Annotated in this window: 55 protein-coding genes (2 of these 55 running past the window's edge); 27 read left to right on the top strand and 28 right to left on the bottom strand. The window is 67.4% G+C overall.

The window, feature by feature from the left end:
* The 3 genes in view from ABN273_RS23695 to ABN273_RS23685 are tightly spaced (at most 54 nt apart) and all read left to right on the top strand, a layout consistent with a single transcriptional unit that may run on beyond the window.
* A protein-coding gene (locus tag ABN273_RS23695) for an extracellular solute-binding protein (protein WP_349451199.1) crosses the window boundary here: on the top strand, window positions 1-320 show its 3' portion. 190 nt of this gene lie to the left of the window's left edge; only the last 320 of its 510 coding nucleotides appear in the window; its start codon lies beyond the left edge, outside the window; the stop codon is at window positions 318-320.
* Window positions 321-374: 54 nt separating this feature from the next.
* Window positions 375-1,184, top strand: coding sequence for a carbohydrate ABC transporter permease (locus ABN273_RS23690; RefSeq protein WP_349451144.1), 810 nt, complete (start codon window positions 375-377; stop codon window positions 1,182-1,184).
* Window positions 1,181-1,996 carry a carbohydrate ABC transporter permease gene (locus ABN273_RS23685; protein ID WP_349451143.1) on the top strand — a complete coding sequence of 272 codons (816 nt, stop codon included), beginning with the start codon at window positions 1,181-1,183 and terminating at the stop codon, window positions 1,994-1,996. The genes ABN273_RS23690 and ABN273_RS23685 overlap by 4 nt, the downstream gene beginning before the upstream one ends.
* Window positions 1,997-2,353: 357 nt before the next feature.
* Here ABN273_RS23685 and ABN273_RS23680 read toward each other — a convergent pair whose 3' ends face one another.
* Window positions 2,354-3,967, bottom strand: coding sequence for an endo-1,4-beta-xylanase (locus tag ABN273_RS23680; protein WP_349451142.1), 1,614 nt, complete (start codon window positions 3,965-3,967; stop codon window positions 2,354-2,356).
* 279 nt (window positions 3,968-4,246) lie between these two features.
* Here ABN273_RS23680 and ABN273_RS23675 point away from each other — a divergent pair, with 279 nt between their 5' ends.
* The 5 genes from ABN273_RS23675 (at window position 4,247) to ABN273_RS23655 (ending at window position 10,300) form a co-directional block, all read left to right on the top strand.
* Window positions 4,247-4,753: a cupin domain-containing protein gene (locus ABN273_RS23675; RefSeq protein ID WP_349451141.1), complete on the top strand. Its 507-nt coding sequence runs from the start codon at window positions 4,247-4,249 to the stop codon at window positions 4,751-4,753.
* Window positions 4,754-4,841: 88 nt separating this feature from the next.
* Window positions 4,842-6,503 (top strand): class I adenylate-forming enzyme family protein, encoded by a 1,662-nt coding sequence (locus tag ABN273_RS23670; RefSeq protein ID WP_349451140.1) that lies wholly within the window; start codon window positions 4,842-4,844, stop codon window positions 6,501-6,503.
* Window positions 6,504-7,095: 592 nt separating this feature from the next.
* Complete coding sequence (locus tag ABN273_RS23665; protein ID WP_349451139.1) at window positions 7,096-7,818, top strand: vWA domain-containing protein; 723 nt, start codon at window positions 7,096-7,098, stop codon at window positions 7,816-7,818.
* Window positions 7,815-8,576, top strand: coding sequence for a PP2C family serine/threonine-protein phosphatase (locus ABN273_RS23660; RefSeq protein WP_349451138.1), 762 nt, complete (start codon window positions 7,815-7,817; stop codon window positions 8,574-8,576). Before ABN273_RS23665 ends, ABN273_RS23660 begins: the two co-directional genes overlap by 4 nt.
* A gap of 17 nt (window positions 8,577-8,593) precedes the next feature.
* The gene (locus ABN273_RS23655) at window positions 8,594-10,300 is read left to right on the top strand and encodes a hypothetical protein (protein ID WP_349451137.1); all 1,707 of its coding nucleotides are present in this window, start codon (window positions 8,594-8,596) and stop codon (window positions 10,298-10,300) included.
* A 284-nt stretch (window positions 10,301-10,584) separates the two neighbouring features.
* On the opposite strand, the gene ABN273_RS23650 is transcribed toward ABN273_RS23655, so the two are convergent.
* On the bottom strand, window positions 10,585-11,064 hold the full coding sequence (locus ABN273_RS23650; RefSeq protein ID WP_349451136.1) for a GntR family transcriptional regulator: 480 nt from the start codon (window positions 11,062-11,064) through the stop codon (window positions 10,585-10,587).
* A gap of 369 nt (window positions 11,065-11,433) precedes the next feature.
* Between ABN273_RS23650 and ABN273_RS23645 the strand changes: the two genes are divergently transcribed.
* Complete coding sequence (locus ABN273_RS23645; protein WP_349451135.1) at window positions 11,434-12,027, top strand: hypothetical protein; 594 nt, start codon at window positions 11,434-11,436, stop codon at window positions 12,025-12,027.
* A complete protein-coding gene (locus ABN273_RS23640) occupies window positions 12,024-12,479 on the top strand; it encodes a hypothetical protein (RefSeq protein WP_349451134.1) in 456 nt (151 codons plus the stop codon). Before ABN273_RS23645 ends, ABN273_RS23640 begins: the two co-directional genes overlap by 4 nt.
* A gap of 335 nt (window positions 12,480-12,814) precedes the next feature.
* Here the strand turns inward: ABN273_RS23640 and ABN273_RS23635 are convergent, their stop codons facing one another.
* Window positions 12,815-13,366 carry a hypothetical protein gene (locus ABN273_RS23635; RefSeq protein ID WP_349451133.1) on the bottom strand — a complete coding sequence of 184 codons (552 nt, stop codon included), beginning with the start codon at window positions 13,364-13,366 and terminating at the stop codon, window positions 12,815-12,817.
* Between the two features lies 1 nt (window position 13,367).
* Window positions 13,368-13,697, bottom strand: a complete 330-nt coding sequence (locus ABN273_RS23630; RefSeq protein WP_349451132.1) for a hypothetical protein — start codon at window positions 13,695-13,697, stop codon at window positions 13,368-13,370.
* Window positions 13,698-13,871: 174 nt separating this feature from the next.
* Between ABN273_RS23630 and ABN273_RS23625 the strand changes: the two genes are divergently transcribed.
* The 11 genes from ABN273_RS23625 to ABN273_RS23575 all read left to right on the top strand — a co-directional run bounded on the left by ABN273_RS23625 (window position 13,872) and on the right by ABN273_RS23575 (window position 22,109).
* Window positions 13,872-14,096 (top strand): hypothetical protein, encoded by a 225-nt coding sequence (locus tag ABN273_RS23625; RefSeq protein WP_349451131.1) that lies wholly within the window; start codon window positions 13,872-13,874, stop codon window positions 14,094-14,096.
* Window positions 14,093-14,455 (top strand): hypothetical protein, encoded by a 363-nt coding sequence (locus ABN273_RS23620; RefSeq protein WP_349451130.1) that lies wholly within the window; start codon window positions 14,093-14,095, stop codon window positions 14,453-14,455. Before ABN273_RS23625 ends, ABN273_RS23620 begins: the two co-directional genes overlap by 4 nt.
* A gap of 2 nt (window positions 14,456-14,457) precedes the next feature.
* Window positions 14,458-14,685, top strand: a complete 228-nt coding sequence (locus ABN273_RS23615; RefSeq protein WP_349451129.1) for a hypothetical protein — start codon at window positions 14,458-14,460, stop codon at window positions 14,683-14,685.
* A gap of 182 nt (window positions 14,686-14,867) precedes the next feature.
* Window positions 14,868-15,056, top strand: a complete 189-nt coding sequence (locus ABN273_RS23610) for a hypothetical protein (protein WP_349451128.1) — start codon at window positions 14,868-14,870, stop codon at window positions 15,054-15,056.
* A 32-nt stretch (window positions 15,057-15,088) separates the two neighbouring features.
* Window positions 15,089-15,439 (top strand): hypothetical protein, encoded by a 351-nt coding sequence (locus ABN273_RS23605; RefSeq protein ID WP_349451127.1) that lies wholly within the window; start codon window positions 15,089-15,091, stop codon window positions 15,437-15,439.
* The gene (locus tag ABN273_RS23600; protein WP_349451126.1) at window positions 15,436-17,679 is read left to right on the top strand and encodes a cell division protein FtsK; all 2,244 of its coding nucleotides are present in this window, start codon (window positions 15,436-15,438) and stop codon (window positions 17,677-17,679) included. The genes ABN273_RS23605 and ABN273_RS23600 overlap by 4 nt, the downstream gene beginning before the upstream one ends.
* A gap of 456 nt (window positions 17,680-18,135) precedes the next feature.
* Window positions 18,136-18,321 carry a helix-turn-helix domain-containing protein gene (locus ABN273_RS23595; protein WP_349451125.1) on the top strand — a complete coding sequence of 62 codons (186 nt, stop codon included), beginning with the start codon at window positions 18,136-18,138 and terminating at the stop codon, window positions 18,319-18,321.
* Window positions 18,322-18,627: 306 nt separating this feature from the next.
* The gene (locus ABN273_RS23590; protein WP_349451124.1) at window positions 18,628-19,761 is read left to right on the top strand and encodes a site-specific integrase; all 1,134 of its coding nucleotides are present in this window, start codon (window positions 18,628-18,630) and stop codon (window positions 19,759-19,761) included.
* Window positions 19,762-19,903: 142 nt separating this feature from the next.
* Window positions 19,904-20,314, top strand: coding sequence for a hypothetical protein (locus ABN273_RS23585; protein ID WP_349451123.1), 411 nt, complete (start codon window positions 19,904-19,906; stop codon window positions 20,312-20,314).
* 21 nt (window positions 20,315-20,335) lie between these two features.
* On the top strand, window positions 20,336-20,689 hold the full coding sequence (locus tag ABN273_RS23580) for a nuclear transport factor 2 family protein (protein WP_349451122.1): 354 nt from the start codon (window positions 20,336-20,338) through the stop codon (window positions 20,687-20,689).
* Window positions 20,690-20,819: 130 nt separating this feature from the next.
* A complete protein-coding gene (locus ABN273_RS23575; RefSeq protein WP_349451121.1) occupies window positions 20,820-22,109 on the top strand; it encodes an MFS transporter in 1,290 nt (429 codons plus the stop codon).
* A gap of 55 nt (window positions 22,110-22,164) precedes the next feature.
* On the opposite strand, the gene ABN273_RS23570 is transcribed toward ABN273_RS23575, so the two are convergent.
* Window positions 22,165-24,621, bottom strand: a complete 2,457-nt coding sequence (locus ABN273_RS23570) for an FtsX-like permease family protein (protein WP_349451120.1) — start codon at window positions 24,619-24,621, stop codon at window positions 22,165-22,167.
* Window positions 24,615-25,358 (bottom strand): ABC transporter ATP-binding protein, encoded by a 744-nt coding sequence (locus tag ABN273_RS23565; protein WP_349451119.1) that lies wholly within the window; start codon window positions 25,356-25,358, stop codon window positions 24,615-24,617. Before ABN273_RS23565 ends, ABN273_RS23570 begins: the two co-directional genes overlap by 7 nt.
* Before the next feature lie 151 nt (window positions 25,359-25,509).
* Between ABN273_RS23565 and ABN273_RS23560 the strand changes: the two genes are divergently transcribed.
* Complete coding sequence (locus ABN273_RS23560; RefSeq protein ID WP_349451118.1) at window positions 25,510-28,536, top strand: WD40 repeat domain-containing protein; 3,027 nt, start codon at window positions 25,510-25,512, stop codon at window positions 28,534-28,536.
* A gap of 90 nt (window positions 28,537-28,626) precedes the next feature.
* Here ABN273_RS23560 and ABN273_RS23555 read toward each other — a convergent pair whose 3' ends face one another.
* A complete protein-coding gene (locus ABN273_RS23555) occupies window positions 28,627-29,367 on the bottom strand; it encodes a metallophosphoesterase family protein (protein ID WP_349451117.1) in 741 nt (246 codons plus the stop codon).
* A gap of 61 nt (window positions 29,368-29,428) precedes the next feature.
* Here ABN273_RS23555 and ABN273_RS23550 point away from each other — a divergent pair, with 61 nt between their 5' ends.
* Complete coding sequence (locus ABN273_RS23550) at window positions 29,429-30,094, top strand: Uma2 family endonuclease (RefSeq protein ID WP_349451116.1); 666 nt, start codon at window positions 29,429-29,431, stop codon at window positions 30,092-30,094.
* Between the two features lie 6 nt (window positions 30,095-30,100).
* Here the strand turns inward: ABN273_RS23550 and ABN273_RS23545 are convergent, their stop codons facing one another.
* The gene (locus tag ABN273_RS23545) at window positions 30,101-30,334 is read right to left on the bottom strand and encodes a hypothetical protein (protein ID WP_349451115.1); all 234 of its coding nucleotides are present in this window, start codon (window positions 30,332-30,334) and stop codon (window positions 30,101-30,103) included.
* A 105-nt stretch (window positions 30,335-30,439) separates the two neighbouring features.
* Here ABN273_RS23545 and ABN273_RS23540 point away from each other — a divergent pair, with 105 nt between their 5' ends.
* The gene (locus ABN273_RS23540) at window positions 30,440-31,027 is read left to right on the top strand and encodes a Uma2 family endonuclease (protein WP_502911122.1); all 588 of its coding nucleotides are present in this window, start codon (window positions 30,440-30,442) and stop codon (window positions 31,025-31,027) included.
* Window positions 31,028-31,069: 42 nt separating this feature from the next.
* Here the strand turns inward: ABN273_RS23540 and ABN273_RS23535 are convergent, their stop codons facing one another.
* The 17 genes from ABN273_RS23535 to ABN273_RS23455 form a co-directional block, all read right to left on the bottom strand.
* A complete protein-coding gene (locus ABN273_RS23535; protein ID WP_349451113.1) occupies window positions 31,070-33,625 on the bottom strand; it encodes a phenylalanine--tRNA ligase subunit beta in 2,556 nt (851 codons plus the stop codon).
* Entirely contained in the window at window positions 33,625-34,665 is a 1,041-nt protein-coding gene (gene pheS / locus ABN273_RS23530; RefSeq protein ID WP_349451198.1) for a phenylalanine--tRNA ligase subunit alpha, read from the bottom strand. Before pheS ends, ABN273_RS23535 begins: the two co-directional genes overlap by 1 nt.
* 129 nt (window positions 34,666-34,794) lie before the next feature.
* Window positions 34,795-35,886: a sensor histidine kinase gene (locus ABN273_RS23525; RefSeq protein ID WP_349451112.1), complete on the bottom strand. Its 1,092-nt coding sequence runs from the start codon at window positions 35,884-35,886 to the stop codon at window positions 34,795-34,797.
* 49 nt (window positions 35,887-35,935) lie between these two features.
* Entirely contained in the window at window positions 35,936-36,739 is an 804-nt protein-coding gene (locus ABN273_RS23520; RefSeq protein WP_349451111.1) for a TrmH family RNA methyltransferase, read from the bottom strand.
* Window positions 36,740-36,826: 87 nt separating this feature from the next.
* Complete coding sequence (gene rplT, locus ABN273_RS23515) at window positions 36,827-37,210, bottom strand: 50S ribosomal protein L20 (protein ID WP_349451110.1); 384 nt, start codon at window positions 37,208-37,210, stop codon at window positions 36,827-36,829.
* A gap of 24 nt (window positions 37,211-37,234) precedes the next feature.
* On the bottom strand, window positions 37,235-37,429 hold the full coding sequence (gene rpmI, locus ABN273_RS23510) for a 50S ribosomal protein L35 (RefSeq protein WP_043622108.1): 195 nt from the start codon (window positions 37,427-37,429) through the stop codon (window positions 37,235-37,237).
* Window positions 37,430-37,554: 125 nt separating this feature from the next.
* Window positions 37,555-38,088, bottom strand: a complete 534-nt coding sequence (gene infC / locus ABN273_RS23505) for a translation initiation factor IF-3 (protein WP_245765644.1) — start codon at window positions 38,086-38,088, stop codon at window positions 37,555-37,557.
* 573 nt (window positions 38,089-38,661) lie between these two features.
* Window positions 38,662-39,519, bottom strand: coding sequence for a shikimate dehydrogenase (locus ABN273_RS23500; protein WP_349451109.1), 858 nt, complete (start codon window positions 39,517-39,519; stop codon window positions 38,662-38,664).
* A 268-nt stretch (window positions 39,520-39,787) separates the two neighbouring features.
* Window positions 39,788-40,942, bottom strand: coding sequence for an endolytic transglycosylase MltG (mltG, locus tag ABN273_RS23495; RefSeq protein ID WP_349451108.1), 1,155 nt, complete (start codon window positions 40,940-40,942; stop codon window positions 39,788-39,790).
* Window positions 40,943-41,156: 214 nt separating this feature from the next.
* Window positions 41,157-42,641 carry an endolytic transglycosylase MltG gene (gene mltG, locus ABN273_RS23490; RefSeq protein ID WP_349451107.1) on the bottom strand — a complete coding sequence of 495 codons (1,485 nt, stop codon included), beginning with the start codon at window positions 42,639-42,641 and terminating at the stop codon, window positions 41,157-41,159.
* Complete coding sequence (locus tag ABN273_RS23485) at window positions 42,638-42,781, bottom strand: hypothetical protein (RefSeq protein WP_349451106.1); 144 nt, start codon at window positions 42,779-42,781, stop codon at window positions 42,638-42,640. Before ABN273_RS23485 ends, mltG (ABN273_RS23490) begins: the two co-directional genes overlap by 4 nt.
* Window positions 42,778-43,257: a Holliday junction resolvase RuvX gene (gene ruvX / locus ABN273_RS23480; protein ID WP_349451105.1), complete on the bottom strand. Its 480-nt coding sequence runs from the start codon at window positions 43,255-43,257 to the stop codon at window positions 42,778-42,780. Before ruvX ends, ABN273_RS23485 begins: the two co-directional genes overlap by 4 nt.
* Window position 43,258: 1 nt before the next feature.
* Window positions 43,259-45,931, bottom strand: coding sequence for an alanine--tRNA ligase (gene alaS / locus ABN273_RS23475; protein WP_349451104.1), 2,673 nt, complete (start codon window positions 45,929-45,931; stop codon window positions 43,259-43,261).
* A gap of 17 nt (window positions 45,932-45,948) precedes the next feature.
* Window positions 45,949-46,179 carry a hypothetical protein gene (locus ABN273_RS23470; protein ID WP_349451103.1) on the bottom strand — a complete coding sequence of 77 codons (231 nt, stop codon included), beginning with the start codon at window positions 46,177-46,179 and terminating at the stop codon, window positions 45,949-45,951.
* Window positions 46,176-46,610: a DUF948 domain-containing protein gene (locus tag ABN273_RS23465; protein ID WP_349451101.1), complete on the bottom strand. Its 435-nt coding sequence runs from the start codon at window positions 46,608-46,610 to the stop codon at window positions 46,176-46,178. Before ABN273_RS23465 ends, ABN273_RS23470 begins: the two co-directional genes overlap by 4 nt.
* Window positions 46,611-47,075: 465 nt before the next feature.
* Window positions 47,076-48,317, bottom strand: a complete 1,242-nt coding sequence (locus ABN273_RS23460; protein WP_502911121.1) for a replication-associated recombination protein A — start codon at window positions 48,315-48,317, stop codon at window positions 47,076-47,078.
* A gap of 69 nt (window positions 48,318-48,386) precedes the next feature.
* The gene (locus ABN273_RS23455; RefSeq protein ID WP_349451099.1) at window positions 48,387-48,869 is read right to left on the bottom strand and encodes a DUF2231 domain-containing protein; all 483 of its coding nucleotides are present in this window, start codon (window positions 48,867-48,869) and stop codon (window positions 48,387-48,389) included.
* A gap of 168 nt (window positions 48,870-49,037) precedes the next feature.
* Between ABN273_RS23455 and ABN273_RS23450 the strand changes: the two genes are divergently transcribed.
* Window positions 49,038-49,943 (top strand): peptidylprolyl isomerase, encoded by a 906-nt coding sequence (locus ABN273_RS23450; protein WP_349451098.1) that lies wholly within the window; start codon window positions 49,038-49,040, stop codon window positions 49,941-49,943.
* Window positions 49,944-49,997: 54 nt separating this feature from the next.
* Here the strand turns inward: ABN273_RS23450 and aspS are convergent, their stop codons facing one another.
* From aspS to ABN273_RS23435, 3 genes are read right to left on the bottom strand one after another with little or no spacing between them, the layout of a single operon-like run.
* Window positions 49,998-51,749, bottom strand: a complete 1,752-nt coding sequence (gene aspS / locus ABN273_RS23445) for an aspartate--tRNA ligase (protein WP_349451097.1) — start codon at window positions 51,747-51,749, stop codon at window positions 49,998-50,000.
* Window positions 51,746-53,002, bottom strand: a complete 1,257-nt coding sequence (gene hisS, locus ABN273_RS23440) for a histidine--tRNA ligase (protein WP_349451096.1) — start codon at window positions 53,000-53,002, stop codon at window positions 51,746-51,748. Before hisS ends, aspS begins: the two co-directional genes overlap by 4 nt.
* On the bottom strand, window positions 53,002-53,682 hold the full coding sequence (locus ABN273_RS23435) for an MBL fold metallo-hydrolase (protein WP_349451095.1): 681 nt from the start codon (window positions 53,680-53,682) through the stop codon (window positions 53,002-53,004). The genes hisS and ABN273_RS23435 overlap by 1 nt, the downstream gene beginning before the upstream one ends.
* 138 nt (window positions 53,683-53,820) lie before the next feature.
* On the opposite strand from ABN273_RS23435, the gene ABN273_RS23430 reads away from it, so the two are divergent.
* The gene (locus ABN273_RS23430; protein ID WP_349451094.1) at window positions 53,821-54,702 is read left to right on the top strand and encodes a peptidylprolyl isomerase; all 882 of its coding nucleotides are present in this window, start codon (window positions 53,821-53,823) and stop codon (window positions 54,700-54,702) included.
* Window positions 54,703-54,764: 62 nt separating this feature from the next.
* Window positions 54,765-55,794 carry the 5' portion of a DUF349 domain-containing protein gene (locus tag ABN273_RS23425; protein WP_349451093.1) on the top strand. 200 nt of this gene lie beyond the right edge of the window, so the window shows 1,030 of its 1,230 coding nt (coding positions 1-1,030); it begins with the start codon at window positions 54,765-54,767; the stop codon falls past the right edge of the window.

Here is a 55,794-nt window from a genome sequence, read left to right as displayed (position 1 = left end):
TCGACTTCATCACGACGGCCACGAACAAGGAGAACTCGATGGCGTACTCGGTCGGCACGGGCGACCTGGCCGCCCGCAAGGACGTGGCCGCCGACCCCAAGTACAGCGCCGACAACCCGAGCGTCAAGTTCTGGACCGACCTGGCCTCCGTCACCCACTACCGGCCCGCTTACGAGGTGTATCCGAAGGTGTCCGCCCAGGTCCAGGAGGCCATGGAGGCGGTCACGACCGGCTCCCGGACCCCTGAAGAGGCCACCGCGAACTACGTCAAGGCGCTGCCCGCGGCCGTCGGCGGCCCCGACAAGGTCCTGGCCCGATGACACTCGTCACGGCGGGGCGCTCTGCGCTGGCTCCTCCCCCTCGGCCCCGCCCTCGTGCTCCTCGCGCTCTTCCTGGCGGGCCCGATCCTCTGGAGCGTCTACATAGCATTCACCAACGAGACGCTGACGGGCTCGGCCTCGGTTCATTCGCAGTTCGTCGGCGTGGCCAATTTCGTCAAGCTCTTCGGCGACCCGAACTTCCTGAACTCGTTCCTGCTCACGTTCGTCTTCGTCATCGGCTCGGCGGTCATCGGCCAGAACACCCTGGGCCTGATCATCGCGCTGCTCCAGCGCGGCCGGGGCCGGGTGACGCGCAGCGTCGTCAACGGCGTGGTGATAGTCGCCTGGGTGGTGCCGGAGGTCGTGGCCGCGGCCTGCTGGTTCTCCTTCCTGGCCGAGGAGGGCACCCTGAACACGGTGCTCGGCGTCTCCCAGGAATGGCTCTACACCGCCCCCATGCTGGCGGTGATCCTGGCGAACATCTGGCGCGGCACGGCCTTCTCCATGCTCGTCTATTCGGCCGCCCTCTCGGAGGTCCCCGCCGACCTGCTGGAGTCCGCCGCGGTGGACGGCGCAGGCCCGGGCCGCCGCCTCCGCCACATCACGCTCCCGCTGATCCGCCGCTCCATCATGGCGAACCTCATGCTGATCACATTGCAGACCCTGGCCAGCTTCGGCCTCATCTACGCACTGACGGGCGGCGGACCCGGCACGGCCAGCCAGACGACGCCGCTGTACATGTACGAGCAGGCGTTCCGCTACTTCGAGATCGGCTACGGCTCGGCGATCACGCTGGTCATGCTGGTGATCGGCGCGCTGTTCTCCCTGATCTACCTGCGCCTGATCAAGGTGGAGGACGCATGACGCGCCTCGCCGCCCGCACCGCCGCCCGGCTCGCGCTCATCACCCTGGCCTTCCTCGGCCCGTTCCTCTGGGTCCTGCTCGCCTCGGTCGAGCCCGAGGCCAGCCTGGCCGCCCAGCCCACGCTCACCTTCTCCCTGGACAACTTCAAGGCCGTCCTGACCTGGGACACGATCATCCTGCCCCTGATCAACTCGATCGTCATCTCGGGCTCCACGGCGGTGCTGACGGTCCTGGTGGCGGGCCTGGCGGCGTATCCGCTGTCGCGTTACCAGCTCCGCTACCGCCGCCACTTCATGCTGACCCTCCTGTTCACCACGGGCCTGCCGGTGACGGCCATCCTCGTGCCGGTCTACGCGATGTTCTTCCGCTTCAACCTGTACGGCTCCGTACCGGCGATGGTGCTGTTCCTGACGGCGAGCTCGTTGCCGTTCTCCATCTGGATGATGAAGAACTTCATGGACGGGGTGCCGGTGAGCCTGGAGGAGGCGGCCTGGGTGGACGGCGCCGGCTGGGTCCGCTCGCTGACGGCGGTGGTCGGCCCGTTGATGGCCCCCGGGATAGCCGTGGTCGCCATCTTCGTCTTCGTCGGGCAGTGGGGGAACTTCTTCGCCCCGTTCGTACTGCTTGACACCCCCGAGAAGCAGCCGGCCGCGGTGACCGTCTACACGTTCTTCTCGCAGTACGGGCAGGTGGCGTACGGCCAGCTGGCCGCTTTCTCGATCCTGTACACGGCACCGGCCGTGGTCTTGTACGTGGCGGTCAACAAGTACCTGGCGAGCTCCTTCAGCTTCGCCGGCTCGGTGAAGGGCTGAAACCGGGGACCTGGCTCAGCCCTCCGCTGCCGCCGTCATCGCGCAGGCCGCGAGAGCATTGCGGCTCTTCAATTGCTCTGGAGCGCGTTACAAGAAAGGCCGCCAGGCGGTCGGCTGCAGCCCGCTACATCTCCGTCGCGAATGCCGGTGAAACAGGGGCCGTCGGATGTCGCCACGCCGTTCCATCGTCCGGTCACGTCGGCGAGGTGATATACGGATAGACCATGGCCCCTCCCAGCGGTGGAGAGCATGACCTGATGCACCGGCGAGCTTTTACCGCGATGAGGTCGGGGCCACGACAGTCCCGGACAGGAGAGATTCCCCTGGGGCGACGCCAGGGGAATCTCGAAGTAAGCCTCAGGCGCAGGTGTAACCGGAAGGCGTCTGCGTGTTGCCGCTCGGCCGGCTCACCTGGAAGCCGAAAGTGGTGCTGGCGTTCGGGGCCAGGGTGCCGTTGTAGCTGAGGTTCTTGGCGGTGACGGTCTGCCCGCTGACGGTGAGGGACGCGTTCCACGAGCCGGTCAGCGTGTGCCCGGCGGGCAGCGTGAAGGTGACGGTCCAGCCGCTGATGCCGGCGGTCCCGGTGTTGGTGACGGTCACGGGCTGGACGACGTACCCGGTGGCCCACTGGGTCTGCACGGTCCCGGTGGCCGTGCAGCCACCGCCGCCGGGGCCGGTCGTCGTGGTGAAGGTGCCCAGGGCGGAGTTGGCCGACACGTTCCCGGCTCCGTCACGCGCCCGCACGTACACCTGGTACTGGGTGGACGGGCTCAGCCCGGTCAGCGCGATCGAGCTGGTCGTGGACTGGCCGAGCAGCTGGTCGGTCGTGCCCTGCTCGCGGTAGACGTCGTACCCGGCGAGCCCGCTGCCGCCGCTGTCGGTCGAGGCGGTCCAGGTCAGCGTGGCCGAATTGGAGGTCACGCCGCTCGCCGAGGGCGTGCCGGGCGTGGTCGGCGGGGTGGGGTCGGTGGTCGAGCCGCCGGCCAGCGCGTCGTGCACGGCGGTGTACGACGGCTTCTGCTGGTAGCTCTCGTTGTAGATCAGGGCCGCGCCCTGCCCGGAGAACGTGTCGGGCACCCAGGAGTACTTGTCGGTGAAGCCCCAGATCGTCACACCCGCGCAGGCGGTCACCGCCAGGCAGGCGTTGACGACGTTGCGGTAGTAGGTGGCCTGCGTGGCGTCCTTGGTGGCGTCCCTGGGCATCACCATGCGCACGTCCAGCTCGGTGATCCGGACCTGGACGCCGAGGGCGGCGAAGCGCTGGAGGTTCTGCTGGAAGTCGTTCGGGAAGCCGTACTGGATCGCGAGGTGCGACTGGAAGCCGACGCAGTCGACGGGCACGCCCTGCTGGCGCAGCGACGCGACCAGGTTGTAGATCGCCGTGCTCTTGGCGTTGATCCCCTCGGTGTTGTAGTCGTTGATGCACAACCGCGCGTCCGGGTCGGCGGCGCGGGCGGCGCGGAAGGCGTCGGCGATGTAGCTCTGGCCGAGCGTGTTGTACCAGAACGACGTGCGCAGGTTGCCGCTGTCGTCGAAGACCTCGTTCACCACGTCCCAGGAGACCACGGCCGGGTTGTTCGCGTAATGGCCGACGACCTGGCTGATGTGGTTCTGCATGGCCGTGCGCATGGCGCCGGCGCCGAGGTTCTGGACCCAGCTCGGCGTCTGGCTGTGCCAGACGAGCGTGTGGCCGTGGACCTGCATGTTGTTCTGGGTGGCGAAGTTGACGATGGCGTCGGCGCCGGAGAAGTTGAACTGGCCCTGGCTGGGCTCGGTCGCGTCCCACTTCATCGCGTTCTCGGCGGTGACCTGGTTGAACTCGCCGGCCGCGATGTTGCGGTACGACGTCTCGTTGGCGAGCGGGCCGGTGGCGAGCGCCGCGCCGATGAACTTGCCCCGGCTCGCCGCGTGCGTGCGCAGGGACGCGGAGGCGTCGGCCGAGGTGGCCGGGAGGAGGACGGCTGCGAGCATCCCCACCAGGGTGAGGACTCTGACGAGCAACGACGAATGCACGGACATCTACCTCCGGAGGGCAGGCACTCGGTTCCCGAAAGTTTTCGATCCTCGTCGGATCGCACCGAAGACGGTATTGACATGCAAGAGAGCGGTCAATGCCAGTCGCGACCCGGCGCTAAACCAGCAGCTGAAAACCAGAAACTATCGGATAAGAAATGAAACTTTCACACGGCTTGCCGAGGCCGGGCCTCTCGGGAACATTGGTAGCAATCCCCCTCATGGAAGGGCAGACCAATGACAGACGGGCTCGTACTGTCCCCCGGCTCCGGGCAGCCGCTCGGCTCCATGGGGATGACGCTCAAGGTAGGGGCGGAGCACTCGAAGACCTGGTCGGTGTTCGAGAACACGATCGCACCGGGCTTCGACGTCGGCGCCCACTTCCACCATCAGGCCGAGGAGCTCTTCTACATCCTCGAGGGGGAGCTGGACCTGCTCGCGTTCCAGCCGCGCCTGGTCACCGAGGGCCCGTGGCAGACCTGGGAGTCGGAGAGCGGCGGCCGGGCGGTGCGCGGCGGCCCCGGTAGCCTCATGTACGTACCCGCGGGCTGCCCCCACGCCTTCGCCAACCCCGGCGCCACGCCCACCAGGATGCTCTTCATCGTCACGCCGTCGGGCCATGAGCACTACCTGCGAGAGCTCGGCGAGCTGCTGTCCCGCCCGGGACCGCCCGACCAGGCCGCCGTGATCGAACTCCGGGCTCGGTACGACATCCAGCAGCTGTCTCCCATCGGCCTCGGCTGAGCCGTTCCCGCCTCTCTAGCGCAGCATACCTACCGGTCGGTACTGTGATTTATCCAGAATAACCGTCCACAAGCCGGGAGTTCGGCGCATGTCTCTTTCGCACGCCCAGGTCCAGGCCCAGCTCACGGGACCCGGCCAGCTGTTCGAGATCGAGGAGATCGGCGACACCGGGATACGCACGTGGAAGCACGCGCCGACCCACTTCCGGGCGCTGCTGGAGATGAGCAGGTTCCACGGCGAGAAGGCCTTCCTCGTGTACGAGGACGAGCACATCACGTTCGAGGAGCACTTCCGCCGCGCCGCCACCCTGGCCAACCGCCTGGTCGACGAGTACGGGGTGCGCAAGGGCGACCGGGTGGGCGTGGCCATGCGCAACTACCCCGAATGGGTGGTCTCGGTGTCGGCCGCGCTGGCTGCCGGGGCCATCGCCGTACCGCTCAATGCCTGGTGGACGGAGGCCGAGCTGGCCTACGGCGTGAGCGACTCCGGCGCCAAGGTGCTGATCGCGGACGGCGAGCGCGCCGCCAGGCTGGCCTCGGCGGGCGTCCCCCTCATCGTCACCCGAGGCGAGGTCCCGGCGGGCGCGCGCGCGTTCGACGAGGTGATGGGCGAGGTCGCCGCCGGCGTCCAGCTCCCCGACGTCGAACTGTTCCCGGAGGACCCCGCCACGATCTTCTACACCTCCGGCACGACCGGCAGCCCCAAGGGCGCGCTGGGCAGCCACCGCAATCTCGGCCAGTCGCCCATGACGGTCGCCTTCGGCCTCATGCGGGCGGTGGCCATGGCGGGCAAGGACGTCGCCGCCGCGGCCGCCACCCGCAGGATCACGCTCCTGACCGTCCCCCTGTTCCACGTCACGGGCTGCTTCTCGGCCCTGACCACCACCATGTTCGCCGGCGGCGGGCTGGTGCTCATGTACAAGTGGGACCCCGAGCAGGCGCTGCGCCTGATCGAGCGCGAGCGCGTGACCGCCATGATCGGCGTGCCCACGAACGCCTGGCAGCTCATGTCCCACCCCCACTTCGGCAAGTACGACCTGTCGTCCCTGACCACCCTCGGCTACGGCGGCGCCCCGGCCCCGCCCAAGCTCCTGGAGCGCATCACCCAGAACCTCCCCAACCGCGCCCCCTCCAACGGCTACGGCATGACCGAGACGACCGCCCTGGCCATCGGCAACGGCGGCGCCGACTACCAGGCCAAGCCCGACAGCATCGGCCTGCCCTCGCCCGTGGTGGACGTGCGCGTGGTGGACCCGATGGGCGCCGAGCTGCCGCCCGGAGAGGTGGGCGAGCTGTGCGTACGCGGCCCGAACGTCATCCTGGGCTACTGGAACAAGCCGGAGGCCACGGCACAGACCTTCGTGGGCGGCTGGCTGCACACCGGCGACCTGGCCAAGATCGACGAGGAGGGCTTCGTCTACATCGTTGACCGGGCCAAGGACATGGTGATCAGGGGCGGCGAGAACGTCTACTGCGCGGAGGTGGAGGCGGCCCTGTTCGAGCACCCGGCGGTGGACGACGCGGCCGTGATCGGCGTGCCGCACGAGGAGCTCGGCGAGGAGGTGGGCGCGGTCATCCGGCTGGCGCCGGGCACCTCGGTCGCCACGGAGGACTTCCAGTCGTTCCTCAAGGACCGGATCGCCAAGTTCAAGATCCCTGCCCACTTCTGGTTCCGTGAGGGGGAGCTGCCCCGCAACCCCGGCGGCAAGATCCTCAAGACCCACCTCCGCAGGGAGATCCTGGGCGCGTAACCTTCGACCGGCTCCCCAGCTCGGTCGGGCTGGGGAGCCCGTCACTGTTGCGAGAGGGATCGTATTCGTCGTCATCCCTGACGACATCGGCCTCCTCCCTTACGTGCCGGGTAAGGCTGGTGGCTCTGGCAGGGTCGGCGGGAGTCGGTTGCAGGGAGTGCTAGCTGTGGGTTTCGTCGCAGGAGAGCGGGCACTATCGGGGGGAGTCGGCGAGTGCTGGCTCCCCTCGCTGGCTCCCCCAGGGACCTGTTGTCTCCCTGGCCCTCTAGACCGCTGCATGGCGCCATGGAACGCCTGCTGGAGGACGAACTGCCGGACAGAGCCTCGCCTGATACGCACTCCTCGGCGAACTGTGCGCGCGTCTTGAATGAGTACGGCTAAGCCCCCCAAGGCGTGCTGCATCTGACAGATGCTCAGTCGCTGTGCTTTCTGTGACGGAAGTGACTAGGTAGCACAGTAAACACACACTGCATGAACCATGACCGTTCGCCGGTTCAGTTATGCAGCGTTCAGATGCGAGCCTGGAGTCAAACGAGGACCGAAGACTACGCAGACCCAGATTGGTTCACATCTAGAACCTGGGGAGTCTCAAATGTCCGGCGACACGACAGCCTTTCAGCCACGCGTCAACGTAGATAATCCAGATCCGCGGACGCCTTGCGCAGTTCTTCTCGACGTATCGGGTTCGATGGACGGTCACCCGATCGAAAGATTGAACGAAGGTCTGGCACTCTTTCAGCGGGAGCTGCAGGCGAACGACGTCGCTCGCAAGCGCGTCGAACTCGAATTGGTGACCTTTGGCGGAGAGGGCGTTAAGGCAACCGGATTCCAGGAAGCACAAGCTTTTAACTCTCCCTCGCTGGAAGCAGATGGCGGCACTCCGCTGGCGGAAGCTTTGCTGCGAGCACTGAACGACTTGACGGAGCGCAAAAAGCTCTACCGAGAGGCGGGCATAGACTACTCACGTCCATGGCTCTTCCTCCTTACCGATGGTGTACCAACGGACGATAGACAGCTGATCGAATCAGCCCGCAATCGAGTAAGAGCCGATCAGGAAGGACTACATGTAGCGCTATTCGCAATTGGAGTCGGCGACGCGGTGGACATGGCTTTCCTGGAAAGTTTGTGCACCAAGAATAAGCCACGCCGACTAGATGAGTTGAAGTTCGATAAATTCTTCCAATGGCTTAGCAACAGCCTATCTATCCATTCCCAACGCGACCCTACAGGCAGCAACGATAAGACGATAGCTAGCAAGGAGAAAAAGACCGGCGTCCAGCAGACCCTGCCTCCGGCCGAGGAGTGGACGGGATGATCGAGGCCAGACCGCAGACCGCTACAGACCGATGGACGGTAGCTGGAGGAAAGGTACGTGGGACCAGTCACGAGATCTGTGAGGATTGTGCGGCGTGGTGGCATTCGCATGATGGGCCGTATGCGGTAATAGCTGCTGTGGCGGACGGCGCTGGCAGTGCGGCCTTGGCACAGGCCGGCGCACGAGCAGCTGTACGCCAAGTTCTTCAGGAAGGGGCGCGTCTGCGCCGTCGCGTTCCGCAGAGTGCTACAGAAGCCGAAGCTGTCGTATTGTCAATGTTTCAAGCTGCTCGAAAGCGAGTTGAGAAGCAGGCACGACAACTCATATCTTCGTCCCGAAATCTAGCGACGACCCTCAGCGTAGTAGTGGCTAGCGGCAACCATATCGTTGCAGGACAGATTGGCGACGGCATCACCGTACTACGTTCGCGCAGCAATGGGCTAATGAGCGTGTCACGCGACCGTGGCGAGTACTCGGAATTTACGACATTTATCACCGACAACATTTCGCTCCCAAAGGTCCACCTGCTCGTGAGGCCACTTCAGGATGTCGATGCATTTGCGCTCTGCAGCGATGGCCTTCGCATGCTGATTACAACCAACGCATCTACGGGACAGCCTTATGAACCGTTCTTCGCGGATGCCTTTGAACTTGTACAGCAAGGCGCTACGACGGAGAATATAACCGAATTCCTATCCACTGTTAATGATCGCACCGGAGACGATAAGAGCTTGGTCATTGGGGTACGTGATATATAACAAATCAGGGAGCCGATATGACGCAACCTGAGGGACTCAGAACATCTGAAGGTAAGCTAATTGTTGTCGATTCCGCGCCGCTCTCTAAAGGGGGCAGCGAAGGAGTTGTGTGGCCTCTCATAGAACCGGCAGGCAGAGCGCTAAAACACTACCACCCAGGAGTGATCGATGAAGAGCTGCAAGAAAAGCTTACCCAGATGATCAAACACCCGCCGCTCGATCCGATGCGACCTCACGATGTGTCAATAGCATGGCCTGAAACATTGGCTATCGACAAAGATCGTAGGCTATGCGGTTACGTAATGCCGCAAATTTCAAGTGAGCACGTTGAGCTACATCAGGCAGCCAACCCGCATGACCGAAAAGCTCTTTCCAGCACTCGTCGCAGATGGCTTGGCGGCTTCCGCTGGGACTATCTGGTGCGTACGGCTAAGAACCTCGCCGTCGCAGTGGACCCGTTGCATGACACCGGCTACGTGATTGGTGATTTCAATGCCCGCAACATCCTTGTAACGCGCTCCGCCGTCGTGGCATTCGTAGACTGTGACTCCTTTCAGGTTCCACGCGGCGTCAACTTTCTTCCATTCAAATGCAAGATGTTCACTCACGAGCTATTGGCACCGGAACTTATAGATGTCGATCTAAGCGTAACGCCCCGCCAGCCTGCGTCAGACCTATTCGCCCTAGCGGTTCATATCTACCAGCTGTTGATGGAAGGCTGGCCTCCCTTTTCTGGGCGCTGGAATGGCCCTGGAGAAAAGCCATCTCTACATGATCTCGCACGACAAGGCATTTTTGCTCAGTCGGGAGATAGTCGATTGTCCCCATCACCTCATTGCCCAGATTTCTCCATCCTTCCAGAGAGTGTCCAAGCCTTCTTCATTCGCGCTTTCCATGAAGGCGCACATTCCCCCTCACAGAGGCCAAGCGGCATGGAGTGGTATAGGGCATTGGATGGCCTTGAGAGAGAAATAGTCGTATGTGCCCGAAATCATTTTCATCGATATATCAAGAGCGTTGAAAATTGCCCTTGGTGCGCACGAGAAGGAGTGATATCGCCAACGCCTCAGCAGCGAATGCCGCCTTCGAAAGAAGAGGAGCCAATACAGTTCCCCACATCATGGCCGACGCCCTTTATGCCTTCATTGAACACTTTGAAGTCGTATACGTTTCGTATTGCATCCTCTCCGCCACCGCCGACGCCTTCGCCTTCTGGTCCATCTAAATCATCATCGGCAAGTCGGCCAAAGCAATCAAAAATAGCATGGATGGTGGTCGCAGTTTTTAATTTGCTGCTCGTTTTGATGGGAGCATACGTAATACTTCATGGCCTGCCTCGACAGACGGGAGGTCCTGTACCTTCAAGTATTGTTTCGCCCGATGGCGTTCCGTCCTCCTTTAGCGGAACCTGGCATGGGCTTGTTAAACAGACTTCCAACACGGGAAACGAGAATTCTTTTCACCTACTGCTTAAACTTGAGCAAGGCAACGATCGAGGCACGCTAGAAATTCCGGATAGCCAATGCACTGGCAGCCTTGAACTCACAAGAGCAAGCCGTCGCAAACTAACACTCCGACTAACTTTTCCCTCCGATCAGGCTCAGGCTTGCCATGACGGAACCGTAACGCTCGCCATGAGACGGAATGGCGACTCTCTTAAATACCGATGGCTAAGCGAGACAGGCACCTCTAGTTCCAAGGGAATTCTCCACCGTTCCCAGTAGCTGCCTGCTGCGGCACAGGCTGAACTATAGGGATGGTGGAGGCTCGAAAGCATCCCGTTGCATGACCAGTGACATCACATTCCACGATCGCAGAAGGGCACAGGCGATCCACATCGGTCGATAGAAGACCGCGTGATAGAGGCAGCCCGACACGACCAGCAGCAGCGTCCGTGCTGCCTGCGGTCGGAGGTGGGCCAACCCGGGGACGGCATGGACCAAGTTCCTGTGCCGCCGGCCGGGCCTTCTGCCTGGCTTCCATCAGCTCTCGCTGGCCACCACAAGGGTTAACGCTCGGGCCAGTCCTCGCGCTTGGAAACATACGTCCCCTTCTGTGGCACGGTGAACACCCAGCCCAGCTCGCGCAGGTACGCAACGGCCTGCCTAATCGTCCCAGGCGCCCTGTCGAATCGCTGGCCTAGCGTCTTCTCGCTGGGGATGAGGCGGTTTGGGGCATACTCCCCTGCTTTGATCTCCTCAATGATCTCGTTGGCGATCTCTTGATAGACCGGGACCTTGCGCGGGGTCTGAGGCGCGCCCTTTGGGCCAACGAAGGTGCCGCGCCCCTGTTCCGTGTAGACAGCCCCCTCCTCCTTGAGCAGCTTGATCGCGCGGCGCACCGTTTGTCTCGTTACGCCATACGTTCTCACCAACTCGACTTCAGAGGGCACGGCAGAGCCAGGTGGGAGATCGCCCGAGGCGATTCGCTCTCTGAGCTGATCGGCTATCTGCACATATAGGAGCACAGGCCCCTCACGGTCGAGCACGCTCGAACACTAAGGAAGAGCGCACTCGCCCTACGTGAGCGCTACACATAGATGTAGGAGTGTGTACAAGTACTAGAGGTGTGCGTACCTATAGAGGTATGGTTGAACGGTGACCCTCCACGACGCGAACTCCGTGTTTCAGAGACCATCCGACGCGAACCTTGCCGGCTGCTTCCGACGCTTCTACGTCTGGCGTGATGCACGCGACGTCTGGCATGCGCAGGCGCTTCCGAAAGTGAAGCCAATCGAGATCGCTCACGGCGTCCGACCTCACCTGAGCGCCGATTCGCTTGTTGTCCTTGCCGCCCGATGCACGTGGCAGCGGTGCAAGCGCTTCGCTCTCCGTCGCCTCTGGGCGGGAGTGCGGCCGTGAAGAAGGGGATGGCAATAAAGTATGCGGCCAAGATCGAATGGAGGCCGTACGCTCCCAAGCCGGAAGCCAAAGGGATCTGGATCAAAGAGGACTGCGACGGCAAGTACATATGGGCCGTCGAAGATGACCTTTACCTCATTATCCGGCGCACCGAGAACGGCCTAGAGGAAACAGAAAGGGTCAGTTTCGATAAGGCGCGAGTCATGTGGGACATGCTGGTTCGGGCATACAGACAGCGCCGCGCCATATTGACCGAATACGAGGTACAGGCTCGATGCATCAAAGATGAAAAGTGGGTGCCGCATAACCAGCGAGAGCGCGCCAGGGTCTCGGAAACCTCCTGTTGCGCCGCCTATGAATGGGCGAGCCATGGCGGCCTGTTCTTCATCCTGAGGCGCACCAAGAAGGGCTATGAAGAGACCGGTCGAGGCCTATTTAGAGAAGCTCGTAAGATTTGGGATGAGCTCACGCGCAAGCATGCCGAGGAACATCAAAAAGAAAAGGAGGCTCAACGCAAGAAATATAAGATAGGCAAGCATACTCCACCGAGAAACAGAGGTGTCAAAGAGCGGGGGCAGGGTGCGGCATGAATCAGAGCGGTGATGAAATGGCGCGCAAGCATGTGAGCACACAGACCGGTCTTGACTCTATTAGGCATGCGTACGCTGAGGTGAATGCAGCTCTACAATCCATAGATGATTTGGAAGCTGCGTATCTGTTCGCTACGCGCCTGGCGGATGAAATGCGGAAATTGGCCGATGCGGCGGCGCTGGCTCGTGCCAAATCCGCCGCCCGGATACGTGATGCAGAGCAACTTTCTCTGAGCGGCCTTGCGGCGAGATTGGGCGTGTCAAAGGCGCGGGCCAACCAACTGCTGAAGGCGGCTCGCAGCAGCACTCAGAGCGAGAAGCCCGAGCCCGGTCAGGACATGCTGGCCAGCGAGGTTGAGCCCGCGCCACGACGGCATCGCGTTGTGGTCTTAGACGTCTGCGATAAGCAGGATAGTCAGGTTCAGATAGTTGTCCGCCACCGAAGCGCGTAGCGTAGTTTCGCCGTCGCTGTTCTTTTCGCTGGGGAGCCTGTCCGCGTTAAGGGCGTCACACCACGCCTCAAAGTCCTTGCGTCGCTGATCGGCATTTTCGGCGTCGCATGTTCCAGTAAGAGCTTCCTTAGCCGGGCTGCTGTGAATCGACCAGCTAATTACCGGTAGGTCTTCATTTACGGTACGCGCCAGGAGGTCCCTGAGGGCGTCTACCGTTCGCTGCTGCAAGTGCAGCTGATCCTTACGGGCTTTCTCGGTATACACTTGCGACGCCAACCTTTCTAGCCTCTCTTTATCTTGCATCTCTTGTTACCTTCGCTTTCTTTGCGCTCTTCTTATTGCGCCGCCTGCCCTTCGGGAAGCGTGATCGGCTCTTGGCCGTGTTCGTGGTCATACATGCCCGCGAGCGCTGAACGGAATACCGCTAGATGATCCGGCCACCGGCCGCAGAGAGCCGAGCGTGCGGCGGAATCCGTTTGAAGCAGGAATTGCAGATGCCGCAGTCCATGCATGAGTACGTCGATGTACCGTGGGATTGGCGCTTCCGTCGCCTCTACCGGAATCGGCTTGCCCACGGCGTCGGGAATAACTGGGCTGATTGGTGCCGCGCTAGTCCATTGATCGCGCACGAATGCGTTGCAACCGATGACGGCAACATAGGTGAGAATGACGGCCGTTCCATCGGCACGCCAGGAAGTCGAGTGCAGAAGCTTTACGCCTTCCGCGGCTCCGTTCGCTTCGAGAAGGTTCGTGACGGTGGTGTGAGGATCACTGTCCTTCCGAACCGGCTCTGAACGCCATGCGTCATTACCGCTGATCAGCCAAAGGCCAACGTCGTCGGCCGAGACGGGCCAGACCTCTATGACGACTTCTGTTAGCTCGTTCATCTCAACTCGCCTCCTTTGCACTTCCATGGCGATCGCTGGCGTCTTTGGCGGTCTTCATGAGCTGAGCCGCCCGCGCCTTGGACACGCTGATGCGGTCAGCCAGGCCGGCCAACGACAGTTGCTCCTTCTCGAAGATCCGGGCAGCCGACATGGCTCGCTGATCCCCTGAAGCTTCAAAGAGCCGCCGCAGCGTCTCAACCAGCTCCGTTGCACCGGCATACGCCCGATCGTGGTCGGGCTCGGCGTTGATCGCCTCACGCGCTGCATCGAAGGCGTGTTCGAGGTCAGCAAGCGCGGATTGAACCGCCTCGCTCACGTCTTCCTTTGCCATGCGCGCCAGCGTACGCGCTCCGGACAGGGGGGGCTATACCCAAACCGTATAGGGACCCCTTGACGCTCGTGTAGGGGGGACTGTACGGTCTCTCGTGTAGTCCCCCCTGTACGGGCGATCGGCCAGGGGAAACGGCAGCTACGGCCCATGGTGACGGATTGGAGGTGATCGACGGTGATCGGTCTCGAAGAGGCGCGACTCTCCCGTTTGGTCACGGTTCTCCGGACCCTGGCCGAACTGCTGGACAACTGCACGGACGGCCTGGTCTCCGGTGTTGTCGCCGCCACGGTGGTGCTGCTGGTGGTCATCGCGCTTCACGCGATGGCGGACGCGCTGGAGAACTGCCCCGACGTGCTCACGCTCTGCACCGCCCACTGGAAAGGAGTTGATCTCACATGACCTACAAGCCCGTTGAAGTCGATCGTGACCGGCTCATCACCGATCTCCACGGCTTGGCTGATTTCCTGGCCAGGAACCCACAACTGCCCGTTCCCAGATACGGACCGGTGAGTATCAGGGTCCACGCCCGCTACGACACCGACGCCACCACCGAGGATGAGGCAATCGCCGAAGTCGAGCGGATCGCCGCCCTGTTGGGCGTCCCGACCAGGGTCGAGTACGGACAGCACGTCGCCTGCGCCGACTTCGGCACGGTCGCTTACGAGGCCATCCTCGTCACGCAGTCGTGGAAGGACCGTCGCGCCGCGCAAGACTCCTACCGGGACAACATCTCCACCGACCCGCCGATGGGGGCGTGAGGGTGGATATCCCGCTCTTAATCGTCACGCTCGCGCTCATGGCCGCGCTGGTCCTGCTGGCGCTGTTCCTGATCGTGGCGTGGAGCATACGCGCAGGTGACCGCCTCAAGGACCCTTTCAGCGCTCCCTGTTCCGAGGTCGAGCACACAGCGCGCAGCGTGCTCATGTTCGCCCGCCGCAAAGACCGTCCCGAGGACACCACACCCGCTCCAGACCGAGAAAGGAGGTGATCAACGCTGCGCACTATCTCTCTGACCCGTGGGTGCCTCTGCGGTGCTGCTCTGGAGTCCGGCAGCAAGACCTGCCGGAAGTGCCGCGCTCGCGCTCGCTGGCGTCGCCGTAAGGCCCGTCACGACGGCATCTAGCTCTCACGTCTCCGCTGTCCCCTCCCCCGAAAGGAGGTGATTCCACGATGAACGTCTCCATTCCCCTGGTCGTGCTGCTGGGAATCGTCGTTCTGGTCGCCCTGCGGTACCTGAAGCTGCGGGTGTGGCTGGCGCTCGTCTGCACGGTGTTCGGCTTCCTGCTGGCGGCAACCACGCTCGCCCCGGACATCGACCGTGCGATCAGGGCGTTTCTGTCCTGGCTCACCGGTTCCTGACCTGTCCACCGATCGAAAGAGGTGATGCCTAAGTGACCTACCGCCTTCCGTACCCTGACCCCGATCTTCAGGAGGTCATCGACCGCAACCGCACAGCACGCGAACTCATCGCGACCTTCGCCCGCTCCACCGCCACCCTGAAGGATCTGTGGCAACACGTCACCGCCGCTCTTCAGGACACCCCCACCCTGATCGCGGAGATCTTCCGACTCCGCCGCGAGATCAGCCGCATCCGGCTCAGCCGAGCGAACCTCATCGCCGCCATGCAGGCCACCCTGGGCGCCTCCGCGGACAACGAGCACGATCCGCTCTCCTACCTGCGAGACGAACTCGCCGAACAGGCCAGCCGAACCAGGCCGGAGGGCCGGGAAGGCGGAGCATGACGCCTCCGACCGAACCCGACCCCACGACGCTCCGCTCTGCCTTGACCCCGCTGGACGGGTTCACCTGGACCGACCAGGATGCAGGGCAAGGGCGTGGTGCAGCAGACGCCGGCAGCAGTGCTGCCGACCGCGACAACCCTGCCCGCGGCATCGGGGACCAGGACGCAGATGAGGATGCGTTCTTTGACCGTGAGTCGGTTCGTGATGACGCGCTGACGCTCGGTCCGCCGGTTGACCGGCCCGACGATCCTGGCGTGATCCCCGACCGGCCCCACACCGGTCGGGGGCGCGCCCCCATCATCCCGCCGTGGATGCATACGCCAACTGGCAGGCGCGCCATGCTCGCGTGGTGGGTCAAGGATGCCGGGTACCTGGTCGGCTATCACACGGTTCGCCTTCCCAAGTACGCGGCCAAGACCCTGGTCTACGCGCCCATCGGATTCTTCTCCAGCATCGCCCGCCTGCTGCGGTGGGCAAGCGCCGAAGAGGGCAACTGGGCGTTGCGGCAAGCCGCCGCTGACCGCAGCGACCCTGCGACATGGCTCAAGCTGGACAAGCAGCGCGAACGGCAAGCGCGCTGGCGCTGGTCGGTGCTGCTGCTAGTCAGTCTGCTGACGGGGGCGTCAGTGGCGACGCTTCTCCTGCTGGACGTGACCGTGCCGGAATGGGCACGGTGGGCGCTGCTGGCCATGCTGGTACCGATCATGGCGCACGTGGGACGTCCGGAAGACAAGCGCATCACCGATCGGGTCAGTCACGGGCCGCGCTATCGCAAGCTCACGGCCGAGCTGGTACGGCGTGCCCTACTCAGCATCGGCATTGGGGCGATCAACCAAGCCGTCGCCAAGGACCAGCACGCGATCAGCTTCCCCACCGACATCCACCGCGACGGACCCGGGCACCTGGCCATCGTGGATCTGCCCTACGGGGTGGAAGCCGCCGATGTCGTAGCGCGTCGGGGACGGCTGGCCTCAGCCATGCGGCTCCCGCTCGACCAGGTATGGCCAGACGTCGCCGGCGGCCATCCTGGACGGCTGGCGCTGTGGGTCGGCTACCAACCGGCCAGCAAGATGGAACCCCCGCTCTGGCCGCTTCTGGAGCGCGGCAGCGTGGATGTGTTCCAGCCATTCCCCTTCTGCACGACCCCACGCCTGGAGATCGTCAACGCAGAGCTGATGTTCCGAAACTGGCTGATCGGTGGCCAACCGGGTTCGGGCAAGACGTTCGCCATGCGGCTGCTGGTGCTTGCTGCCAGTCTCGACCCCCGCGTGGAGCTGCGGGGATATGAGCTCAAGGGCGTCGGTGACTTCAAGGTGGTCGAGCCGGTATGCACCGAGTACGGCAACGGCAACAACGACGAGACCAGGGCGCGCGCCGCCGCGCTGGTGAAGTGGCTGTACGGGGAGTGTGAGCGCCGCGCAAGCCGGATCAGCCACTATCACGAGCTGGGCAAAGCACCGGAGAACAAGGTCACGCCCGAACTGGCCTCGCTGAAGGGATCGGATCTGCACCCGCTGGTGGTGTTCCTGAACGAGGCGCAAGAGCTGTTCCAGGACAAGACCTACGGCAAGGACGCGGGAGAGTACTGCGAGAGAGTGATCAAGCTAGGGCGCGCCCTAGGCGTGATCCTGCTACTAGACACGCAGATCCCCGACAAGGACTCCCTGCCGACCGGGATCACCCGCAACATCAACACGCGGATGTGCCTGTCGGTACGCGATCAGACGGCCAACGACATGATCCTCGGTACGTCCATGTACAAGATGGGCTACCGCGCGACGGTGTTCGAGCCGGTTGAAGAGGCCGGTTGGGGAATCGTGGTCGGGCTCGGCAAGACGGGTTCGCGTCGTACCTTCGAGGTCAACGCCGATCAGTCAAAACAGGTCATAGCCAGGGCGATCAAGGCCCGCGTCAACGCGGGCACCATGCCCGCCCCCGACACGCAGACCCGCGTCGACGCACCCGCCTACGACCTCAGAGCCGACCTAGCGCAGATCTGGCCGGCCGGACAAGACAGCGCCTGGAACGAGACCCTGTGCACCCTGCTGGCCGAGCTACGCCCCGACGTGTACCGCGGTTGGCGCTCTGAACAACTCACGGCCGCGCTCAAGCCGCTTGGGGTCAAGGTCCACAACATCGGCCGCCGCATCGACGGCAAGAAGTTCACGCGGCGCGGCATCCACCGGAGCGACCTCGCTCAAGCCATAGCGGAAAGTAACCAGAACACTCGCACTGACTGACGGCGGACGGCGCTTCCGGCAGTAGATGCCCCTGCTGCCGGAAGCACCCCCGCTAGCACCCCAATATGCCTGCCGACCTGGCAGTTAGCAGGTAGCGCCCTGGCAGGCCAGCAACCCGAAGCCCAGCTCAGGAGGTGGTTTCTTGACCCCCAACACACTTGCTGCCGTTGCAGCAATCGCAGTCCCCATCGTTCTCACTCTCCGTTACATCTCCCTCTGCTACGCCCGACCGTTCCGCGAGCACGCGCGGTGCAAGGGCACCGGACGCATCCCCTACCTGATCGGCCGCGGCTGGCGCTTCTGCCCGCGCTGCAACGGCACCGGACTACGACTCAGACTCGGACGCCGCCTATGGAACCACGTCCGCCGACTTCAGCGTGAAGCCGCTCGGGCGGATTCATCGACCACGCGAAAGCAGGTGATGCCCAACGAGGAAACCGCAGCCGACGAAGGGAGGTGAAGCACCTGAAGGCGTACAAGGTTGAGGAGGTGGCCGAACTCCTAGGTGTAGGGCGAGACAAGATCTACGAACTGATCAAGACCCGCCAACTTCGCAGCATCAAGATCGGGCGATCAAGGAGGATCACCGATCAGCATCTGGCCGAATTCATCGCGTCCCTCGAACAAGTCGATCAAGACTGATTCCGGCAACTGCATTGCATTGCAATGCACCTGCGCTCACACTCTCGGGCAGAACCGCAGGTCGAGCCCGAGAGCTAGGAGTGCGCGTTGCCCACCGAGAACTACACCCTGCGACTCGACGGTGAGCGTCGGAGACGGCTCCAAGAGATCGCGGACGAACAGGATCGAGACATGGCCTATGTCATACGTAAGGCCATCGACGAATACGTGAGTCGCCACACGAATAGTCCCGGTCACCACGAAACCGGTGGTACGCCTCGAACGCAGGCCGGGACACGCCGACACCAAGAGAAGAAAGGGTGATCAATGGCAAAAGTCGTCATCGGCGATTACGAGGCAAGCGTCTATCCCGAGAGAGGCGGGTACACAGTAGCCGTTTCGCTGGGGCTCGGTCCGGACGGGAAGCGCAATCGCATCAAAAGAAAGGGGAGGACAAAGAAGGCGGCAATACAAAATGCACGCAAAGCGATCAACGACCTGGAGAAGGGGCTAGAGCTAGACAAGGACTACACGGTCAAGGACTGTGTTCTCGACTTCCTGGAGTACGGGCTACAAGGGAGGTCAGAGAACACCCTTCGGACCTACAAGTCAATCGCAACGAACAACATAATCTGCAAAATCGGCTACATAAAGCTCAAGGAGCTGAAAGCCAAGCATGTAGAGGAGTGGCTCGCCAAGCTAGCCCTCGAACTCTCAACGGAGACCCTAGGAAGAGCGCTTAATATCCTCACAAGAGCCATACGCAGAGCACAACGCGACGACAAAGTCGAACGCAACGTGGCAGAGATCGTAGATCTCCCCGAGGGTCAAATCGGACGGCCGAGCAAAAGCTTCACGCTGGAGCAAGCCGTCAAGCTCTTGGCCGTAGCACAAGAGCCGAAATGGCGCATCGGCCCGTACGTAGCTCTATGCCTGCTTACCGGCATCCGTACCGAGGAAGCCAGAGCTCTTAAATGGACCGACGTCGATCTAGAGAAAGGTGTCGTATACGTTCTTCGAGCCGAAAGACATCGAGGTGAAACTAAAACCAAGAAATCACGTCGCGGCTTCGCAATCGCAAAAGTAGCTGTCGGCTGGCTTATCTCTCACAAAGCTAGACAGAACGCCGAACGCCTTGAAGCGGGAGAAGTATGGCAGGAAAACAATCTCATATTCTGTCATGAGGACGGATCGCCGTTCAACGTAGATCAAGTCGAGCGAGCGTTCCGCAGGATTACCGTAGCGGCGGGTTTGGGGGACGACTGGGTTCCCCGCGAACTACGCCACACGTTCGTGTCTCTCCTGAGCAACCACGCCGAGGTTGCCATCGAGAAGATCTCTGATCTGGTGGGGCACTCAACCACCGCAACCACCGAGACGGTCTACCGGCACGAACTCAGGCCCGTGATCGCAGACGGCGCACAGGCCATGGACAAGATCATCAGGTTCAAGACCGCCTAGTTGGCTCCCCTACTGGCTCCCCCGACCCTCCACTGGCCCCCTCACCTGGTATTCGCCATTACGTGCCGGGTAATCGCGCCCCCTACGTCCCGGCTGGCATCTTTCAGGTGTCACAACGAACCGCCACCAAGGGGAGCCCGACATGACCACCGCCCTGACCGTCACCGCCGACCGCACGAAGTTCCTGCGCCTCGCGCTGGCCGCCGACGCCGTCGTCACCGGCGTCAACGGGCTGGTCTACCTCGCCTTCGCCGCCCCCGTGAGCGATCTGCTCGGCCCCGGCGCGGGCCTCCTGCGCGAGATCGGCGCCTTCCTCCTCGTGTACGGCGCCGCGGTCGGCCTCCTGGCCACCCGCCGCACGATCAGCCCGGCCGCCACCAGGGCCGTCATCGCGCTGAACATCATCTGGACCCTGGGCAGCATCGCCGCCGTCGTCACCGGCGCCGCGGCCTTCACCACGATCGGCGCGGTCTGGGCCATCGCCCAGGCCCTGGTGGTCGGCGTGTTCGCCGAACTCCAGATCACCGGCCTCCGCAAGACCCGCAACAACTAACGACAAACTCAGGAAATGATCATGAATCTCACCGAACGCTACTGCGCCGCCTGGAACGAGACCGACGCCGAGGCCCGCGCCAAGGCCGTGGCCGAGCTGTGGACCGAGGACGGCACCTACACCGACCCGCTGGCCGACGTGAGCGGCCACGCCGCGATCGCCGCGGTGATCGAGGGCGCGCAGGGCATGTTCCCCGGCCTGGTGTTCACCCCGGGCGAGGTGCACGACGCCCACCACAACATCGCCCGCTTCACCTGGCACCTCGGCCCCGAGGGCGGGGAGCCGGTCGCGGTCGGGTTCGACGTGGTGCAGCTGGCCGAGGACGGCCGGATCCGCGCGGTCCTCGGCTTCCTGGACAAGGTCCCGGCCGCCTGACCACCCTCCACTCCAGGCCCCCGGCAGGCGACGCCGGGGGCCTTCGCCCTGCCCGGCGGCGCAGAGGAGGGGTGGGGGCGCTCACAAATCATTTGCCTTGACAACCACACAGGCCGGAAAATTTACCCTCGTGCCCGATGGACTGAAGCGCCTCCTCCGCCACCTCTCCATTGACCTGAGCCCGCTCCGCGACTCCCGCGACTACCGCCTCCTGTTCAGCTCAGGCGTCATCACGATGTTCGGCACCTTCATCACCATGGTCGCGGTGCCGTACCAGATGAAGGAGCTGACGGACTCCTACGTGGCGGTGGGCCTGGTGAGCCTGGCGGAGTTCGTCCCGATGGTGGTGTGCGGCCTGTGGGGCGGGGCCATCGCCGACGCGCTCGACCGCCGCAAGATCATCGTTCTGAGCGAGCTGGGCCTCCTCGTCACCACGGCCGCCCTCATGGTCAACGCGCTGCTCCCGAACCCCCAGATCTGGGTTCTGTACGTGATGGGCGCCATCGCCACGGGCATCTCCTGCCTGCAGCGGCCGAGCCTGGAGGCCGTGTTCCAGCAGGTGGTCAAGCACGAGCAGCAGGGCGCGGCGGCGGTGTTGTCGAGCATGCGCTGGAACTTCGGCGCCATCGTGGCCCCGGCCCTGGGCGGCCTGCTGGTGACGGCGTACGGCTCGGCGGCGGCGTACGCCGTCGACACGCTGAGCTTCGTGCTGTCGCTGGTCCTGCTGTGGCGGATCAGGTCGCTGCCGCCCGCCGAGGACGCCGCGCCCGCCTCGCTGGATTCGCTGGTCGAGGGCATGCGGTACGCGGTGCGCCGCAGCGACCTGATGGGGACGTACCTGGTGGACATCGCGGCCATGCTGTTCGCGATGGCGACGTCGCTGTTCCCGTTCCTGGCCGACGAGCTGCGCGCCCCACAGGCCCTGGGCCTGCTGTACTCCGCCGCGGCGGCGGGCGCGCTGATCGCCTCGATCACCGGCTCCTGGGCGGCCCGCGTCCAGCGCCAGGGCCTCGGCGTGATCGTGGCGGCGACGCTGTGGGGCGTTGCGGTGGCCCTGTGCGCGCTGGCCCCGAACGTCTGGGTCCTGGTCGTCTTCATCGCGCTCGCGGGAGCGGCCGACATGGTCAGCGGCATCTTCCGCATGACGATGTGGAACCAGACGATCCCGCAGGAGCTACGCGGCCGCCTGGCCGGGATCGAGCTCCTGTCGTACGCGTCCGGCCCGATGCTGGGCAACGCCCGAGCCAGCCTGATGGCAAACATAGGCGGCACCCGCTTCTCCCTGGGGGCCGGCGGCCTGCTGTGCGTGGCCGCCGTGCTCGGCCTGGCCGCCGCACTGCCGAAGTTCCGCAGGTACGACGCCAGAACGGACGAGCACGCCCTGGCGGAGAAGGCCCGCAGGGAGGCGGCCGCCGCCTGAGGGTCGGATCCCCCAGGTCTTGACAGCCTGAGCGCACGACCCGCGTGCCTTGCCGCTACGGGCGAGGTGGCCGTAGCACGGTTCTGGCTGGGATGACCGAGGCGGCGATGGCGAGCAGGAGGCAGATGCCGACGACCGCGCCGATGATCGGCCAGGGAAGGATCATGCCGACGGTCATGCCGATCATGTTGGTCAGCCCCGTGCTGATGCCGACCAGCGCCGTCACGGCCACCACGATGCCGAGCAGCGCGCCGATCGCAACCACAAGGGCCGACTCCAGGGCGACGGTCCGCAGCACCTGGCCGGTGGTCGCGCCGGACAGGCGCAGCACGCGCAGATCGGTTGTCCGGTTGGCGGTGGCCATCATCAGCGTGTTGGCGATGGCGATGGCGCTGTAGCCCACGGACAGTCCGACCAGGATGAGCACGAAGACCCAGACCAGCTTGTCTTCATGTTCCTCGATGCTCGCCATCCGGTCGGTGACCTTCTCGATGCTTGCTGCGGTGTCCAGGGGGACAGGAGTGGGGGCGGCGAGGTAGACGGGGTCGGTGAGTGCGGTTGGGTCGTGGTCGCGTACGGCCTGGCGGGACAGCAGGATGTCGGCCGGGGGCTTCTCGAGCACCGCAACCACGGTCAGCCGCATACTCTGCCCGTCCTCGAACGTGACTGGCGCGGCGGTGCCGATCCGCCAGCCCTGCTCGCGAGCGGTCCACTCGGCCACGGCCATCGTCCGGCCGTCCCGCAGGTTCTGCAGATCTCCGGCGATCACATGCGCTCTGTTCCTGCCTGCCACGCCCGCTGCGCTGAGGGGTCTGCTGCCTGCGTAGACGGTGGTGGGCAGCGTGGAGGAGCCGTGCACGGCCGACACCGCGGCGTCGGTGAGGCCCGGTGTGCCCTGCGGCGCGAGCACCCAGGCTGCCTGGGCGGCCGCGGCCCGGCGCAGCCCGTTGGCCCCGACGTTGGTCTCCACCATCCCGGTGACCAGCACCGCGAAACCGACCGTGACCAGCACCGGCGCCGCTGTCGATGCGGTGCGCCGCACAGCGGTCAGGGCGCCCTGCCGCACCAGCATGCCGATCGCTCCGCTGCGAACCGGCCACGACACGACTCGCACGAGCGGCGGGATGACCGCCGGGGCGAGCAGCGAAAGCCCGACGATCAGTGACCCCGCCGCGTAGAAGGAGTACTGGATCACGCTGTCGGACTCACCGGCGATGAAGACTCCGAGCACCACCCCCACGATGGTGAACAGCGCTCCGAACGCCCACCGGCCGCCCGTCATCGGACGTTCGTCCACCACGGCCTCACGCAACGCCTCCAGCGGCGCCACCTTCGCGGCCCGGCGGGAAGCCGCCCATACCCCGAGCTGGGCCACCACCAGCCCGGCGGCGAAGCATGCCGCCATCGGCCACCACTGGATCTCAACCGCGAAACTCCGCGGCTGGAATCCGAGATCGACGAGGGCCTGGCCGAAGCCGGGAGCGCACGCCGCGCCGAGAGCGACCCCGGCCGCGGCGGCGGCCACACCGACCACCAGCGCCTCGCCGTGCATCAGGATGCGCATCTGGCGCGGGGTCGCGCCCACGGTCCGCAGCAGCCCCAGTTCCCTGCGCCGCTGCGCCACGCCGAACGCGAAGGTGGAGGCCACGATGAACACGGCAGTGAACGCCACCAGGATCGCCATGCCGCTGAGGATCTGGTAGCCGAACCACCTCATCTGAACGTCCGCCACAGGCTCGGTCGCCGATCTGGACTCACCGCTCAGGACCCGCCCCTCGGCGCCGACGACGGCCTGGGCCGCACGCTCGATCGCGGCGATGTCCGCGCCGGCTTCGGCCACCAGCCCGATGACCCGCGCCCCGCCGGTCCGCGCCTGGGCGAAGAAGTACCCGGGGCCCGCGACCGTGCCGGACACCGAGTAGGACGCCGGCCCGTCAGCGGTGAGCACCGTTACCCGCTGGCCGGGTGCCAGCCCGAGCGCACGGCTCACGACGACCTCACCGGGGCCGGCCGGGGGCCTGCCCGCGGCCAACCGATACGGCGCGAGCGCGGCACTGGGCCACAGGTATCCCTGGGTGTCGCCTTCGACGGGCTTGCCACCGATGACCGCCTGGGCGTAGAACACCCGGTCGGGCACGGCAGCGGCCACCCCCGGGATCCGGCCGAGCCGCTCGGCCAGCGACCGCGCCCGCTCCAGTGGCCAGGGCTTGTCCGGGTAGAACAGGCCGTTCACCTCTCCGCCGATGGAGGGTGTCTTGACCAGGACGGCCGCCCCCGCGTACCGGCCGGGAACCTGCGGCCGCGCGGAGGCGAAGACCAGTCCCGTCATGGACAGGATGCCGGCCGCCAGGGCAAGTGCGAGGAAGGAGCCGATAAGGCTGCCCCAGCGGCCGCGCGCCAGATCCCAAGCCAGGGCCGGCGAACCGCCACCGCGCCCCGCGCGGCCTGTCGCACCCTGGACCTGCCAGGCTTCGCGTGGCGCCGATACAGGTTTCTTGGCCCGCTTCAGCACGCCGCCACCTCCAGGCTCGCCATCCGGGCCGCGATCGTCTCCGCCCCAGGACCGCCGGTGAGCTCGTCCACCACACGGCCGTCGGCCAGGAACAGCACCCGGTGGGCGTACGCGGCCGCGACCGGATCATGCGTCACCATGATCACGGTCTGCCCCTGTTGATCCACAATCCCGCGCAGCAGTTTCAGCACGGCCCGGGAGGTGGTGGTGTCCAGAGCGCCGGTCGGCTCGTCGGCGAAGATCACTGCGGGCTTGGTGATGAGCGCGCGGGCGATCGCCACACGCTGCTGCTGGCCACCGGACAGCTCGCTGGGCCGGTGCCCGGCACGCTCGGCCAGCCCGACCTCGGCCAGCGCCGAACGTACCTCCGCCACGCCGGGCCGTCGCCCCGCCAGGCGAAGCGGAAGGGCGACGTTCTGCTCCGCGGTCAGGGCGGAGACCAGGTTGAAGGACTGAAAGACGAACCCGACGCGCTCGCGGCGCAACAGCGTCAGCTCGTTCTCGGTCAGCGTGCCGAGGTCGGTGCCGTCAATGACGACCCTTCCGTCGCAGGGCCGGTCCAGCCCGGCGGCGCAGTGCAGCAACGTGGACTTGCCCGAGCCGGACGGGCCCATCACCGCGGTGAAGGTGCCCGGCGCGAAACCCGTGGTCACGGAGTCCAGCGCCGCCACCGCCTGATCTCCGGACCCGTACACCTTGCTCACTGACCACAACCGGACCGTATCTGTCGATGTCATGCCTCGATCCAACCGGCGCGAGGATCTTGGCACACGGGCCCTGAGACGAGAAGTGCCGGTATAGCTAGCACTATCCCCAATCCGGCGTCTGATCGGCCATTGAGCCAGAAAGGAGATGAAGTGTCGGTCGTCTCCAATAGGGTCGCTTGGCATGATCATCAGTGGCAGCACGATCGTGCTGGCCGGGCGGTTCGGCCGGCTTGCGAAGGATGAGGCCAGGCGCGCTCTGGAGGCGCTGGGCGCGAAGGTGACCGCGTCGGTCTCGGCGAAGACGGACCTGGTCTTCGCCGGGGCGAAGTCGGGGGCCAAGGCAGGCCCGGCGGCGGTGCGCGGCATTCCCATCTACGACGAGGACGCACTGGTGGCCGTGCTCGAAGGCCGGGAGCCCGGCACTCCGCCGCCGTCTTCTCCGTTCGCCGGCGTCCCGGACGAGCGGATGGGACCCGGCGAGGCCCTCGACACCCTCAAGAACGCCGATTGGTCCGCGTTCTCCCCGGAGCGCGACACCGTACCGCTGCGAGAGGCCCTGCGGGCGCTGGAGCTCGCCCACGGCGTCACCGACGCGCATCGCCTCGCGACCGCCCGGCTCCGCGCCGCGGGCGCGCTGCTGCGCCACTCCGACGTGCACCACGGCGAGCTGACCGGCCACGCGCTCAGCCCGGACGGCCGCCACCTCGCGGTGGGGAGCTGGACCGGCGACGACTACGAGCGGGGCGGCGTCCTGCAGCTCTTCGAGGTTGCCACCGGCCACTGCGTCCACGCGATCGACGGCATCATGGGCGGCATTGGGTTCCCGGACTACACGCGCAGCCTCCAGTGGTCGGCGGACGGCAGACGCATCGCGCTGGAGTACAACACCAACGCGACCGGCGTTTGGGACCCGTTCGGCACCGCCCGCGAGCCGATCGCCGACGCGTTCTTTCTCGCCTCCGGCAGGCCGTCGGGCATGGCCTTCGCACCCGAGGGCCGGCGCGCGTTCGTCTACGGAGGCGGGTCCGACTTACTGCGCAACGTCATCGTGGCGATGCACGAGGGCTCGGTCGCCGGGCCACCGGACGCCCGTCCGGAGGGAACGCAGCCGATCGAGTTCAGCGGACCGTTGCCGGAAGAGTCCCGGGAAACCTGGAACGACGAGCCCGCACACATCCTCGACCGGGCGTTCTGGTCACGCGACGGCTCCCGGATCTATGGCGAGTCGGCGGACGAGTACGCGGCGATCTCGCTCGACGTGGAGAAACAGCAGGTCTCCTGGATTCTGCGCCTGGAAGAGGATCAGGACGCGGCTCCGCTCGAGTGGAGCCTGGACGAGCGGCTCCTGGCCTACCAGCGCGACGGAAAGCTCATCGTCGCCGACGCGCTGACGGGTGAGACGACGGCGGAGCTTCCGGGTTACCCGGGCGCCGACGTCCTGTGCTGGGGTCCGGGCGGCCGGCTGGCGGTGGTGGACCCGACGGGCGGGATCGTCAGGATCATCGACGGAACGACCGGCGAGCACCGGCACGACCTGAACGTTCAGGCGGACACGTCCAACCCGCGCGGCGCGGACGCCCGATCGTGGGCCTGGTCGCCGGACGGCGAGCGCGCGGCCTGCGTCACCGCCGAGGGACGGATCGAGATCTGGTCGCTCGCCGGATGCCCCGAGCGGCTGCGCGTCCTGGATGGCATCCGGCGCACCATCGATCAGTGGGATCACGGCTTCGGCCTGGAATGGCCCGCCGACGACGTGCTGATCGCGATCGGTTCGCACGCGGTGCGCTTCCTTCGCCCCGGCAGCGGCGAGATCGTGGCCGACCACCCCTTCCACCACGCCCCGGCCGCCCGTCGCCCGCTCCTGTTCACCGGCCGCGACCTCGGCGACCGGCTCCGGCTCAACCCGGCGTTCGCGCTGGACGAGGACACCTGGGCGGTGGCGTTCGAGGACGGCACGGTCATCGCGCCGCCCGGCCGGGACGACGATCTCGACGCCCGGCTCTGCTGGTCCGTCGCCCGCCGCTTCGCCTGGCCGTTCCGCTGGGGCGAGCAGGAAATCTTCCCCGACCCCGCCCACGCGGGAGTGGGGGCGGCCTCGCCGGAGAGCGAGCGGCTGCTGGCGCCGTTCCGAGGACGTGGCAGCACGGCGGAGGCGACGGGGACGTGGCCGCCGCCCGACACCGCCACCGTCACCGATCTGATCACGGTGGTCCGGGGAACGCTCGTCGACCTGGCTGTTCAGAACTCGATCTCCCACAGGGAGTGGGTCGTCGACACCCTCCAGCAGCTCGCGATGATCTGTGCCCGGCGGGGCGAGGCCGCCGAGGCCCGCGAACTGGCCCTCGCGATTCCGGAACACCGGCGACGTCCCGGACACCTCGCGCGGATCGCGCTCGCGCTCGGCGCGGCCGGTTTCGACACCGAAGCCGCCGCCGTCTTCGCCGGCAGCGATCTCACGGACGTGGACGACGCGGCGGACATGGCGGCGATCGCCGGGGCCTGCGCGGTCCTGGGGCAGCGCGAACGCTCCGAGCAGTGGTTCGCCTCCGCGCGCGAGGCCGCCGATGCCCACCGTTCGAACTGGGGAGCCCGCCTGCCGCTGGTGTGGGCGTTCACCGAGTGCGGCCGGGAGCGGGAGGCCGGGGTCGTGCTGGACGAGGGCCTGGGCACGCCGAGGGGCCGGTACCACGGCGTGCCTTGGCTGGTCTGCCTGCTCAGGCGTGGCGAGACCAAGCTGGTGCGCGAGCTGATCGGGGAGCGCAGCGAGCCGAACAATCCGGACAAGCCGCACGCCTACGGCGTGCGCTGGTTCGACGACTGGCCGGCAGCCCGCGCCCTCGCCGTCTACGGGCAGCCGGATCTGCTCCGGCTGTGGGGCGAGGTCAACTGGGCCTGGGTCCGAGACAGCCTGCCGGAGGCCGAACGGATCGCGGCCGAGGGCCGGCCCCCCGGTCCGACCGCCGATCAGATCATCGATCTCGCCGCCCAACACGCCGGGCTCGCGAAACTTCCCAAGGCGGCCAAGCGGCGCGAGTCCGCGCACGTGGCCCGGAACGCGGCGGAGTGCGGCCACATCAGCGCCGTGCTCGACCTGCTGCCCGAGACAGGCGAGCCCGGCCAGTACGGGCTGGACAGCAACACGCGCACCTGGGTCGCGCTCGGCGCCCTGCGGACCATCGCGATCGGCGTGGACGTGGACGTGTGGTGATCGAGCGCCCCGGCGGCCGAGTGCCCGGCCGTGGTGAGTCCGGCGACACTCCACGTGGCGCCGGCCTCCCGCAACCCGACCGGGCGCACGCTATCTGCCCTCCCCCGCGGCGAACACCCGCAACGCCTCCGCGTCGGAGTGAACGCCGGTCACATAGTCGGCCACCCACGCCTCGATCCCGTCGAACCCGCTCTCCCGGATCAGCCGCTCTCCCACCAGGGCGGCGTCGAACAGCGTCCGGCGCAGGGTCACGGCCCCGCTCTCACCGTCCAGCAGCGCCCAGTGCGCCCCGTCCGTCCCGTACGGCATGCCGATGGATCCGGGGTTGACGACCAGCACCCGGTCGGCCAGCCGGACGAACGGCATGTGCGTGTTCCCCAGCACCACGGTGTCGGCGCCCTCCCCCGCCAGCACCTCGGCCCACCGCTCCAGCGAACTGTCCACGAGGATCATCTCGTCGTCCCTGCGCGGCGTCGCGTGCACGAACAACGTCGTCCCCAGCCGCCCCAGCTCGACCACCTGCCGATCGGGCAGCCCAGCCAGCAATTCAACCTGATCGTCCCGAAGCTGCTCGGCCGCCCACTGCGACACGGGATACGCGCTGACCTTGCCCTGGACCGCCTCCACCAGCTCCCTGTCGGCGTTCCCGTTGACCCACAACGCCCGCTCCCCCAGCGAGACGAGCACGTCAAGCGTCTCGACCGGCATCGGCCCCGCGGCCATGTCCCCGGTCAGCACGATCAGATCGGCCCCGGCCACCTCGGGCTCGGCCAGCACGGCCTCGAGAGCGGGCAGCACTCCATGAATGTCGGACAACACAGCGATACGCATGCGGCCACTCTCCTACGCCACACCCGCCGCCATGGAGCCTGTTCGCGTCCAACGAACGCTCATGCTGCGTATGCATGGATTCACAGAGCGTGAGCGCATTATGTTGGTAGCGTTGAGGATGACGGCCGAAGCGGTGATCCAAGAGATGACGAGGCATCCCTCGCTGCCCGATTGGGTCTTCCCTCCACCGCGAGGGTTCGTCGCGGAAGATCTCGATCACATTCCGGATTTGCCTGCGCACACAGAGTTGATTGATGGAAGCTTGGTCTTCGTGAGCCCCCACGGATCCTTCCACATGCGCGTCGCATCACTCCTTGAGAGCGAACTACGCCGTGCCGCCCCGAAAGACTTCCGGGTCCGCCGCGATATGAGCGTCATTCTGCGCCCACGCCAGCGCCCGGAGCCTGACGTCATGGTGATCAAGGCCGAAGCCGTGCGCGACGACGACGAGACCTTCTACGAGGCGCGAGATGTGGTCCTCGTTATAGAGGTCGTCTCTCCTGCGTCCGAGGTCCGCGACCGTGAGCGCAAACCGCAGCTCTACGCCGAAGCCGCGATTCAACACTTGTGGCGGATCGAGAAGAACGCAGGCAAGCCCGTGGTCTATGTCTACGAGCTGGACCCGGCATCCAAGACATACGTCATTACCGGCATTCAGCGCGACTTTCTTAAGGCATCCGTGCCCTTCGACCTCGCCGTCGACCTGACCGAGGTCGACCAGCTCTGAGTCGGCTCACTCCGCCTCGCGCCACCCGTCGTAGCGCTCCACCAGCTCATCCACCTTGGCCAGCGCACCCTCGTCCAGCCCTTCGACGACGACCAGCCACTGCGCATCCTCGGCGTCATCCTCCCCGGCCAGCGTCTCCCGCACCACCCGCGGCACCCCGAGCGCCGGGAACCACTCCTCGAGCGTCTCCGCCACCTCCTCGGCGTCGTCCCGCTCGGCGAACACCAGAAACTGCCTCATCGTCTCCCCGCCTTCACATCCGCAAGCGTATGCAGTCGTTTACCTGGCGTGAGCGCAATACATTGGTAGCGTTGGATCGTGACTGCCGAAGCGGTGATCGTAAAGATGACGCCTCCCTCTGTACCCGACTGGATCATCCCGCCGCCGGAGGGCTTCGTAGCAGAAGATCTCGATCACCTTCCGGATTTGCCTGCGCACACAGAGTTGATTGATGGAAGCTTGGTCTTCGTGAGCCCCCAGCGACACTTCCACCAATCGGTCATCCGCCGGCTGTGCAACGCGCTGGAAGATTTCATGCCAGCAGGCCATGAAGTGATCCAGGAGATGAGCGTCAAGCTAGCTCGGCAGCAGCGCCCAGAGCCTGACCTGATCGTCGTGGGCCCGAACGCGATCATCGACGACGAGGTCACATGCTTCCAGGCCGACGACGTCATCCTCGTTGTAGAAGTGGTCTCACCCGACTCCGAGGCGCGTGACAGAGAGCGCAAGCCCCTCCTCTACGCGAAGGCAGGGATTCCCCACTTCTGGCGAATTGAGAAAGTCGATAGCAAGCCGGTTGTCTTCGTCTTCGAGCTCATTCCCGGCACACAGGCCTACGCACCGGGCGGCGTCCACCACGACAGACTCAAGGTCACGGTTCCGTTCGATATCGACATCGATCTCAACAATCTGTACAAGGCAAGAACCCGCTAAGGGCTGGCACGGCGCCCGCCGTACCAGCCCTTCAAACGCGGCTCAGGCGCTACGCAGCTGAGCTCCCACGCGGTCGGCCGCCATGGCCACCGCCGCGTCCCGAGCCGCCGTCGTCTCCTCCACCGTCAACGTCCGGTCCGCGGCCCGGAAGCGCATCGTGTAGGCGAGCGACTTGTTCCCCTCGCCCACCTGCTCCCCCGCGTACACGTCGAACAGCCGGATCGACTCCAGCAGCTCGCCTGCCCCGTCGCGCAGCGCGGCCTCCACGTCGGCGACCGGCGTGAAGTCGGGCACGGTCAGCGCGACGTCCTGCGTGGCGACCGGGTAGGCCGATACCGCCGGCGTCTGCACCGGCCCGGGCATGGCCGCTTCCAGGCGCGAGATCTCCAGCTCCATGGCCGCGGTCCGCTTGGGCAGCCCGTACGCCTCAATGACGCGTGGGTGCAGCTCGCCCGCGTGCCCCACCAGCGTGTCGCCCACGTAGAGGGCGGCGCAGCGGCCGGGATGCCAGGGCTCGTGCTGGTCGGCACTGATCGACAGCTCCAGCCGTGCCTCGCCCGCGACCAGCCGCGCGGCCTGCACCGCGTCGGCCCAGGAGGCCGCGCGCCCGCCGCCCCACCAGCCGGACCGCTCGAACTCCCCGGCCAGCACCACGGCGACCCGCAGCGGCTGGTCGGGCAGCGCCGCCTCGATCGAGGCCAGCTCCTCGGCGGTCGGCCGGCGCTCGACCCCGAGCACCGGCGCCACCTCGGGAGCGCCCTCGCGCGGCCGGTAGACCGGCCCAGTCTCGAACAGCGCCACGTCAGAGAACCCGCGGCCGACGTTGCGCACCAGGGTCTTGAGCAGCCCCGGCAGCAGCGTCGTGCGCATCAGCGGCTCGTCCTCCGACAGCGGGTTGGCCAGCCGCATGGCGTGGCGGCGCGCGTCCTCGGCGGGCAGCAGCAGCCGGTCGAAGTCATCGGGGCTGATGAACGGGTAGCTGAGCACCTCGACGTAGCCGCCCTCGGCCAGCGCCCTGCCGACCCGCCTGCGCAGCCGCTGCCCCTCGGTGAGCCCCGCACCGGCGGGGGCCGCGGGCAGCACGGACGGCAGGCTCTCGTAGCCCTCCAGCCGGATGACCTCTTCGGCCAGGTCGTTCGGGTCGGTGAGGTCGGGACGCCACGACGGCGGCGTCACCGTGATCATGTCGTCGCCGGTGACGGCCAGCTTGGCCGCCAGCGCGCCGCCGGTGACGACGCCGGTCGGATCGACGCCGCCCTTGCGCACGGCCGGGTCGTTGCCGGCTGTCACGACGCAACCGACCTGCTCCAGCCGGGCGATCACGGTGTCCTTGGAGTAGTCGACGCCGGCCACGGTGCCGGGGTAGCCCGCCGGGATCGCGATGCGCGCCGGCGACACCTCGACCTCGGCGTGCGTGACGCCGGGCTGGATGGTCGCACCGCCCAGCTCGGCCAGCAGCTGCACGGCCCGCCACGAGGCGACGAGCGGCAGCTCCCGGTCGACGCCGCGCTCGAACCGCTTGGACGCCTCCGACACCAGCCCGTGCCTGCGCGACTCACGCGAGATGCCGGTCGCCGAGAAGTGGGCGGCCTCGATGACGATGTCGGTCGAGCTGTCGGAGATCTCGGTCTCGAGCCCACCCATGGTGCCGGCCATCGAGATCGGCCCCGACTGGTCGGTGATGAGGATGTCGTCGGGGTCGAGCTCGCGTACGACGTGGTCGAGCGTCTCGAGGCGCTCGCCCGCCACGGCCCTGCGCACGACGATCTCGCCGCTCAGCTTGCCGCGGTCGAACGCGTGCAGCGGCTGGCCCAGCTCCAGCATCAGGTAGTTGGTGATGTCGACGGCCAGCGACACGGGCCGCATGCCGGCACGCGTGAGGCGTACCCGCATCCAGAGCGGGCTCTGGGCGGCGGGGTCGAAGCCGCGGACCTCGCGCAGCACGAACCTGTCGCAGGCGGTGGGGTCGGCGATCGAGGCCGGCCACGACGGGCCGGTCTCGGCGGGCGGCTCGACGCCGGCGGGGTCGCGGAACTCCACCCCGAACGCGGTCGCCACCTCGCGCGCGACGCCCCTGATCGACAGCGCGTAGCCGATGTCGGGCGTGATCTCCAGCTCGATGACCTCGTCACGCAGGCCGAGCAGCTCGACCACGTCCGCGCCGATCGGGGTGTCCGGCGGCAGCACCATGATGCCGCCGTGCTCGTCGCCGAGCCCGAGCTCGCGCTCGGAGCAGATCATGCCCTCCGACATGCGCCCGTACGTCTTGCGCGCCCCGACCTCGAACCCGCCGGGCAGCACGCCACCGGGCAGCACGACGGGCACGCGGTCGCCGGCGGAGAAGTTCGTGGCGCCGCAGACGATCTCGCGTGGCGTCGCCTCGCCCGTCTCGACCTTGCAGTGCCTGATCGGCTTCTTGAAGCCGGTCAGCTCCTCGATCTCGAGCACCTCGCCGACGACGACGTTCTTGACGTCGTGGCCGTGCGAGCTGATCGACTCCAGCTTGAGGCCGGCGGCGGTGAGCTTGTCGGCCACCTCGTGGGCGGTGACCGCCGGGAGATCGACATACTCCCGCAGCCAGGAAAGCGGGACCTTCATCAGATCTCCATTCCGAACGGGAGGGTGAAGCGCACATCTCCCTCGACCATGTCACGCATGTCCTCGGCGTTGTGGCGGAACATCAGCGTCCGCTCGATGCCCATGCCGAAGGCGAAGCCCGAATACCGCGACGGATCGACCCCGCAGGCGATCAGCACGCGCGGGTTGACCATGCCGCAGCCGCCCCACTCGATCCAGCCCTCCGACTTGCAGGTGCGGCAGGGCGGGTTGCCGGGGACGGCCGAGGCGCCGCGGCAGACGAAGCACTTGAGGTCCATCTCGGCGGACGGCTCGGTGAACGGGAAGTAGTTGGGCCGGAACCGGGTCGTGATGCCCTTGCCGAACATCACCTCCGCGAACCGGTCGAGCGTGCCCTTGAGGTGCGCCATCGTCAGGCCCTCGTCCACGGCCAGCCCCTCGGTCTGGTGGAAGACCGGGGTGTGGGTGGCGTCGAGCTCGTCGGTGCGGAACGTCTTGCCCGGCGAGATCACGTAGACCGGCAGCTCGCGCTGGAGCAGCGCGCGGATCTGCACCGGCGAGGTCTGCGTGCGCAGCACCATGCCGGAATCGGTGGACCCGACGAAGAACGTGTCGTGGTCTGAGCGGGCCGGGTGGTCCTTCGCGATGTTGAGAGCGTCGAAGTTGAACCACTCGCCTTCGAGGTCGGGCCCCTCGGCCACCTCGTATCCCATGGCGACGAACGCGTCGGCGATGCGCTCCTGCAGCGTGGTCAGCGGGTGGCGGGCGCCGCGCGGCCGCCGGTCCCAGGGCAGGGTGACGTCGACGCTCTCCTCGACGAGCACCCGCGCGTCGCGCTCGGCCTCCAGCTCGGCCTGGCGGGCGGCGAGCGCCTCGTTGATCGCCTTGCGGGCGGCGCCGACGCGCTTGCCTGCCTCGGCGCGGGCGGCCGGCGGCAGGGCGCCGATCTCGCGGTTGGCCAGGGCGATGGGCGAGCGGTCGCCGGCATGCGCCAGCCTGGCCTGCTTGAGTGCGTCGAGGCTGTCGGCCGTCTTGATCGCCGCGATGGCGTCGGCCTCCATGCGGGACACCTCGTCGGCATGCAACGGTGTCACCTCGACGGGGTCGTAGTCAGACAAGAGTGAGCTCCGTATCCAGGGCTTGAGCGGAAAAGAGTCTAGTGGGCCCGCCCACCGGGGCCGACTCGATCGCTACGGGGTGGCGAAGTCGGGCGTGCCGGTGGGCACGGTAAATCGAAACTCCGCCCCGCCTTCGGGCGCACGCTGCACGGTGATCGTGCCGCCGTGCGCCTCGACCAGGCCCTTGACGATGAAGAGGCCGAGCCCGGTGCCGCCGCGCCTGCGGCTGTTGCCGCCCCGCCAGAACTGCCTGAAGACACGCGGAGCCAGCTCGGGCTCGATGCCCTCGCCCTCATCGCGCACCGACACGGCAACTCCCCATCCGACAGACTCGATCTCAATTGTCACAGTGCCACGCCCGTGGCGCAGCGCGTTTTCCACCAGATTACCCAGGATCTGGTCGATCTTGTCCTGGTCGAGCCACATTTCCGGCAGGTCCTCGCCGGTCACCAGGCGAAAACGCTCCTCGGCCTCCCCGGCCGCGACCCGCCCGGCGATCAGCCGGCGCACCCTGGCGGGGATGTCGACGACCTGGCGGCGCACCTCCAGCCGGCCGGACTCGATGCGCGAGACGTCGAGCAGCTCGGTGATGAGCCGGGTGACACGGTCGGCGTCGTTGTTGACGGTCTCGAGCATGACCCGTTTCTGCTCGTCGGTGAAGCGCGACCACTTGGCCAGCATGGTCGCGGTGAACCCCTTGACGCTGGTCAGCGGCGAGCGCAGCTCGTGGGCCACGGTGGAGACCAGGTCGGCGCGGCTGCGCTCCAGCCGCGCGCGGGTGCCGCCGTCGCGCAGGGTGATCGTGACGCGCTCGACCTCGCCGCAGCGCTCGGGCTCGCGTACGAGCCTGGCCGCGACGTAGAGCTCCTGGCCGCCGGGCAGATGCAGCGGCCGCTCCGGCACCCTGCTCCTGATGCGCAGCCCGCCCTCCGGGTCGAGCGCCTTCCACCAATCACGCCCGTCGTGGTCGCGAAAGGGGAACACGTCGCTCATGTGCCCGCCGACCGCGCGCTCCACGGCCACGCCGGTGAGCCGGGCGGCGGCCCGGTTGACGGCCAGCACACAGCCATATCGGTCGGTCACGATGAGGCCGTCGGGAAGGTCGTCGATGGCTATCGTGCACGCGGCGGCCACTACTCGCCCGTCGGTGTCTGCGCCGTGCACGACCTGCCTCCTCCGCCTACAACGCCGACAATAGCGGGTTTCCCGCCGCCTAGGGCACTCGCTGAGCCCTAGCCGAGGCGTAAAGGCATACCGCCGCGGCGGTGGCCAGGTTCAGGCTTTCAGCCTGTCCGTAGATGGGCACTCTGACCACATCGTCCGCCTCGGACAGTATTTCTTCCGGCAGTCCCCAAGCCTCGTTGCCGAAGATCCACGCGGTGGGTCCCGTGAGATCGACATCGTCGAGCGTGTGCTTGCCCGCGCCGTCGGCCGCCAGCACGCGCAGTCCCCGCTCCTTCAGTTGACGCACGGCGGCGCTCACCGGTGCACCGATGACGACGGGCAAGTGGAACAGGCTGCCGGCGCTGGCGCGTACACATTTCCCGTTGTACGGGTCGACGGAGGCGTCGGTGAAGATGACCGCGTCGGCGCCGGCCGCGTCGGCGGCCCGCATGACGGTGCCGGCGTTGCCGGGGTCGCGCACATGGGCGAGCACCGCGACCAGGCGGGGCGTGCCTTCCAGGGCTTGGTCCAGGGGCACGTGGACGAGCTTGCAGACCGCCACCAGCCCCTGCGGGGTCACGGTCTGGGACAGCTCCGACATGACCTCGCCGCTGGCCCGGTGCACGGGTATGCCCTTGAGCGTGGCCTCGCTGATCAGTTCGGGATGGCGCAGCTCGGCGTCGGCTGTGCTGAACAGCTCCAGCGGCACGCCGTCGAGCTTGAGCGCCTCGCGCACCGCCTGCGGCCCCTCGGCCAGGAACCTGCGGTCCTGCTCCCTGAAGGCCCTCTTGGTGAGCCGCCTGGCCGCCTTCACCCTCGGCGACTTCACGTTGGTCAGCTCGGACCCGGCCATGCTCTCTCCCTGTCCCATACAGCAACAAAGGGCCCACCGTCATCGGTGGGCCCCTCGATTAAGGCAATTACCTCAGCTCGCGGCTCGTCAGCTCGCGGCCGGGGCGTTCACGTTCGCCGGCAGCGCCTTCTTGGCGGCCTCGACCAGCGCGGCGAAGGTCTGGCTGTCATTGACCGCGAGGTCGGCGAGGATCTTGCGGTCGACCTCGACGCCGGCCAGGCGCAGACCCTGGATCAGGCGGTTGTAGGTCATGCCGTTCTGACGGGCGGCGGCGTTGATCCGCTGGATCCACAGACGACGGAACGCACCCTTACGGTCCTTGCGGTCCCGGTAGGCGTACGTCATCGAGTGGAGCATCTGCTCCTTGGCCTTGCGGTAAAGACGCGACCGCTGGCCGCGGTAACCGCTTGCCCTTTCGAGGACGACCCTGCGCTTCTTCTTGGCGTTGAGCGCCCGCTTCACGCGTGCCATGTTTCTTCTCCCCGGGGAATCGCGCTACTTAGCGAGCAGCTTCTTGATCTTCTTGGAATCGGCGTCGGAAAGGACGACCTCGTTCTTGAGACGGCGCGTCAGCGTGGAGGACTTCCACTCGTTGTAGTGCGCGCGGTTGGCACGGCGACGCTTGATCTTGCCGGTGCCGGTAAGCCGGAACCGCTTCTTCGCACCGCTGTGCGTCTTCATCTTCGGCATGTCGCCGTCTCTCCTCGTTTCGGTCGTGCCACGGGCCGGGCCGGTGCTGGGCCGACCCGGTCGCGGCGTCTTCGTCTGCTGGTGGCTGAATCGGGGTGTCCTGTAAGGCTAACCCCAACCGCGGGTCATCCTTCCTGTGGGGAAGTGTCCTCGCTGCCACGCTGTGCCTTGGCTGCGGCCTTTTCGGCCTTGGCCTCGGCCTTCTTCTTGTGCGGACCGATCACCATGATCATGTTGCGCCCGTCCTGCTTGGCGTGGGACTCCACGAATCCCAGCTCCTGGACGTCGTCCGCCAGCCGCTGCAGCAGCCGGAAGCCGAGCTCCGGCCGGGACTGCTCGCGACCACGGAACATGATCGTGACTTTGACCTTGTCTCCCGCCTTGAGGAACCGCACCACGTGACCCTTCTTGGTCTCGTAGTCGTGCGGGTCGATCTTCGGCCGGAGCTTGATCTCCTTGATGATCGTGTGCGCCTGATTCTTGCGCGCCTCGCGCGCCTTCATCGCGGACTCGTACTTGAACTTGCCGTAGTCCATGAGCTTGCACACGGGCGGTCGAGCCGTGGCCGCGACCTCGACGAGGTCGAGATCGGCCTCCTGGGCGAGCTTCAGGGCGTCGTGAATCGAGACGATGCCTACCTGCTCGCCGTTCGGGCCCACGAGGCGAACCTCGGGAACTCGGATACGCTCGTTGATGCGGGGCTCAGTGCTGATGGGGCCTCCTAGGTTTGCGATCCCTACGTGCTCGTCGTGGCGGGGGCTCCTCGCTGAACGCGAAAAGCCCCGCACGTCGCGCATGCGGGGCCACTGAGCTCTTTGGCTTCGTGGCCGTTGAGCTCCCCGGAGTAGTCCGGCGTGATCCTGGACCCGGCCGCCTTTCGGCGACTCAGGTGGGAGGGAGACCTCCGCTTGCGCGTCCAGCAAGGCATGCCGGACCGATCAGAGAGCTACATTACCACAACTACGAGACATCCCAGAATCATCCCTCCTGGCCAAGCGCACCCGGGACGGCAGCGTGCAGGCATGGCTCGACACCATCACCGGGCCCAGCCTCCACCTGAGCGTCATGGTGCCCGGCGAGATCCGCAAGGGCGTCGGGCTCCTGCGCCGCCGCGACCCGATGCAAAGCGAGCGGCCGATGCAACGGCATACTTGCCGCCACCGCACGCGCCCACGGCTGCACCCTCGTGACCCGCAATATGAAGGGCTTCGCGGGGTTTGACGGGAAAGTGGTCAATCCGTTCGACTGGCCGACCGCCTGGCGAGCTCCGCCTCGCCGGCCGCGCGCATGGCCTCCACCGGCACGTCCGTGCGGCCCGTCATCAGCTCCACCTGCCGCACCGCCTGGTGCAGCAGCATCGCGAACCCCCCGACCACGGTGCCGCCCGCAGCCCGGACGGCCGCCGCCGCGCTGGTCGGCCAGGGCGAGTAGACCACGTCGAAGAGCGCGGGCACCCGAGCCAGCCGGTCGGCGAACGCGTCCGCGGCCCCGCCGGGCAGCGTCGACACCACCAGATCCACCCGCGTCAGGGCGTCGAGCTTGTCGAACGTCTCCACCGCCAGCGCCACGCCCAGCCGCTCGGCCACCTCCATCGTCTCCCCCGCCCGCGCGGGGTCGCGCACCAGCAGGGTCGCCGCGAACAGCCCGAGGTTACGCAGCGCCGCGAGCGCCGAGGCCGCCGTGGCCCCTCCGCCCAGCACGGTCGCCGAGCGCGGCGCGGGCACCCCGGCCTCGGCCAGCGCCTGCTCGATGCCGTAGACGTCGGTGTTGTGGCCGTGCCGCAGCCCGTCGCGGAACACCACGGTGTTGGCGCCGCCCACCTCTAGGGCCGGCTCGGACACGGTGTCGAGCAGGGGCAGCACGGCCCGTTTGAGCGGCATGGTCAGCGACAGCCCCGCCCAGGCGTCCGCGTCGTCCGGCCCCTGGCCGCGCACGGGCACCAGCTCACCCAGCAGTCCGGGCAGCCGCGCCTCGTCGCACTCGAACGCCCCGTAGCTCCACCCGTCGAGCCCCATCGCCTGGTACGCGGCGCGGTGCAGGTAGGGCGAGAGCGAATGACCGATGGGCGACCCCATCACCGCAGCCCGCATCCACACTCCTTCCGAACATGCAAGACCCTATCGCCAACGCCCTGCCACCTGGACGGCCCACAGTGCGCGGGTCGCGACGGGAGCAACGTGCCTTGGCCCGGCCCCGTTACCCGCCTGCATCTGTAAGCGCACGACGCATCCGCGCCCCACCGCCCTTCCGAGGCACGGAACACGGCCGCGCCCGCCGAGGACGGTCGGTGCCCACGGTGGCGCGGCGCGCGGGCGCGGCGAGCGTCAGACGACCCAAAACCCACGAAACGCGCGCGGGTCAGCCGCCGTTCTTGCGGAGTTCGGCCTCGAGCGCCTGGAACTCGGCTTCCGTCGAAGCGAAGCTGGTGACGTTGCTCTTGGGATTCGTGGCCACGAACCAGAGCCAGTCGCCCTTCGCCGGGTTCAGGGCCGCTTCGATGGCATGGTCGCCCGGGTTCGTGATCGGCCCTGGCGGCAGGCCGAAGTACATATAGGTGTTGTACTTGTTCCTGGTCTTCGTCTCCGCGAACGTGGCCTTGGTGCCGTACTTGTTCAGCGCGTACATGACCGTGCTGTCCATCTGCAGCTTCATCTGCGGCTTGCGCTCGAGCCGGTTGTAGATGACGCGGGCGATCTTCGTCATGTCCTCGGCCCGGCCGGCCTCGGCCTGCACGATGCTCGCGATGGTCATGATCTCGTGCGGCGTGTGGCCGAGCGCCTTGGCGCCGCCCTCGAGGTCTATGGTCTCGGCGGTCTGGTTGAACCGCTTGACCATGGTCGCCAGCATCTCCTTCGGCGTGGTCTTGGGCTGAAAGTCGTACGTGGCCGGGAAGGCGTACCCCTCGAGCTTGTTCCTGGCGTAGGGCGGCAGGTCGAGCTCGCCGACGTCCCTGGCCGCGGCGGTGAACTCCTTGACGGGCTTGCCGGTCGCCTTGGCGAGGATGGTCAAGGTGTCGGACAGGCGCTTGCCCTCCGGAATCGACACCCTGGCCAGCAGCCGGTTCTCCGGGATGAGCATCGCCACCGCCTGCGCGGCCGACATCTGCTTGCGCAGCTTGTACGAGCCGGGCTGGAGCGAGCCGCTCTTGTTGGCGTTGCCGATCGCGTTGGTGAACGCCCTGGCGCTGGCCACGACCCCTTGCCGCTCCAGCTCCTGCGCCACCTCGGATGCGCTCTGGCCGTCCTTGATCTCGATGGTGACCTCGCCGGTGCCCTGACCGGTGTAGTCGTCGGGCACGAGCGCGTCGCTGAGCCACAGGTAGCCGTAGTAGCCGCCGCCGCCGATGATGCCCGCCAGCACGACGAAGGCGAGCAGCGGCGCCATGAAGCCGCCCCGGTTGCGGCGCCTGCGCCGTCGGCGCCCGCCGCGCTTGCCGGAACCGCGGGGACGGCGCCGGGCACGACCTTCGTCGTCCTCGGCGCCGAGCAGAGTGTTCAGATCGAGATCGTTCATAGGTGCGCTGGCCAATCTCCCGGTACGGCCGGCCAGACGTCAAGCGAAACTGCCAAAACGGCTGGCGTCGTTACCGAGCGGAACGGGGGGATCCGCCGGACATGCTCCCACGACCAGCGGAGAGCACTCTGAGTAGCCATGCTAAGGGATGGAAAGAGGGCGCATGCCCGGTTTTGGGGCATTTGCGCCGGAACGGGGGGAGTTCCATCGAACATCAGTTCGTCCCGAGGTTCTTTTTCAACTCTTCCCGGTATCTCACGAACTCGCTCTCTTTGTTGGTGAATTTGGTGATTCTATGCGCCGGGTCCGTCGTGACAAACCAGTGCCAGTCGCCCTTGGCCGGGTTCAGAGCCGCTATCAGTGCCTTCTCCCCTGGATTCGCGATGGGTCCTGGCGGCAGCCCCTTGTGGCGATAGGTGTTGTACGGAGAGTCAACCTTAGTATCACGCTCCGTGATCCTCAGGGTCCGGCGGTTCTGTGCGTACAGAACGGTGCTGTCGATCTCCAGCTTGGTGTCCTTCTGGAGGCGGTTGTAGATCACTCTGGAGATCTTCGGGTAGTCCGCGTCGGTACCGCCCTCGGCCTGGATCATGCTGGCCACTGTGACGGCCTCCAGCGGCGTCAGGTGCCTGCGCGCCGCCTGCGCCTCCAGGCCCACCTGCCGCGCGGCGACGCCGAAGCGCTCCACCATCGCCGCCAGCACGTCCACGGCCGTGTCGCCGGGCTCGATCTCATACGTCGCGGGAAACAGGAACCCTTCGAGCCCCGGAGCGTATTTGGGCAGGCCGACAAGGCCCTTGTCGACGCCCTGCAGCTCCTTGAGCGGCAGCCCGGTCTGCTTGGCGACCCGGGCGAGCACCTCGGACGTCCGCATGCCCTCGGGTATGGTGACCCGCCGCACGACCCTGGAGGCCGGGGCGAGCAGCAGGTCGAGCGCCGCCCCTGCGGCCATGCCCTTGCGCAGGCGGTAGTGTCCCGGCCGCAGCCGGTTGGTGACCGCTCGCTCCTCCGCCGCCCGCACGAACGACCGCGCGCTCGCCACCACCCCGGCCTCGGCCAGCGTCGAGCCGACGTCCTCCGCGCTGGCGCCCGGCGCGATCCGCACCGTCACGACGCCGCCGCCGGGCCCGTCGAAGTCGTCGGGGCTGAGGTACGGCTTGAGCACCGCGATCATCCCGGCCCCCATCGCCACCAGGGACACGACCAGGCCCGCGGAGACGATCCCGGCCTTGCGCAGGGCCTGCCGGCGGCGCCCGGACGGGCTTACGACCTCCGCCGCTGGAACGGTCCCGACCTCCGGAGCGATCCCTCCCTCGCGCACGGTCCCCGCCTCCGGAGCGATTCCCGCCTCGTGCACGGCATCCGCCTCCGGAGTGGCCTCCGCTTCCGGCACAGTGCCCGCCTCGGAGACAGCCCGCGCTTCAGAGACAGCCCGCGCCTCGGAGACAGCCCGCGTCACAGGTGCAGCCTCCGGCTCCGCCTCGGGCGCGGCACCCGCTTCCGGCGCAGCCCCGGCTTCGGGCGCGGTCTCCTCCTCTGGAGCGACCCCTGCCTCGGGCGCGGCCTCCGCCTCGGGCTCGGGCTGCGGTGACTCGTACTCCTCCGGCGTGGCGTAGTCGGAGGCGAACGGGATCACGTCGCCGATGCCGTCCTCGGGCGTGCCGTTCTCGGGCGTGCCGTTCTCGGGCGTGCCGTTCACGCGACCACCCCCCACGCCCCCTGGCGGGTGGCCGATGCCTGGGACGCCGTCGCCGGTGAGAGCCGTACGGACCAGCGCTCGGCCTGCCCGTACGCGTGCGCGTTCGGCGCCGGCGTGGCCCCCGTGACGCGCGCGCTCATGAGGCAGGTCCGCCGGCCGCTGGGGGCGGTGCGACGGGCCTGCCTGGGGGTCTGTCTGTGCCGCGCTCGGAGTCGAGCGCGTCCTGCAGCAGCACGACCGCGGCCGCCTGATCGACGACGCCGCGCTGCTTCTTGGCCTTCATGCCGCTGGCCCGCAGCCCGTGCGTCGCGGCGACCGTGGTCAGCCGCTCGTCGAACAGCCGCACGGGCGTCGGCGCGAGCCGGACCGCGAGGTCGGCGGCGAACTGGCGGGCCAGCGAGGCCGCCTGCCCCTCGCGTCCGGACAGCGAGGTGGGCAACCCCACGATCACCTCGATCGCCTCGTGCTCGGAGACGATCGCGGCGATGCGGTCGAGGTCGCCCTTGCCCCGCTTGACGGTCTCGACCGGCGTGGCCAGCAGCCCCGAAGGGTCACTGCGGGCCACGCCGACGCGTACGGAGCCGACGTCCACGCCGATCCGCGTGCCGAACCTCATGTCAGCCGAGCTGATCCGCGATAGCCTGCTCGACCTGCTGAAGGGCGTCGCCGATCCCCTCCGGTCGTGTGCCGCCACCCTGCGCGACATCGTCCTTGCCGCCACCGCCACCCCCAAGAGCCTTGGCGGCGACGCCGACCAGCCGTCCGGCCTTGAGCCCCCGCTCGCGCCCCGCCTCGTTGACCGCGGCAACCACCACAGGACGGTCGGAGGGGACGCCAGCGATCACGATGACCGCCGGCCGGTCGGCCGGGAACCTGCCACGCACGTCAAGCGCGAGCTTACGCAGATCGTCGGCACCGGTGCCATCAGGCGCGCGGTGTGTCACGACGGAGACTTCCCGCAGGTCACGGGCGCTGGCCGCCAGATCGCCCGCCACCTGGAGCACCTGCGCGGAGCGGAGCTTGTCCAGCTCCTTCTCCGCCGTGCGCAGCCGGGTGACGATGCCGTCGATGCGCTCGGGCAGCTCCTCGCGGCGCGCCTTGAGCTGCTCGGTGAGCTGCGCGACCAGCACGCTCTCGCGGGCCAGGAAGCGGAAGGCGTCGATGCCGACGAGTGCCTCGACCCGGCGCACGCCCGCGCCGACCGACTGCTCGCCCAGCACCTTGACCAGGCCGAGCTGGCCGGAGCTGTGCACGTGGGTGCCACCGCACAGCTCGCGCGAGTAGTCGCCGATCTCGACCACGCGGACCTCGTCGCCGTACTTCTCGCCGAACATCGCCAGCGCGCCCATCGCCCTGGCCTCCGCCTGCGAGGTGTAGAAGGCGTTGACCTTGAGGTCGTTGATGAGCACCGCGTTGACCTCGTCCTCGACATCGCGCAGCACGCTCGCCGGCACCGCGCCCGCCGCGGTGAAGTCGAAGCGGAAGCGGCCGGGAGAGTTTTCCGAGCCTGCCTGCGCGGCCGTCTCGCCCAGCGCGTTCTTGAAGCCGCGGTGAACGAGGTGGGTCGCGCTGTGACTGCGTGAGATCGCGCGGCGGCGCTCGATGTCGATCTCCGCCTGCGCCTCGTCGCCGACCTTGACCTCGCCGCTGCGGACCTTGCCCCGGTGGACGACGAGGCCCGCGAGCGGCGTCTGCACGTCGACGATCTCGATCTCGCCGCCGCTGGTGCGGATCACGCCCTGGTCGGCGAGCTGGCCGCCGCCCTCGGCGTAGAACGGGGTGCGCGCGAGCACGACCTCCACGGTCGTCCCCGCCCCCGCCACCGGCACGGACACGCCGTCGGAGAGAATGCCGACCACGCTGGTGTCGGCCTCGGTCTGGTCGTAGCCGAGGAACTCGACCTTGCCCGCCTTCTCCAGCAGCTGCCCGAAGACGGAGATGTCGGCGTTGCCGGTCTTCTTTGCCGCCGCGTCGGCCTTGGCCGCCGCCTTCTGCTCTTTCATGAGCCGGCGGAAGCCCTCCTCGTCGACCTTGAGCCCCTGCTCGGCCGCCATCTCCAGCGTCAGGTCGATCGGGAAGCCGTAGGTGTCGTGGAGCTTGAACGCCTGGTCGCCCGAGAGCGTGGTGCCGGACTTGCGCTTGGTCTCCTCGACCGCAACGTCGAAGATCGCCGTGCCGGTGCGGAGCGTGCCGAGGAACGACGCCTCCTCCGCGTCGATGATCCCGTGGATCTGCGGCGCGTCCACCTTGAGCTCGGGATACTGCTCGCCCATGACGTTGATCGCGACGTCGGTCAGCTCGTGCATGTAGCGGTCGTCGCCGGAGCCGAGCAGCCGCAGGTTGCGCACGGTCCTACGCAGGATGCGGCGCAGCACGTAGCCGCGGCCCTCGTTGCTGGGCAGCACGCCGTCGGCCACCAACATGGTGCCGGTGCGGACGTGATCGGCGATCACGCGCAGACTGACGTCGGCGCGGTGGTCGCGCCCGTAGCGGGTCTTGGTGAGCTCGGCCGCCTTGTCGAGGATCTTGTACGTGGTGTCGATCTCGTAGAGGTTGTCGACGCCCTGCAGGATCGTCGCCATGCGCTCGAGGCCCATGCCGGTGTCGATGTTCTTCGCCGGCAGCTCACCCGCCACGTCGAAGTCGACCTTCGTGCGGACCGCGCTGAGCTGGTACTGCATGAAGACGAGGTTCCACACCTCGAGGTAGCGGTCCTCGTCGGCGACGGGGCCGCCCTCCTTGCCGTATTCGGCGCCGCGGTCGTAGTAGATCTCCGAGCAGGGGCCGCCGGGACCGGGCACGCCCATGTGCCAGTAGTTGTCCTCCAGGCCCCGCCGCTGGATGCGCTCCTCCGGCACGCCGACGCGGTTGCGCCAGATGTCGTACGCCTCGTCGTCGTCTTGGTAGACGGTCGCCCAGAGCCGCTCCTCGGGGAAGCCGAAACCGCCGTCGGACTCGGAGCGGGTGAGCAGCTCCCACGCGAACGGGATCACTTCGGACTTGAAGTAGTCGCCGAAGGAGAAGTTGCCCAGCATCTGGAAGAACGTGGCGTGCCGGGTCGTCTTGCCGACCTCGTCGATGTCGGGGGTGCGCACGCACTTCTGCGCGGTGGCCAGCCGGGACGCCGGAGGCTTGCGCTGCCCCAGGAAGTACGGCTTGAACGGCACCATACCGGCAGGAACCAGGAGTAGCGTGGGGTCTTCGGCGATCAGGCTGGCCGAGGGCACTACCTTGTGCCCACGCTCCTCGAAGAAGCGCAGGAAGCGGCGGGCGATCTCTGCCGACTCCATGTTGGCCATCCTTTGCGTTAGTTGTTGTCTTCAGCGTTGTCGAGCCCGAAGCGTGCTCGCAACTCGGTTTCGCGCTCCGCGGCCTCGCCGAGCGCGTCGAAAGTAAAGTCTCTCACCTGCCGGAGCATCCCCGTGGCGCTGTCCGCCGTCCTGCGTGCGACGTGGTTGGGATGGAGCGCCTGCAGCCCGCGCATCACCCAGAAGGTGAGGAACGCGCCCAGCGACAGATAGAACAGCCGCCTGATCATCGTGCCCGCCTCGGCGCGGCCTTGGCCTCGGTCTTGGCTTCGGCCGTGAACCCGGGCTGGGGCCTCGCCCTGAGTCTGGGCGCCCTGCGGGCCTCGATGGCGCGCCGCACGCCGTATCCGAGCGACGACACCTTGATCAGCGGCCCGGTGAAGATGGTCTGGGTGACCGCGCTGAGCTTGGCGGCGTGGCCGCTGACCTGCTTGACGTCCTTGGCGATGGCCTCGACGGCGACCAGCTGCCTGTTGGTCTCGTTGACCGTGACGCTCATGTCGTCCAGCAGCGGCGTCAGGCGATCGTTCAGGTCGGAGACCGCCTTGGTGGTCTCGGTGAGCAGCCTGGCGAGCTTGACGAGCACCATGGCCAGAACGCAGACCAGGACTATCCAGCCGATGGCCGCGGTCAGCCCGGCGAGCTCTCCAGCGGTAAGCATCCGCTCATCTCCCTCGTACGCTGGGCCGGAACGGCAAGACCCTATCGCGTTGAAGTGACAACCTTGGTGAGGTCGCCGGCCTTGATCGGCCCGCCGCGTCGGCACCCGTCACTTCCGCGACCCTTGCCCGCCGCACCACACCCGCCCCGACCTCGCACACCGGCCTGGCCTCGCCGGTCTCCCCGACCTCGCGCACCACTCCGGACCTCGCGGGCCTGACACCATATGCCGCCCTGACACCACGCGCCGCCAGCCGGTCCCGGCCCGCTCGTGCCTTGACACGTCCGCACCCCCAACTTACGCCATCCCGCACGCCCGGCCCGCCGTCCGCGCACCGCCGCCCTCTGCCCGCGCCTGTCGCGCCGTCCGGCGCCCGGCGTCACGCACGCCAAGGACTCGGGTGACGCCCTTTACGATGTAGATCACAGCAGGGCACTCGAGCGCCGCCTGGCGGAAGCGCCACGATCACGATCCTCGGAGGAAGTCGCGGATCTTGGCCCAGCGTTCGGCCACCGGGGCCTCGGCGCCATGACGGGTCGGCTCGTAGTAGCGGCGGTCGCGCACCTGCTCGGGCGCGTACTCCTGCCGCACCAGCCCGTGGTCGAAGTCGTGCGGGTACTTGTACCCGTCGCCGTGGCCGAGCTTGGCCGCGCCCGGGTAGTGGGCGTCGCGGAGGTGGCCGGGCACCTGGCCGATCAGGCCCCGCCGAACGTCGCCGACGGCCGCCCCGATGGCCTTGACGACGGCGTTGGACTTGGGGGCCATGGCACAGTGGATGACCGCGTGCGCCAGGTTGATCTGCCCCTCGGGAAGCCCGATAAGCTGCACCGCCTGAGCGGCGGCCACCGCGGTCTGCAGGCACGTCGGGTCGGCCATGCCGACGTCCTCGGAGGCGAAGATGACGATGCGGCGGGCGATGAAGCGCGGGTCCTCGCCGGCCTCGATCATGCGGGCGAGGTAGTGGAGCGCCGCGTCGGCGTCGGATCCGCGCATCGACTTGATGAACGCGCTGATCACGTCGTAGTGCTGGTCACCCTGCCGGTCATAGCGTACGGCGGCCTTGTCGACGGCCTTCTCCACCACCTCCACGGTGATGTCGTCGGCCAGCAGCGCGGCGGCCTCCAGGTACGTCAGCGACCTGCGCGCGTCACCGCCCGCCAGGCGGACCAGATGGTCGAGGGCCTCGGGCGCGAGCGTGGCGCGACCGCCGAGGCCGCGCGGGTCGGACACGGCGCGCTCCAGCACGGCGCGCACGTCGTCGTCGGACAGCGACTCAAGCGTGAGCAGCAGCGAGCGCGACAGCAGCGGTGAGATGACCGAGAAGAACGGGTTTTCCGTGGTGGCGCCGATGAAGGTGACCCAGCGGTTCTCGACGGCGGGCAGCAGCGCGTCCTGCTGGGCCTTGTTGAAGCGGTGCACCTCGTCCACGAACAGCACGGTCTGGCGGCCGGTCATGCCCAGCTCGCGCCGCGCGTTGTCGATGGCGGCCCGTACGTCCTTGACACCGGCCGAGACGGCGGAGATCTCGACGAAGCGGCGCTTGGTGACGTTGGAGACGACGTAGGCGAGCGTGGTCTTGCCGGTGCCCGGCGGCCCCCACAGGAACAGCGACATGGGAGCCTCGCTCTCGACCAGGCGCCGCAGCGGGGTGCCGGAGCCGAGCAGGTGCCGCTGGCCGATCACCTCGTCGAGCGTGCGCGGGCGCATCCGCACCGCGAGGGGTTGCGGGGTGGCTTCCTCGGCCGCCGAGTCGAACAAGCTATCCACGACGCGAGATTACATGCCCCAGACGGCTCTCGCTCCCGAGTCTCCGGCACGGAAGACGTAGTAGCCGGCCACCGCGGCCAGCACCAGTGTCACCGCCGACAGGGCCAGCGTGGCGGTCCGGCCGAACCTGTCGCGGCCGACCGAGTCGCGGGCTGGGCGGGTGGCGTACACGAGCAGGAGGGCGGAGGCGGCCAGCCCGAGCACCGACAGCAGCAGCGGGTTGGCGAAGCTCTGGTGCGTGGAGATGCGGGCCCCGAGTTCGCCGTCCGCCGTGGCGAAGCGGGCCGCCTTGAGGCTCTGGCCGCTCTCCTTGGCCGCGAAGACCGCCCCGGGCGCGGCCAGGGAGAGCAGGACCACCGCCCAGGCCGCGTGGGTACGCCAGCGCGGCGCCAGCGCGTAGACCGCGGCGGTGAGGACCAGCAGCGGGGTCAGCACGACGGCGAAGTGAATGATCAGGGGGTGAGCCGGCAGGCCCAGGATTTGGTCGAACATGAGGGGCTCCTTGGTTCTCATTTCAACTACGAATGCGAGCACCATATGGTTCTCGACCTCAGCTGTCGCATGCGCGGCTTTCGCCACTTACGTCCGGCACATATCGGGGGCCGGTAGCATGCGCGGAAGCTGTTTGGTCATGCACGTGCAAAATGAGAGGACATAGCGGTGAGCGGCGACGACCGCCAGAACGAGGAAGACCGCCAGAACGAGCTGGCGCGGGAGCACAAGGAACGGCAGGCCCAGCGCGCCGCCGCCCAGACCGCCAAGGCGAGGCGGAACACCTTCATCGGCGCAGGCGTGGCCGTCGTGGTGGTCGCCGGCGGCATCTTCGCCGCGACCACGCTGGTCAACAAGGACCCGGCCGGCGAGGCGGCCGCGAAGAGCAGCGCCTCCGCGAGCGCGAGCGCCTCCCCGAGTGCGACGACGCCGTCCACTCCGCCGGCCAAAACGGGCCCGGTCACCTGCACCTACAAGCGGGAGACCACGGTGCCGAACAAGTTCGTCGGTCTGCCCGGCAAGCGGCCCAACATGAAGCTGAAGAAGATGACGATCACTACCAACCGTGGCACGGTCGTCGTCGACCTCATGACCGACGCCGCGCCGTGCTCGATCAACTCGCTGAGCTTCCTGGCGAAGAAGAAGTTCTACAACAACATGAAGTGCCACCGCCTGGTCACGCCCGACGTGTCCGGCGTGCACATGCTGCAGTGCGGCGACCCGCTGGCCAAGGCCGACGGCAAGAACCCGACCGACGGGCAGGGCACCGCGGGGTACGTCTACGGTGACGAGAACATCGACATCCCCCTGGCCAAGGGCGTGGTGTTCATGACCCAGGCGGGTGACGCGATGGGCCAGAACAACAGCCAGTTCGCCATCTCGTTGTCGGACGAGAACACCCAGATCGGCTCGGGCTACAACGTCGTCGGCGTGGTCAGCGAGGGCATGGACATGCTGCTGGGGCTGGCCACCAGCGGCAAGGACCTGCTACTCAACAACGCCGACATCACCGGCGACGGCGGAACCACCGCACCCAAGAAGCCCGTGATCATCAAGAGCATCACGTTCAAGTAGGACGATCGAAGAAACGGCGGGCACCGGCCACGGTGCCCGCCGTTTTTCACATGCCTAGACCTCGGCCTTGGGCTGGGCGTCGACGCCCGCCTCCTTGCGCTGCTCGGCCGTGATCGGCGTGGGCGCGGCCGTGAGCGGGTCGAAGCCGGAGGCGGTCTTCGGGAAGGCGATCACGTCGCGGATCGACTCGGCGCCGGACAGCAGCATGCAGATGCGGTCCCAGCCGTAGGCGATGCCGCCGTGCGGCGGGGGCCCGTACTTGAACGCCTCCAGCAGGAAGCCGAACTTGCTCTCCGCCTCCTCCTTGGAGATGCCGAGCACGTCGAACACGCGCTGCTGCATCTCGGCCCGGTGGATACGGATGGAGCCGCCGCCGATCTCCATGCCGTTGCAGACCATGTCGTACGCGTACGCCAGCGCCTCGCCCGGGTGGTCCTGGAAGTTGTCGGCCCACTCCGGCTTGGGCCCGGTGAACGGGTGGTGCACGGCCGTCCAGCCGATCTCGCGGCCCACCTCGTCGTGCACCGGCTCGAACATGGGCGCGTCGACGACCCACAGGAACGCCCACGCCGACTCGTCGATCAGACCGCAGCGGCGGCCGATCTCCAGTCGGGCGGCGCCGAGCAGCTCGCGCGAGGCGTGCTGCAGACCGGCCGCGAAGAAGATCGCGTCGCCCGGCTCGGCGCCGACCTTGGCCGCGAGCCCGGAGAGCTCCTCCTCCGAGAGGTTCTTGGCGACCGGGCCGCCCAGCGTCCCGTCCTCCTGGACGAGCACGTACGCCAGGCCCCTCGCGCCACGGCTGCGGGCCCACTCCTGCCAGGCGTCGAGCTCCTTGCGCGTCTGCGCGGCCCCGCCGGGCATGACCACGGCGCCGACGTATTCGGCCTGGAAGACGCGGAAGGTGGTGTTGGCGAAATAGCCGGTCATCTCGACCAGCTCCTGGCCGAAGCGCAGGTCGGGCTTGTCGGAGCCGTAGCGGGCCATGGCGTCGGCGTACGTCATGCGCGGCAGCGGGGTCGCCAGCTCGTAGCCGGCGATCTCCTTCCACAGCCGGCCGATCAGCTTCTCGCCGACCTCGATGACGTCCTCCTGGTCCACGAACGACATCTCGACGTCGATCTGCGTGAACTCCGGCTGCCGGTCCGCGCGCAGGTCCTCGTCGCGGTAGCACTTGGCGAGCTGGTAGTAGCGCTCGAGGCCGGCGACCTGGAGGAGCTGCTTGAACAGCTGGGGCGACTGGGGCAGGGCGTACCAGTTGCCGGGCTGCAGGCGTACCGGGACCAGGAAGTCGCGCGCGCCCTCGGGGGTGGAGCGGGTCAGCGTCGGCGTCTCGACGTAGACGAAGCCGAGCTCGTGCATCACCTCGTTGGCGAGGTAGGTGGCCTTGGAGCGGGTGCGCATCGCGTTGGCCACCTGCTGGCGGCGGATGTCAAGGTAGCGGTACTTGAGCCGGGCCTCCTCCGACACCCCCACGTTGCCCTCGATGGGGAACGGCAGCGGCGCGGACTCGCTCAGCACCTCGACCCGCTCGGCCACCACCTCGATGGCGCCGGTGGGCAGGTCGGGGTTCTCGTTGCCCTCGGGGCGCACCCTGACCTGGCCGACCACCTTCACGCAGTATTCGGCCCGCAGGTCGTGGGCGTGGTCCTCCTCGCGGAAGACCACCTGTGCCGAGCCGGAGGCGTCGCGCAGGTCGATGAAGACCACGCCGCCGTGGTCACGGCGGCGGGCCACCCATCCTGCGAGCGTCACCTGCTGCCCGGCGTGCTCCTCGCGGAGCGACCCGGCCTGATGCGTGCGGATCACTGCACTTTCCCTTTCAAAACGTCGACGACCTCGGCCAAGGGCACCTCGGTCTGCTCAGCGGTGGTCAGGTCCTTCACTTGCACGGCCTCGGCCGCCAGGTCACGCTCGCCCAGGATCAGCGCGAAACGGGCGCCGGATCGATCGGCCCCCTTCATCGCGCCCTTGAGCCCCTTGCCGCCGAAGGACATGTCGGCGGCGACACCGGCCGCGCGCAGCTCGCTCACGAGCTTGAACATGGCCCGCGCCGCCTCGTCGCCCAGCGCCACACCGTACACCTCGCAGCGGGGCGGGGTGGCGAGCTCGATGCCTTCCCGCTCCATGGCGATGACGGTCCGGTCGAGGCCGAGGCCGAAGCCGATGCCGGGCAGCGCCGGCCCGCCGATGGCCTCCGAGAGCCCGTCGTAGCGGCCGCCGCCGCCGATGCCGGACTGCGCGCCCAGCAGCGGGTGGTCGAACTCGAAGGTGGTGCGGGTGTAGTAGTCGAGCCCGCGGACGAGCCGGGGCGCGTCCTCCCACGCGATGCCGAGATCGCCCAGGAGCTGCTTGACCCGGTCGTGGTAGGCCTTGCAGTCGGCGCACAGGTGGTCGCCGATGAGCGGCGCGTTCTCGAGCTGCGCGCGCACCTCGGGACGCCTGTCGTCGAGCACGCGCAACGGATTGATCTCGATTCGGGCCCGTGTGGCCTCGTCGAGGTCGAGCGCGCGCAGGAAGTCCTGCAGCCGGGCCCGGTAGATCGGGCGGCACTCCTTGCAGCCCAGCGAGTTGAGCAGCAGCCGGACCCGGGTGAGGCCGAGCGCGGAGTACCACCGCCAGGCAAGCGCGATGGTCTCGGCGTCGACGGCCGGGTCCTCGCTGCCGATGGCCTCCAGGTCGAGCTGGTAGAACTGCCGGTAGCGGCCCTCCTGGGGCGCCTCGGCGCGGAAGACCGGGCCGTCGGTCCACACCTTCACCGGGAGCTGGCCGCGGTGCAGGCCGTACTCCAGGACCGCGCGCAGCACGCCGGCGGTGAACTCCGGGCGCAGCGTCAGCGACCTGCCGCCGCGGTCGGTGAAGGTGTACATCTCCTTGCTCACGACGTCGGTGGACTCGCCGACGCCGCGCGCGAACAGCTGGGTGTCCTCGAAGACCGCGGTCTCCAGGTAGGAGTAACCCGCCCGCCGCGCCGTCTCCGCGAACGCTCCGCGGATCGCGTAGAACGTCGAAGCCTGCGGTGGAACGTACTCTTTGACACCTTTTGGTGCTTGGAAACTCATTAGATCCCTCGTGTGGGACCGGCCTGCGGCGCCGCTTCTTTCAAGTATGGGTTCGTAGCGCGCTCGCGGCCGATCGTCGTCTGTGGTCCGTGGCCCGGCAGGACGACCGTATCGTCAGGCAGCGTCAGGCACTTGGTAGCCAGGCTGCGCAGGATGGTCGCGTAGTCGCCGCCGGGAAGGTCGGTGCGGCCGATGGAGCCGGCGAACAGCAGGTCGCCCGAGAACATGATCTCGTCACCGGGCAGCCGGAAGCTCACCGACCCCCTGGTATGGCCGGGCGTGTGGTCGACCGCGAGCTCCAGGCCCGCGAGCTCGAGCACGGCGCCGTCGGACAGCTCGCGCACGTCGTCGGGCTCGCTCAGCTCCAGCCCGCCGAAGAGCGAGGCGCTCGTGCCCGACCAGCCCGCGGCCGGGTCGCTCAGCAGGTGGCGGTCGTCGGGGTGGATCCACGCCGGGACGTCGCGCGCGCCGCAGACCGGGGCGACCGACCAGACGTGGTCGAGGTGGCCGTGGGTGAGCAGGACCGCGACCGGCTTGAGCCGGTGCTCGCGCAGCAGCTCGTCGACGCCGTCGGTCGCGTCCTGACCTGGATCGACGATCACGCATTCCTCGCCGGGGGCAGGCGCGACTACGTAACAATTGGTCTGGAAGGCCCCTGCGGGGAAGCCGGCGATGAGCATCTGCCTCAGGTGATCTCGTCGAAAAGCCAATGGGAATGTAACCGAAGGGTACCGGTGCGGGTCGCCGGGCTGCGAATCATTACCCGTTGGCCGATACGATTCGCCCACCTCAGTTGATTGACTATGGGAGGCAAAGCGGTGGCCACGGGGAAGGACCGGCAGAAGCAGCTGGCGCGTGAGCACTACGAGCGGCAGATGCAGCGCCGGCTCGAGCGCGAGCAGAAGGCCAAGCGCACAGCGATCATCGGCTCCACTGTGGGCGTCGTGATCGTGGTCGGCGGCATCGTGGCCGCGGTCGCGCTGCTCGGCGGGAACGGCACAGGGACCGACGCGGCCTCCTCGCCCACGGCGTCGGCGTCCGCCGCCGACACGGCGACGGCTGCGCCCAGCGCCAGCACGGGGCCCAAGCCGTACGACGCGGCCACCGGCACCTGCGACTACGTCAAGGACACGGCGGGCGGCAAGATCAAGGACGTCGGCATGCCGCCGGCGAAGGTCAAGACCACGCCCGCCACGAAGACGATGACGTTCAAGACGAACCTGGGCGACATCGTGGTCGAGCTGAACAACGCCAAGGCGCCCTGCACGACCAACTCGCTGGAGTTCCTGGCGAAGAAGAAGTACTACGACGGCAGCAAGTGCCACCGGCTCGGCAGCGACAAATTCCCGATGCTGCAGTGCGGCGACCCGGCCGCCAAGGCCGACGGCAAGAGCCAGGACGGCTCCGGCGGCCCCGGCTACGTCATGGCCGAGGAGAACCTCCAGGGCGCCCAGTACAAGCGCGGCGTGATGGCGATGGCCAAAACGCAGGCGCCGGGGAGCACGGGCAGCCAGTTCTTCCTCGTTTACGGAGACATCGGACTCACCCCGGATTACACGCCGGTGGGTACGATCACCAAGGGGCTCGACATCCTGGACAAGGTGAACAAAGCAGGCGTCATCGCCGACATGGGGGACGGGACAGGAGCACCGAAGCAAACCGTCGAAATCAAAGACGTGACAATCGCCAGCAAGAGCTGACGTAATACAAACTAGGGACGAAGTAGTCCCGAAGGGTCTGATGGAAAGTGCGGGAGGACACGGTGAGCACCGACCCGTGGGGCCGGGTAGACGACGACGGCACCGTCTACGTGCGTACGGCTGAGGGAGAGCGGGCCGTCGGCTCCTGGCAGGCCGGTGAACCCGAAGAGGCACTGGCCTACTTCCATCGCAAGTACGACGAGCTGGCCGGTCAGGTGCAGCTGCTCGAGCAGCGCGTCAGGGGCACGGACCTGGCTCCGGCCCAGGCCGAGGCGAGCATCGCCAAGCTGCGGGAGGCCGTCGCGGACGCCCACGCCATCGGCGACCTGGACGCCCTGACGGCCCGGCTCGACGGCCTGACGGAGCTGGTCGCCCAGCGTCGCGAGGAGGTCAAGGCGGCCCGCGAGCACGCGCGGGCCGAGGCCAGGGCGGTCAAGGAGCGCATCGTCGCCGAGGCCGAGCGCATCGCCGACGAGACCACCCACTGGAAGTCGGGTGGCGAACGGCTGCGCCAGCTCGTCGAGGAGTGGAAGGCCGCAGACCGCATCGACAGGGTCACCGAGGCCGCGCTGTGGAAGCGGCTGTCGGCGGCGCGCACGGCGTTCGCCAAGCGGCGCAAGGCGTACTTCGCGGGGCTGGACGAGCAGCGCGAGGGCATTCGCGCGGCCAAGGAGCGCATCGTCGCCGAGGCCGAGGCGCTGGCGGACTCGACCGACTGGGGCCAGACCGCGGCCGTCTACCGCGACCTGATGCAGCAGTGGAAGAGCGCGGGGCGGGCCTCGCGCGAGGCCGAGGACGAGCTGTGGGCCCGCTTCAAGGGCGCCCAGGACCAGTTCTTCCAGGCCCGTTCGGCCGTCTTCGCCGAGCGGGACGCCTCGCTGGCCGCCAACGCGGAGGTCAAGGAGGTGCTCCTGGCCGAGGCCGAGAAGATCCTCCCGGTCACGGACGTGCGGACGGCCCGCGCGGCGCTGCGGAGCATCCTGGAGCGCTGGGAGGCGGCAGGACCGGTGCCGCGCGAGCAGCGCGACCGGCTCGAGGGCGGCCTGCGCAAGGTGGACGAGGCCGTGCGCAAGGCCGAGGACGCGGAGTGGA

Origin of the sequence: Nonomuraea sp. B19D2 (assembly GCF_040137845.1) — a bacterium.
Taxonomy (GTDB): domain Bacteria; phylum Actinomycetota; class Actinomycetes; order Streptosporangiales; family Streptosporangiaceae; genus Nonomuraea.
This window is presented reverse-complemented; position numbering and strand designations above follow the sequence as displayed.

What these genes read in the sequence shown, in the direction of transcription:
- ABN273_RS23580 (WP_349451122.1), top strand. Translation starts at nt 20,336, where the DNA reads ATGAATCTCACCGAACGCTACTGCGCCGCCTGGAACGAGACCGACGCC.
- alaS (WP_349451104.1), bottom strand. Translation starts at nt 45,931, where the DNA reads ATGGAGTCGGCAGAGATCGCCCGCCGCTTCCTGCGCTTCTTCGAGGAG.
- ABN273_RS23670 (WP_349451140.1), top strand. Translation starts at nt 4,842, where the DNA reads ATGTCTCTTTCGCACGCCCAGGTCCAGGCCCAGCTCACGGGACCCGGC.
- ABN273_RS23555 (WP_349451117.1), bottom strand. Translation starts at nt 29,367, where the DNA reads ATGCGTATCGCTGTGTTGTCCGACATTCATGGAGTGCTGCCCGCTCTC.
- ABN273_RS23470 (WP_349451103.1), bottom strand. Translation starts at nt 46,179, where the DNA reads ATGATCAGGCGGCTGTTCTATCTGTCGCTGGGCGCGTTCCTCACCTTC.
- ABN273_RS23665 (WP_349451139.1), top strand. Translation starts at nt 7,096, where the DNA reads ATGTCCGGCGACACGACAGCCTTTCAGCCACGCGTCAACGTAGATAAT.
- ABN273_RS23655 (WP_349451137.1), top strand. Translation starts at nt 8,594, where the DNA reads ATGACGCAACCTGAGGGACTCAGAACATCTGAAGGTAAGCTAATTGTT.
- rpmI (WP_043622108.1), bottom strand. Translation starts at nt 37,429, where the DNA reads ATGCCGAAGATGAAGACGCACAGCGGTGCGAAGAAGCGGTTCCGGCTT.
- ABN273_RS23680 (WP_349451142.1), bottom strand. Translation starts at nt 3,967, where the DNA reads ATGCTCGCAGCCGTCCTCCTCCCGGCCACCTCGGCCGACGCCTCCGCG.
- ABN273_RS23565 (WP_349451119.1), bottom strand. Translation starts at nt 25,358, where the DNA reads ATGACATCGACAGATACGGTCCGGTTGTGGTCAGTGAGCAAGGTGTAC.
- rplT (WP_349451110.1), bottom strand. Translation starts at nt 37,210, where the DNA reads ATGGCACGCGTGAAGCGGGCGCTCAACGCCAAGAAGAAGCGCAGGGTC.
- ABN273_RS23685 (WP_349451143.1), top strand. Translation starts at nt 1,181, where the DNA reads ATGACGCGCCTCGCCGCCCGCACCGCCGCCCGGCTCGCGCTCATCACC.
- ABN273_RS23660 (WP_349451138.1), top strand. Translation starts at nt 7,815, where the DNA reads ATGATCGAGGCCAGACCGCAGACCGCTACAGACCGATGGACGGTAGCT.
- ABN273_RS23465 (WP_349451101.1), bottom strand. Translation starts at nt 46,610, where the DNA reads ATGCTTACCGCTGGAGAGCTCGCCGGGCTGACCGCGGCCATCGGCTGG.
- ABN273_RS23520 (WP_349451111.1), bottom strand. Translation starts at nt 36,739, where the DNA reads ATGGCCGGGTCCGAGCTGACCAACGTGAAGTCGCCGAGGGTGAAGGCG.
- ruvX (WP_349451105.1), bottom strand. Translation starts at nt 43,257, where the DNA reads ATGAGGTTCGGCACGCGGATCGGCGTGGACGTCGGCTCCGTACGCGTC.
- ABN273_RS23600 (WP_349451126.1), top strand. Translation starts at nt 15,436, where the DNA reads ATGACGCCTCCGACCGAACCCGACCCCACGACGCTCCGCTCTGCCTTG.
- ABN273_RS23500 (WP_349451109.1), bottom strand. Translation starts at nt 39,519, where the DNA reads ATGCGGGCTGCGGTGATGGGGTCGCCCATCGGTCATTCGCTCTCGCCC.
- ABN273_RS23590 (WP_349451124.1), top strand. Translation starts at nt 18,628, where the DNA reads ATGGCAAAAGTCGTCATCGGCGATTACGAGGCAAGCGTCTATCCCGAG.
- ABN273_RS23455 (WP_349451099.1), bottom strand. Translation starts at nt 48,869, where the DNA reads ATGTTCGACCAAATCCTGGGCCTGCCGGCTCACCCCCTGATCATTCAC.
- ABN273_RS23630 (WP_349451132.1), bottom strand. Translation starts at nt 13,697, where the DNA reads ATGGCAAAGGAAGACGTGAGCGAGGCGGTTCAATCCGCGCTTGCTGAC.
- hisS (WP_349451096.1), bottom strand. Translation starts at nt 53,002, where the DNA reads ATGAGTTTCCAAGCACCAAAAGGTGTCAAAGAGTACGTTCCACCGCAG.
- ABN273_RS23435 (WP_349451095.1), bottom strand. Translation starts at nt 53,682, where the DNA reads ATGCTCATCGCCGGCTTCCCCGCAGGGGCCTTCCAGACCAATTGTTAC.
- ABN273_RS23535 (WP_349451113.1), bottom strand. Translation starts at nt 33,625, where the DNA reads ATGAAGGTCCCGCTTTCCTGGCTGCGGGAGTATGTCGATCTCCCGGCG.
- ABN273_RS23675 (WP_349451141.1), top strand. Translation starts at nt 4,247, where the DNA reads ATGACAGACGGGCTCGTACTGTCCCCCGGCTCCGGGCAGCCGCTCGGC.
- ABN273_RS23635 (WP_349451133.1), bottom strand. Translation starts at nt 13,366, where the DNA reads ATGAACGAGCTAACAGAAGTCGTCATAGAGGTCTGGCCCGTCTCGGCC.
- ABN273_RS23540 (WP_502911122.1), top strand. Translation starts at nt 30,440, where the DNA reads ATGACGCCTCCCTCTGTACCCGACTGGATCATCCCGCCGCCGGAGGGC.
- ABN273_RS23550 (WP_349451116.1), top strand. Translation starts at nt 29,429, where the DNA reads ATGCTGCGTATGCATGGATTCACAGAGCGTGAGCGCATTATGTTGGTA.
- ABN273_RS23560 (WP_349451118.1), top strand. Translation starts at nt 25,510, where the DNA reads ATGATCATCAGTGGCAGCACGATCGTGCTGGCCGGGCGGTTCGGCCGG.
- ABN273_RS23610 (WP_349451128.1), top strand. Translation starts at nt 14,868, where the DNA reads ATGAACGTCTCCATTCCCCTGGTCGTGCTGCTGGGAATCGTCGTTCTG.
- mltG (WP_349451108.1), bottom strand. Translation starts at nt 40,942, where the DNA reads ATGAACGATCTCGATCTGAACACTCTGCTCGGCGCCGAGGACGACGAA.
- pheS (WP_349451198.1), bottom strand. Translation starts at nt 34,665, where the DNA reads ATGGAGGCCGACGCCATCGCGGCGATCAAGACGGCCGACAGCCTCGAC.
- ABN273_RS23460 (WP_502911121.1), bottom strand. Translation starts at nt 48,317, where the DNA reads ATGCGCCCGCGCACGCTCGACGAGGTGATCGGCCAGCGGCACCTGCTC.
- ABN273_RS23585 (WP_349451123.1), top strand. Translation starts at nt 19,904, where the DNA reads ATGACCACCGCCCTGACCGTCACCGCCGACCGCACGAAGTTCCTGCGC.
- ABN273_RS23640 (WP_349451134.1), top strand. Translation starts at nt 12,024, where the DNA reads ATGAATCAGAGCGGTGATGAAATGGCGCGCAAGCATGTGAGCACACAG.
- ABN273_RS23620 (WP_349451130.1), top strand. Translation starts at nt 14,093, where the DNA reads ATGACCTACAAGCCCGTTGAAGTCGATCGTGACCGGCTCATCACCGAT.
- ABN273_RS23545 (WP_349451115.1), bottom strand. Translation starts at nt 30,334, where the DNA reads ATGAGGCAGTTTCTGGTGTTCGCCGAGCGGGACGACGCCGAGGAGGTG.
- ABN273_RS23485 (WP_349451106.1), bottom strand. Translation starts at nt 42,781, where the DNA reads ATGAGCGCGCGCGTCACGGGGGCCACGCCGGCGCCGAACGCGCACGCG.